Below are 57,671 nucleotides of genomic sequence, written 5' to 3'. Positions count from 1 at the left end.
AAAGATAGAAACGTATGCTTTAGATCGAATCAAAGCAGTTAAAACTCTTGCTATAGAATTTATCCCTAATGAAGATACCGACTTCGAAGCTTATTTTGAGCATATTGTGGGCGTTTCTGTTCCTTACGATTCACATAAGCCGATTGAACTTATTTTACGGTTCTCTGAGAAAAGATTTCCCTATGTGAGTTCTAAACCGATACATGTTTCTCAGAAATTATTGAGTACTCCTTGTACCATCTCGATCTCTGTTATCCCTACTCCTGAACTAACACAGCAAATCTTCTCTTTTGGCCCAGATGTAGAGGTGCTTGCCCCAGAGAGTTTCCGTCACGAAATCGCAGAGAAAATTAAAGCCACTTACAACTTATATCAAACTATGTAAATAGACTGCACAGATTAGTTTTAAGTTTGCAAATGAAATCATAAATCATCAGTAAAGAATAATGAATACGCAACAGTATAATCAGCTTTTCTCTTTCGTTTGGAACATAGCCAACGATATACTGGTACAAGCCTTCACCAAAGGGGACTACAAGAAGATTATCCTACCGATGATGGTCTTGCGCCGCCTTGATATCCTCCTAGAGCCTACACATACCGCTGTCTTAGATCAGAGGAAGAAGCTCCTAAAGATGGGGCTAAATGAGGCTATACAGGAGAAGTTTCTCTTTCAGACGACGGGCTACCCTTTTTGCAACACCTCCTCCTTCACCATGCGTAGCCTACGAGGCGAGACCAATGCCCTACGCCTCAAGCAAAACTTTATTGAGTATCTCGACGGCTTCTCTCACGATGTACAGGACATTATCGAGAAGTTTAAGTTTAAGCAGCAGGTAGACAACCTTAGTGATGCAGGGCGTCTAGGCACACTTATCGAGAAGTTTACCGACGAGCGTATCAATCTGGGCATATTGCCCGTCCTTGATGCTGATGGAGAGGTGCTCCTCCCTGGGGTAGACAACCATACCATGGGGACGCTCTTTGAGCAGCTACTGCGCAAATTCAATGAGGAGAACAGCGTCACAGAGGCTGGGGAGCATTTCACCCCTCGAGACTATGTAGCCCTACTTGCAGACATTGCAGTCTTGCCTATTGCTGACCGCATAGAGTCTGCTACCTATAGTATATACGATGCTGCCTGTGGTACGGGAGGCATACTCTCGATCGCAGAGCAGAGCATACGCTCTATTGCAGAGCGTGCCGACAAGCAGGTCAAGATAGACCTCTATGGGCAGGAGCTACAGCCCGAGACCTATGCGACCTGCAAGGCAGACCTGATGCTCTCCACCGAGGGAACGAACTTTAGCTACCGTCACGCAGGGGCAGAGCGTCAGCGTTTTTGCTGTGGCTCTACCATCAGTAGAGACGGACACCCAGGCATGAAGTTTGACTTCTGCATCTCGAACCCTCCCTTTGGCACGCCATGGAAGGAGGATCTTAGGGCTTGGGGACTCAGTGACAAGGAGAAAGACCGTGTATCCGATGCCCGCTTTGTACTCACTGAGAAGCACGGACAGGGACCCATCAGCTTCATCCCCAATATCGGAGACCCACAAATGCTTTTCCTTGCCAACAACCTCTCTCGCATCAAAGAGGATACCGAGCTCGGCACACGCATTGTCGAAGTGCACAACGGATCTAGCCTCTTTACGGGCAGTGCAGGTGGGGGCGAGAGCAACCTACGCCGCTACATTATCGAGCATGACCTCCTAGAGGCAGTTATTGCTATGCCGGAGCGAGCTTTCTACAACACAGGTATTGGCACCTTCATCTGGGTCATCACCAACCGTAAGGAACCTCGACGCCGTGGGCTGGTACAGCTCATAGATGCCACAGCTATAAAGACACCCCTACGCAAAAACTTGGGAGAGAAAAACTGCGAGACCAGCCCCAGCGACCGCCAGCGTATCCTAGACCTGCTGATGCGCTTCGAAGAGACACCAGAGAGTAAGATCTTCCCCAACGAAGAGTTTGGCTACTGGGAGCTATCTGTAGAGCGTCCCTTGCGCCTACGTATACATCCCGAGGCAGACCTCAGCAAGAGCAAGCTCACCGCCAAGGAGCAAGAGGCTTGTCACCGTGCCATCGAGGCTGTACCCGACACGACACCCTTAGACGATTGGGACGCCTATGCCAAGGCGTTAGGCAAAATGCCCAAAAACCTCCTCAAAAAACTGCGCGACTGCATCACAACTATCGATCCTAGCTGTAAGCCCGTCTCGGGCGAGGCGGACAAAAACCTCAGCGATACCGAGCAGGTACCTCTAAGCTATGAGGGGGGAATCGAGGCGTTTATGCAGCAGGAAGTCTTACCCTATGCGCCCGATGCCTATGTAGCAGAAACCAAGATCGGCTACGAACTCTCGTTTACAAAGTATTTCTACAAACCACAAGAGCTACGCCCCCTTGCCGACATCACAGCGGATATTCGAGCCATCGAGGCAGAGACTGATGGCCTTCTAGCTCAAATCTTAGACCTCTAATAGCTCTTGTTCATGAAAGCATATCAAGCCTATAAGGACAGCGGCATTAGCTGGATAGGACAGATACCTAAACACTGGGAGGTAAAACCTCTTGGTCGATTCTTCTCTTTTGGCAAAGGATTATCTATCACAAAAGCCGATTTAACCACGGGAGGAGTTCCTGTCATTAACTATGGACAGATTCACTCTAAAAATAACTCGGGTAGGGTTATCTCAGATGACCTTATTAAATATGTTCCAGCAGAATACCTGGAATATAGCCCTCAGTCTCTTCTGCAAAAATTTGATTTTGTATTCGCAGATACATCTGAAGATTTAGCTGGAGCTGGCAATTATGCGTTTAATGATCGTGATAGTCATATTTTTGCTGGTTATCATACGATTATTGCTCGTCCAATGGGAATAGCTCATCCGCAGTATTATGCGTTCCTATTTCAGGCAAGCTTTTGGAGAAGTTGTATTCAAAGCTCATTAAATGGCATAAAGGTTTTTAGCATTACTAAAACAATACTCAAGCGGAATTATCTACTTTTCCCACCCCTTGCGGAGCAGGAGGCGATTGTGTCGTATTTGGAGGAGAAGACGGCTAAGATAGATCGCTTTATCTCGAAGAAAGAAGAGCAGATACTTCGCCTTAAAGAGCTTCGCGAAGCCATCATTGCTCAAGCTGTCACCCGAGGCATTCAATCCGATGTCGCTCTTCGTCCCTCTGGCATTCCTTGGCTCGGCGACATTCCACAGCACTGGGAGGTGAAGAGGTTATCTCAAGTGTCAAAGGAATACTTTGTTTCCAATAAGAACATTAAGCATCAAAATTTGCTTTCTTTGAGTTATGGAAGAATCGTCCAGAAAGATATAAATACAACAGAGGGTTTACTTCCTTCATCCTATGATTCCTATCAAGTTATTAGACAAGGCAATATAGTTCTGCGTCTCACGGATCTACAAAATGATCAGACGAGTTTGAGAGTAGGTCTATGCACACAAGAAGGCATTATCACTTCAGCCTATCTAAGCCTTCTTCCTAGCAATATAATAATACCTGATTATTTGTACTACGAACTACATACAGCTGACATAAAAAAAGTCTTTTATGGTATGGGAAGTGGATTGAGGCAAAACTTAAATTGGAGTGAACTTAGAAGACTCTCTCTCCCCCTACCTTCCCTCTCGGAGCAAGAGGCTATTGTCACCTACATCACAGAGAAGACTGAGCAGATAAATCAACTTATCGAGAGCTACCGCCAAGAGATAGAGCGTGTCAAAGAGCTTAAGCAAGGCTTGATTAGCGATGCCGTACTCGGGCGCATAAATGTACAAACCGAATAAATCCCCAGTAAACTAGATATAACTATGCCTACAAAACTCAACGAAAGTTCACTCGAAGAACTTCTCACCCGCTACCTCATCGAGCAGCACGGCTACGAAGCGGGGCAGAGCGATGACTATGATAAGACCTATGGTTTAGACCCTCAGCGACTAGAGGCATTCTTGTGTCGTACCCAGGGCGAGCGAGTTGACTCTGCGCAGATATTTGCAACGCCACGCAATAAGGCTAAGTTCCTCGAGAGGCTTAGGGACGAGATCAGCAAGCGTGGTATAGTCGATGTCTTGCGCAAGGGGGTCAAGCATCTGGGCAATACATTCGCTCTGTATATCCCCTTACCCTCGTCATTGAGTACTCAGGCACAGAGGCTGTATGAGGCGAATAGCTTCTGCGTCATTCGTCAGATGCACTTCAGCACGGTACGCCCGGGGCAATCTGTCGATGTCGTCCTCCTCATCAACGGGCTACCCGTCCTCACGATGGAGCTAAAGAATCAATTCACCTGCCAGAGCACCGCCCATGCCGTCGCCCAGTATCGTAGCGATAGAGATCCCAGAGAGCTACTCTTTGCTCCAGGACGATGCGCAGTACACTTTGCCCTGGACGATGAGACGGTAGAGATGTGTACCAAGCTCGCAGGACGTGATAGTTGGTTCCTGCCCTTCAACCAAGGCAACGACGATGGGGCAGGCAACCCCATCAACCCTAACGGACCACGCACTGCCTATCTGTGGGAGCAGATCCTCTCACGCGAGAGTCTTAGCGACATCTTGGAGCACTATGCCCAAGCTATTAGCGAGGGCAAGAGCTGTCGCTACATCTGGCCACGCTGGCATCAACTCAAGGTGGTGCGTCAGCTCCTCAAGGAGAGCCAAGCCGTGGGGGTAGGCAAGCGATACCTCATACAGCACTCGGCAGGCTCTGGCAAGTCCAACAGTATTGCATGGCTCGCTTATCAACTCGTTGAGCTTATGGAGGGAACCAACCCAAGCTTCGATAGCGTGGTGATCATCACCGACCGTAAGAATCTAGATAAGCAAACACGCGACAATGTAAGAGCCTTTACGCACAGCGAGCATATTGTAGGTTGGAGTGATAGGAGCGACACTCTACGCCAGATGCTCGAGAGTGGCACCAAAATCATCATTACCACGGTACAAAAGTTCTCTTTTATCCTAGACTCCATAAACCAAGTACTTAGCCATCGCCGCTTCGCTGTTATCATAGACGAGGCACACTCTAGCCAAAGCGGGAAAATGGGGTCAGCTGTCAATCAAATCCTATCGGGAGCGAAGCTTGAGGAGGCAAGCGACAGCGAGGACGAAATCAATGCCCTTATAGAGGGGCAAATCAGAGGGCGCAAGATGGCGAGCAATGCCAACTTCTATGCCTTTACCGCCACGCCCAAAAACAAAACCCTCGAAATCTTTGGCACACCTTTTACACGTGAAGATGGAGAGGTGGGGCATTGCCCCTTCCATGTCTACACGATGCGTCAAGCCATCGAGGAGGGCTTCATTCACGATGTGCTCAGCAACTATACGACCTATCAGAGCTATTACCGCATACGCAAGACTGTGGAGGACGACCCTGAGTTTGAACGCAAGCAAGCTATGCGTAAGCTACGCTATTTCGTAGAGAGCCAACCCGAGACCATTGCCCAAAAGTCAGAGGTAATGGTGGAGCACTTTCACCACGCTGTAGCTCATCGCATAGGGGGCGAGGCTCGCTGTATGATCTGCACCTCGGGCATCGTACGTGCCATAGACTACTACCACGAGATCAAGCGATTGCTCGCTGAGAGAGGCTCGCAATACGAGGCGATCGTAGCCTTTAGTGGGGAGGTAGACTATCAAGGTATACGTGTTAGTGAATCAGGTCTCAATGGATTTCCCTCTTCGGAGATTGAAGACAGGGTGCGCAGTGGCAACTACCGCTTCCTCATCGTGGCGGATAAATTCCAAACGGGCTATGACGAGCCCCTGCTCCATACCATGTATGTCGATAAACCTCTCGCTGGAGTCAAAGCCGTACAGACACTCTCTCGCCTGAACCGCAAGTGCCCGAAGAAAGAGGAGACCTTCATACTAGACTTTGTCAATACTATGGAGGAAATAGAGGTAGCTTTTCAGCCTTACTATAAAACAACCCTGCTTAGCCGTGAGACAGACCCCAATAAGCTCAATGACCTACTCTCCGAGATAGAGCAATACGAGCTCTATAGCCATCAAGAGGTAGAGACCATCAATGTCTATTATTGGACAGGGGCTGAGCGTAGCCTTATCGAGCCTATCTTGTCAGAGATGAGAGGCCGCTTCGTCGCTCTAGATGATGAGAGTAAAGTCGCCTGCAAGAGTGCAATCAAAGCCTATGTGCGTACCTACGACTTTTTGGCTTCGATCATGGACGCCGCAAGCCTTGAATGGGAAAAGAAACAAACCGTACTTTCTCTTCTCTTGCCCAAACTACCTGTATTAGGTACCGACGACCTCACCAAGGGGCTGCTCGAATCGGTAGACTTCGAAGCCTATCGCTTACAGAAACAAGAGGAGCGCAGCATTCTATTACAGAACACAGATACAGAGATCGAGCCCGTACCTACATCTACTATAACCCAAGTGAGCGAAGAGGATATGCAACATCTCAGCGTTATCGAGTCTACTTTCAATGAACTCTTTGGCAACATTGATTGGCAAGACAGCGAGCTCGTGCACAAGCAGGTAGAGGAGCTGACCGAGCGTGTCAAAAACGACGACGATGTCCGCAATGCCATGCTGCGTAATGATGAAGCCACAGCGAACCAAAACTGCGATGAGTCTACCGAGCAAGCCATCACCCAGATGACGCTCACGCACACAGAGCTGATGCAGCATTATTTCCAAAACAAAGACTTCCAGCAACAGCTCAATGAGATTATTCGAGAGAAGGTAAGACAAGCAGTCAATCCCCCCTATAATGAGGAGATACTCAAGTCTATCATTGAGACTGAGTTTCGTACTGACTTCGCCGACTTTTGTGATGGAGAGCATTTTGTCGCCTTTGATGAGGTGCTTCGCCTATTCTTTGCAATACTCGAGGCTGAGACAATCAATGATCTACAAGCTCTAGGCAAGATTCTCAAGCAGACAATTAACTGCCTCTATCGTGCCGAGCATCGCGAGAGTGATTATCGCTCTTGGTACACAGAGCTTGTATCTCGTTTTGAGGCTTTTCTTAAGAAGATTTACTGGCTCAAGGAGGGAACCCCCGTGCCACTTACAGACAACGGATACGAACCAGCTTTCATTGATACGGTAAAACACTTCCCCAAAATAGCAGGCCTATATTACAGCAAGAACCCCAAATACGAGACCTTCAAACAATGTTATCAAGTGGTCTACGAGTGGCGCAATAAGGAGAATCATAAAGCTGTGGAGCTACCCAAAGAATTACTCCCTACTGCTCTGCACGCTGCCATTGCCCTCTATCTCTACTCCACTATGGTCAATGCTGAAGAACTCAAAGAGAAGCTGTAAGTTTTTCTGCATAGAAACAGAAGTGTGAAAATAGAGTACACAGTTCGCTTTTACCTTTGTAGAGAATAATTAAAACAACTTATCTTTAGTATGGATTATAAAAGTAAACTTATAACTCTTTCGAATAGGTATAACCCAGAAAGAGTTTCCCTTTTTGAAGCTAGACACTTTAGTAATAGTGGTTTGCTATCTACAGACAGAGACGTTGTCCAGTATGTAAAAAAAGCAATGTGCGCAGTCGATGAGGATTATACTCAAAAGACTAAGCAAGCTGGAGAAGCAGCAAAAGGACATTTAGAAAGAGTATTAAGAGATGTCTCGTTTGAGTACCAAGGCTCTGTCATGACAGACACTCACATTAAGGGGGCTAGCGATATCGACCTTCTGGTGCTTTGCAACAAGTTCTATGATACCGAAATAACTAAAGTTAGAAAGGAGATACAAAGTCCATCTCTGAATTACACACCACAAGAGGTCTATCGACTAAGTAGATATAATCAGTGCTTTTCTGAATATCAAGGAAATAGTTATGCTGATTTAGCCAATCTTAGGGCAGATATTGAAAGGACGATGAAATACATCTATGATGAGTGTGATACGTCACACGCTAAAGCCGTAAAAATAAGGAATAAGCATCTGCATCGTGATGTAGATATCGTAACAGCTTCATGGTTTCAATCTCTGAATTACGTTTTGCATGATATGCCTAAAGAAGAACTAGGAATTAAGATATACAATAAAGATAAAGGATATGCGGAAGGCCCAGATTATCCATTTATGAGTATCTCAAAGATTAATTCAAGAAGTGCAGATACCAATGGACGCCTAAAGCGAATGATTCGTTTCTTGAAAAATGTAAGAACTGATTCGGAACAGGAAATTCCATTGACAAGCTTTGATATAAATGCTATATGCTATTCAATTCCTGTACGTGATTATATCTATCTCGACTATAAAGGTCTGGTTCATATTTTGTGGTCTACGATGTTCTATTTATGGCACGGCCATCAGGAAGGACAGCTTAAATCTGTTGTTGGCGATGAATATGTTTTCCAAGGGAAGCCTGAAAAAGTAGAAGCATTAAAGATGCTAGAGGATGAAGTGTATAAGATTAAAACTGATTTGGAGAAAGTATGAAACCAAGAGTTTTTATTGGTTCTTCTATGGAGGGACTTAAAGTTGCTGAACGAATTAAGAGGTATTTCTCTCCAGATTATGAGTGTTTTCTTTGGACGGATGATGTATTCAGAAATAATGAGTCCTTTCTGGAAACTCTTGTCAAATCTGCAAGTTTGTTTGATTTCGGATTTATGGTTTTCTCCGCAGATGATGAGGGTATTGTGCGAGATAAAAACTTTGAAACCCCACGAGACAATATCCTCTTTGAATATGGTCTTTTTCTTGGAAGAGTGGGGCTAGACCGTGCGTTTGTTATTGCTGAAAACGCGGTTAAGATCCCAACAGATATGTTGGGTATCACACAAACACGCTACGAAGTAGAGAAAAATGAGCAGGGAGAAAAGGTGGCGACAAATTCTTTGGAAAGCGGATTGGAAAAGCTGAAGAAACAAATTGATGAGAATCTGCATTTGGGACATCTAGGACTTCTTCCTTCGACAGTAATTGCAATTTCCTATTTTGAGGGATTTGTTAAATTAGCAGCCGAATGGATTATGAACAACACGCCTAACTTAGAATTAGAAGATAGGAAGTATAAAGGGGGCACCCTCTACATTAAGATACCTGATACTCTAGATGCCGATATAAAGAAAAGTGCCATGCTATTCTATAGAAAACAGGGACTTCATGAGGCAAAAATGACCACAGGGCATAGACACTATCCTATACATTTTGTTGCCAAAGAAGAAGATGATATTTTAGAAATCTATGATATGCCAACAATACTTAGTGGCATAGATAAAGCAATTGATATGTATTTCAGGATTGGCCATATTGGAAAGAGTAACCAACAGAAACTTGCGGAGGATAATGAAATGAGTAATTTCAGAAGAGTTCTTCAATTGCTAATAAATGAAGATGCTTTTTGTCGTGAGTGTGTGAGAATTATCTGACGATATGCTATTAGAAATACTACCCCACGTATTGCTTACATGCAATTACGTGAGGTATTCTGTTTCATTGTTTTAACTTCTTAGATAGTGCTTCTTGCTCTTCATTTAAGTGTTGCTGCTGGAGGTGTAGTTCGGCTTGGCGTTCGACTGCGAGTTCGTAGTTCGTGACACGAGAGCGAAGCTTGCGAATAGAGTCGTCTGAGTCTTCGGAAGAGAAAAGGCTGTCAAGGCTGGCGATGTTTGGCTGTGTATAGCCGAGCTCCATTCGTAGGATACGATAACGGAGAGCATGACTATCAAGGGTTTGACTGATACCATAGAGATGTGTCGCCCAACCGATGATGCAAGCAAGGACAGCGACCATCACACCCCATACGAGCCATTCTACCCAGCGTTTGACATCGAAAAGGTAGTATTTGGAGAGCTTTATCTCGGGTGTGGTTTGTTTGGCTTGGAGTTCTGTCAGGAGTTTGTCGGTTGTTTCGTCTTGACTTATCTGTACCTCGGCAATGCCTGACTTCATTTCGTGGATGCGCTCACCAAGTTTAGCGATCACTTGACAAAGTTCCTCTCTGAATCGACGATGAAACTCCAGTTGCTCCTCTAAAATCTTGGCGATTCCTGCGAGATTTTTCCTATTCTCGATTTCACCTTGTGACTCTGTTGGTTGTGGTAAATTGAAGATGCTCGCTTTGAGTTCTCGATTCTGTTGCTTGATTTCCTCCAATACTTCGAGGAGGACGTTGATTTGGTCGTTCATAATCTTCTGTGTTTTAGTTTCTTATTGGCTTGATTTCTGAGTTTGCGTTGGAATACGAGTTCGGCAACATCTACGGCAGGCGCATTGCTGTCGAATAGGTCCACTCCAAGGTCTTCTATGGCTTCGCTCAATTCTTCGATAAAACCATCCTCTTTTGGTAGGGCAGGCAGAGAAAGAGCTTGCATTGCATTTTGTTCTAAGGCAAAGGAGAGTTTGGAGTAGCTACACAAGCGGTCGATATGCGAACCGCTAAAGCTGACACCGTCCATAGAGAAAATAACTCCTTCGACTTTCTCAGTTTGTCCCTTTGTTTTGAATTGTACTTCGACACCCTGCTTTTGTAGTTCGGAGGTAAGCTCCTGCCAGTTCGTGCATTTGGGTAGTGCAGCTTGTATTGCATCGAAGATGGCATACCTTAGTTGATCATTTCCTCTTAGGCGATGACGTTTTACAGCCTCTTTTCCTTCGCCCCATTTCAGCAGGTTAGCCTCGGTGAGTTCTTTGCAGACCTTTGTTGAGCGATACTTTTCGTTGCTGTCTGAAATTGTTTTCCCCTCATTATTCACTCGATTGATACAGATATGTAAGTGTGGGTGCTCTCTGTCAAGATGCCGTACGATGAGGTATTGAGTATCTGCGTAGCCCATTCGTTGGAGATATTCCTTCACCAAATCTGTCATTACCTTATCAGATAAACGCTCTGTATCTTCGGCAGAGAAGCTGAGAATGGTATGGCAAACAGGTTTCTTTACATTGGGGCGCATTGAGGCTTGTAAGGCAAAGTCATTTGCAATATCCGATGCTTGAGCATTAGCTCTCACGCCCTCGGCATAAAGGATTCGGGCTTTACCTTCTTGCTTACCAAGGATATAAGCGAGTACTCCAGAGAAGGATGTCCCTTTGATTATCTTGGCTATCATCTTTTCAAGTTTTTGAGTTGTTCATCGACCAAGAGTTTCAACATTCTTAGTTCAGTCGGTACAGTGGATGCCCCGAACGTATTTAGGCGATGAGCAATCTGGTTGATGTTATTCGCCATGCCTGAGAGGAGGCGGATTTCCTTCATTTGCTGTACCGTTCTTTTGTTTTATTGATGAGACCATCGGGATTGTTTCGCCCTGAGAGGTGGGCGTTGGGGAGGTTTGGGGTAACCCAAAACACAAACTTGCTTCCATTATCTACGAAGTCCTCTCTTTCGGAGGGGAGGCTTGGTTGAGCTGGTCTCTTTGACCACTCGAAGTTCAAGTTTCTCTACCAAAAGTTTAAGTGCCGGATTGTGCTGGATCAATTCGCTCAGCACCGATTCTTTGGTTTTGATCTGAAGGAGATAATCGGCTATATCGTACCCTTCATGTTGGTCTTTAGAAGGAGCATGCCTCTCCAAATAATCGAAGAGTTGAACCTCTGTTCCCATGGATTGCATCATCAACATTTTTTCTTGCCGGTATGCAGTCGCACCGAGATCCGGAAAAAGAATAACGTTCCTGCCCAACAGAGGCGTGAGGCTGCTACTTTTGAAATATCCATGTTTTCCTCCGGTAGCCGGCCAAAGATATTGGGGTAGGTAGTGCGAGGCAATGAGAGCCGTCTTCTCTCTCTCGACCAAAGCCACCGGTTTTTGAGTCTCTTGCGACAAAAGATGCTCCCCGAAAAGACATTGACGCAGGTTGTAGTTCGGGCGATTGAGCAGATCTATGTACCCACGTAATATGATTGAACGGCTTCTTTATCCTCTTACCTGTTTCGGGATCGTAAAGCATAATCTTACCAGCTCTCACTTGTCCTTGGGTGTCTATTTGCCAAAAGACCGTTGCTCCTGCCCAATGCCCGGAAGTGCCGACATGGTAATGTCGCATAAGTTGTAATCCGTTTTCCGTTCCGAGACGTCCACAGAAAAAGAGATAAAGATTATTGAGTTCGTACCCCTTTAGGGTCTTCTCCATCATTTCTCTATCAATAAAAGAGGACGGATCCGGAGCAATTACCGGAGTATTTTCCTTTGAAAAGTTCTCCTCTATGAGAGCGCTTTTTTAGATCCTATATACAGCGATAAATTTTCTTATATACGAAAATTTATTTCTGCATATGCGAAAAAAAATTTTTGCATATGCAGAAATTTTTTTTTGTATATACAAAAATATGGCTACCTTCGGAGAGCGACAAGAACGCATTCAAATCAAAACAGAAAATCACTAGTTAACAGCTAATTGAGATCATTATGATTAAGATTAAAGCAATCGAAAGAAAAGCAGGCTTCGGCAAGACCAACAAGACGCTTTGGTATCCTGCAATCCATATGCATTCGGATGTAAAGTTTGAGGAGTTCATCGAGCTGATGGCGGACGAGACGACCATCTCTTCGGCTGACATTAAGGCGGTGTTTGACCGTGCTTCAAAGGTGCTCATTCGCCTGCTCCAAGATGGCAAGAGCGTCGATTGTGGCGACATGGGGACATTCCGCCCCAGCATCACGGCGAAGAGAGGTTCGGGTGTTGATAGTGCCGAGAAAGTAGGCATCGAACTCGTGGACAAGGCGAAAGTCATCTATACGCCTCGTGTGAAGGTAAAGACTGCTCTTAAGGGCGTTCGCATGGAGCGTGCCGAGCGCGTGCTTGATGTCGTCTACAAACCTTCGGGCAAAAAAAAGAGTGAAATCTTCCCATCGGAGATTGAGAATATCGCTGATACGTAGCCCCGTAAGGCAAGAGAAGAGAGAAGCTCTTTTCAGAACATCATGCTCACAGGGTGTCTGAGCAAGTATCTTCACTTCATCAAGTGTCAAATACTCTTTCTTGACCTCCTTAGCCTCTATCTTATCTAAAAAGTCATTGATATTCTCTCTTAGCCACTTATCTCGATACGCAATCTTCAGTAGTCCCCTAAAAGTGGAATAGTAGCCAGATGCAGAGTTTGTGGAGACTTTCCCTTTTCGTTTGAGTTGCTTGGCGTTGAGAAGGTACTCTCGAAAGCCTTGGCATAGCTCTATCGTTATGTCTCCAAAGGTGCAATGTCCTTGCACATAGTTGTAAAAGTGTTGATAGACGATGCGCCACTTTTGGTCTTTCTTTCGACACATTTTCAAGAAGTATGCAAGGAAGTCGGTTTTCATTTTAGTTCGATCTAGGAAGCCAAACTCTTCATTGATAAGCGACTGTACACGAATACATCGAATAGCTTCCGCCTTGTTCAACATATCCATGTTAAACTCTCGCTCCATCTCATTCTTAGGATGGGCGTAGATATAGATGCCGAGATACTCCCGACGGCTCATTTGCATGGTTTCGGGATTGCGCACGGCTGGATAATAATCGAGATAGAGCGATATACGCCCGTTTCTGATAGCTCTCTGTCGGAGCGTTACTTTGGGACAAGTATGTCTCATACAATTGCTGATTAGAGGGTTATATTTATTGATTCAGTTGCAAAAGAATAAGGTGATAAGAGGGTGCCCTACACCACCGACAAATAACTTATCGAGTGATGCTGGGAGGTTTGAGGACTTCATCCAATTCTTGCTGAGAAATAAGGACGTTCCGACCTTGCTTTAGTTTAGGGACATTATAACGTTTGGTATATTGATAGAGCTGGTCACGAGTAAGACCAAACTTTTCCATAGCCTCCCGAACAGTATAGTAGCTTGGAGCTGCCTTATCAAGTACTCCTTTAGCTGCTTCTACATGTTTGGTGGAATAGTAACTTTTACCTTTGACTTTCTTTCTGGGGATGTTGTGGTCAGAGACGAAGTTGTAGACGGCTGTGAGCGTCATATCGAATCTTTCTTGTATCTCCACGGCTGTACACCATTCTTCGATATGAGAAGCAGGAGCCTGTTTAGCAAAATAGGCATCTATATGCCGTTTGCTCCAATAGGTCTTGCCTCTGTTATAAGTTCGAGGGATATTCTCTCGCTTGGCTATTGCAAAAAGAGAAGATCGAGATATGTTGTGGATATCGCACACCTCGTCTGTCGTATATAATTCCGTAATTACGATTGCATCTCTGGGCTGTCGTTTCTCATAAGGTCGCTCTGCTAACATCCGTTCAATGTCTTCACGCTTGACGATTGAGCGTTGAGAACTCAAATTATAAGCCTTTAAGTTCCCTGAGTAGATATATCTATATATTGTATGCCTACTAATACCAAGTAATCGCCCAGCTTCTGAGATGGAGAGATAAGGTTTGTCTATAATATCACTGACCTTTTTCTCTTGTTCAGAAAGTTCTGTTCTGCGTACCCTCTCTTCTCTTTTTTGAGCTTTGTAGGCTCTGCTATTACATCTATGTGAGCAATACTTGGTAGTCGTCTTCAAAGCTATAAACTCCTGTTTGCAATGCTCACACACTTTTTTTATTGGAATTTTGCTCGCTGTCATTTCGCCATATTTTTGTTTTGTACTGTCTATTGGTGTTGCACCGTGTCTCATTTGTCCAGCATCTCGGTATATACGCGAGGGGCTGGAGGGTTGGCGAGCTGCGTGCGGTACAAATAAGGTACAAGAATGAGCGAAAGAATGGCTCCGAATGAGGCCTAACGAACAGATAGGGCAAAAAGAAAGGCGCTCATAATGAACGCCTTTTCGATATTTGGTGATATATGATTATCGGTTGTAATCAGAAATTACTTGCCAATACAAAAGTTCTTAAAGACATGATGGAGGATGTCGGAAGAGGAAATTTCTCCGGTAATTTCAGCCAAGTGTCGGAGAGCATCTCGGAGGTCCATGCTGACGAGTTCGCCCGATATTCCGGACTCCAAGCCGAGCAGGACACGATCCAGAGCAGAGACGGCATTGGATAGAGCCTCGAAATGACGGGCATTGTAGACGATGAGATCCTCGCTTTCTGCCTCGCCATACATTTCATTATAAGAAGATACAAGAAGAGAGGTGATGTCGTCTGCATACGTAAAATGACGTGCAGATATGGTAAGGACAGAAAGAGAGCCATCGGAGAGAGCGTTTAGCAAGGAGCGTTTAGCTTCTCCATCGGATTCTGTGAAGAGGTCGCACTTGTTCAGCAAGGCTATCACACGCTTATCCTGCCAATGTTCGGAGAGTTGGGCATACTCCTCCTCTATTGTGCCGTTATCTTTAGTCCCATCTATCACCCAAAGTATCAGCTCTGCCCGCTGCATTGCAGCAAAAGATCGTTGGATGCCGATCTCCTCTACCGTATCGGTTGTTTCCCTTATACCGGCAGTATCTATCAGACGAAACTCTTTTCCGTCCAGTATCACCGTATCTTCTATGGTATCTCTTGTGGTGCCATGAATATCGGTAACTATCGCTTTGTCTTCGCCCAAAATCAGATTGAGAAGAGAAGATTTCCCGGCATTTGTAGAGCCTACGATGGCTACCGGGATACCACTCTTCAGTACCGCACCACGAGAAAAGCTGTCTGCAAGCCGTTGAAGGTCGGCACGCTGTTGTGAACAAAGAGCTATCAATTCGGATCTGTCTGCAAACTCCACATCTTCTTCGGGGAAGTCGAGCTCCAATTCCATCAAAGCACAGAAGTGAAGAAGAGTTTCCCTCGTGGCTTCTATCTTCTTACGAAATCCGCCCCGCATCTGCGTCAAAGCCATACGGGCAGAAGAGCGTGTACGTGAAGAGATGAGATCTGCCACTGCTTCTGCCTGACTCAAGTCCATCTTCCCTGCCGCAAAAGCCCTCTGCGTAAACTCTCCGGGAGCTGCCATGCGACAGCCTGCCACGAGCAGCGATTGGATGACCTCCTGTAATATGAATGTGGAGCCGTGGCAGGCTATCTCCACTACATCGTCCCCCGTGTAAGAGTGAGGCGCACGAAATACGGAGAGTACCACATCATCTATGGTCTCGCCCGTTTTCGGATGCTTCCACCAGCCGTAGAGCAGTCTGTATCCTTCTGCTTCGGCAGCTTTGGATACACCTTTGGCAGGGGTGAAGCACCTGTCTGCAATCTCCAAAGCCTCCGTTCCCGACATTTTGACAACGCCTATGGCGGAGACGCCCATCGGTGTGGCAAGTGCACAAATCGTATTCATAGGGATAAATGTAATGGGATAAAAAGAAATCTCGGCAAGGGGATGACAGAAAACATCCTCTTACCGAGACTTTTATTTCTTTGTTGATAGTCTCTTTACGGCTTTTCTATCGGGCTTATTTGCCTCTCTTACCGTAACGGCTCATGAACTTATCCACTCTACCCGCAGTGTCCACAAGCTTAGCTTTACCTGTGTAGAATGGGTGAGAAGAGCTGGAGATTTCTATCTTAAGTAGAGGATATTCTACTCCGTCAATCTCGATAGTCTCCTTTGTTGCTACTGTTGAACGAGTGATAAATACCTCCTCGTTAGACATATCTTTGAACGCTACCAAGCGGTAGTTTTCTGGATGGATCTCTTTTTTCATCGCTATATGCTTTTGTTATTATTATTCAGTCTATTGGATGGTAACCGGATGCGACCGCAAAGTTATCAATTTTCTTTCTAATATGCAAACATCCAAGAGAACTGTTTGCTGTGATAAAAATCGGAATAATCGGGTTCAAAAATCCGATTTATAGTATTAGGAAGTTTTGCCGGACGTGATAAAAAGAAGAAACCAAGACTTGATTTGCAGTTTGCAAGCATTGATCCTAAAGAGTCGAGGCGTGATTTCTGCAAATCAAGTCTTGGTTTCTTCTTTTTTTCGGTATCAGCAGACTTTTTGTTCCCGTTAAAATCTTCTTTTGAAAGCGTTTAGCGGAGATTGTTTATCGTGCCGAAAGAGCCTTTTGTCGGGAAGAGTATGTTCCGTCTTTGCTCCAAGTCTGTTAGAGATGCTCTCCGAGCTTACGGTATTTCGTCTTCTTGACGGCATCTTCACCCAGGCGACGAATCTTGTCTTCCTCGTATTCGGTGTAAGTTCCCTGATAGAAGTAGGTATTTCCGTCCCCTTCAAAGGCGAGAATGTGTGTACAAATTCTGTCGAGGAACCAGCGGTCGTGAGAAATGATTACGGCGCAACCGGCAAAGTTTTCAATACCTTCTTCAAGGGCTCGAAGGGTATTGATGTCGATATCATTGGTAGGTTCGTCCAGAAGAAGGACATTGGCACCGGAACGCAGAGTCAGTGCCAAGTGAAGACGATTCCTCTCCCCTCCGGAAAGAACACCGCACAACTTCTCCTGATCTGCCCCATTAAAATTGAATCGAGAGAGATACGCTCTTGCGTTTACCTCCTTGTTGCCGATCTTTATAAGCTCTTGTCCGCCGGAAACGACCTGATAGACGCTCTTTGCAGGGTCTATATCCTTGTGCGTTTGGTCTGCATATCCGATGGTTACAGTCTCTCCCACTTCAAATGTACCGCCATCCACGGTCTCTTCTCCAAGAATCATCCGGAACATGGTGGTCTTACCTGCACCGTTCGGACCTATCACTCCCACAATGCCATTGGGAGGAAGCATGAAGTTGAGATCCTTAAAGAGGACTTTATCTCCGAAAGACTTAGAGACATTGGTAGCCTGAATCACCTTGTTACCAAGGCGAGGCCCGTTCGGGATATAGATTTCGAGCTTCTCTTCTTTCTCTTTCTGCTCTTCGTTGAGAAGTTTTTCGTAAGCATTCAGACGAGCCTTACCTTTAGAGTGGCGAGCTTTGGGAGCAAGATTGATCCACTCCAACTCTCTCGCCAAAGCCTTGGCACGTTTGCCCTGAGTCTTCTCTTCCATTGCGAGACGCTTGGATTTCTGATCGAGCCAAGAGGAATAGTTCCCCTCCCAAGGGATACCCTCTCCCCTATCCAACTCTAAAATCCAACCTGCCACATGGTCAAGGAAGTAACGGTCGTGCGTGATACAGATAACGGTGCCCGGATAACGCTGAAGGTGTTCTTCCAACCAGTCTATACTCTCAGCATCGAGGTGGTTGGTAGGTTCGTCGAGCAACAAAATTTCGGGTTGGCTCAGGAGCAAACGACACAACGCTATACGGCGGCGCTCACCACCTGAAAGATGATCCACGAGCCGGTCTGCAGGAGGACACTGCAACGCCTCCATCGCTTTGCTTATACGGGTATCTATGTTCCAAGCATCAATAGCATCGATACGATCTTGCAGCTCTGCCTGACGCTGGATAAGCTTATCCATCAAGTCCGGATCGTCCAACACGTCCGGATCTGCAAATCTCAGATTCACCTCTTCAAACTCTTGAAGCAGCGCAGTAGCTTCTCCGGCTCCTTCCATAACCACCTCTTTCACGGTCTTTCCTTGAGGAAGTTGAGGATCTTGCTCCAAATATCCCACTCTGTATTCGGGCGAGGCGTAAACGACATGACCATCGTACTCCTTCTCTATTCCTGCTATGATCTTAAGCAGTGTGGATTTACCCGAACCGTTGAGACCGATGATGCCGATCTTCGCTCCGTAGAAAAATGAGAGGTATATATTCTTTAGAACCGTTTTATTGGGTGGGAACGTTTTGCTTACTCCCACCATCGAAAATATGACTTTCTTATCGTCTGACATGCTGTGTCCTATTTATATAGTTGTTTCAAACTCTTTTCTATTGCTTCAAATGTGCGAGCAAAATCTTCTTCCGTATGAGCACCGGATACGAAGATTGCCTCAAACTGAGATGGTGGAAGGTAGATACCTTGCGCGATCATCAGGCGGAAAAACTTTGCAAATAACTCTGTATCGCAAGCTCGTGCATCTTCGGCATTACGTACAGGCTCACCTCTGAAAAATATGGTAGAGAGTGTCCCGGAAACCGCATAGTACAAGTGATCGGCATAAGGTTCGATCAGCCGCCCCACTCCATCGGAAAAAGCTTTTCCCTTAGCCTGCAATGCAGGATAAGTTTCCGGCTTTTGCAACTCTTTCAGCATAGCTATACCAGCCGCAAGAGCGAGGGGATTTCCGGAAAGTGTTCCGGCTTGATACACCGCTCCATCGGGAGAAAGAGCATCCATTATCTCTGCTCTACCGCCAAAAGCACCTACAGGAAGACCTCCTCCTATTATCTTTCCAAGACAGGTAAGATCGGGGATAACACCATAAAGTTTCTGTGCTCCTCCGGCGGAGAGACGAAATCCGGTGATCACTTCGTCAAATATCAGAAGAGAGCCATACTCGGATGTTACACGCCTTACCTCTTTCAAGAAGTTTTCTTCCGGCTTTATTATACCCATATTACCCATAATGGGCTCTATGATCACAGCCGCTATTTGGGAACCATGTTTCTTGAAAAGATCTTCCAAAGAAGCTATGTTGTTAAACTCTGCAACGAGAGTTTCGCTCACTGTGGAAGTGGTAACGCCATTATTCTGTACGGATGAGAAGGTTGCAACACCGGAACCGGCTTGTACAAGAAATCCGTCGGAGTGTCCGTGATAACAACCATCGAACTTCACAATGAGCGTTCTCTTCGTGTATCCTCTTGCCAGACGGACAGCACTCATTGTAGCTTCCGTACCGGAGTTTACCATCCTTACCTTTTCCATGGAAGGGAAGAACGACTTTACAAGCTTGCTCATCTCCACTTCCAAAGGTATGCATGCCCCAAAGCTTGTGCCCTTTGTGGCTGTCTTTTGAATGGCTTCAACAATGGCAGGATGAGCGTGCCCCAAAATATGTGGCCCCCACGAAGAGATAAAGTCTATATACTCGTTGCCATCGACATCAAATATATGCCCCTTCGTTCCGGACTCTATATAGATAGGATCCATCCCGACAGACTTGAAAGCTCTTACCGGGCTATTTACCCCTCCGGGTATATGTTTTACCGCTTCTCGAAATAGTTCTATAGATTTGTTCCACTGCATAGCCGTAGAGTTTTATGCGTTATTCTTGAGCCAGATGGCTGCTTCTTTTGCAAAATAGGTGAGGATAATCTTTGCCCCTGCACGGCGAATAGAGAGCAGACTCTCCATCATCACTCGGTCGTGATCTATCCACCCTTTCTCTGACGCTGCCTTCAACATGGCATATTCTCCCGATACGTGATAGGCTGCAATAGGCATCTCAAAACGTTCTGCCGCCTTGGCGACAATGTCCAAATAAGGAAGAGCCGGCTTTACCATCACAATATCCGCTCCCTCCTGTATATCCAACTCAATCTCTCTGAGCGCTTCTTTGGCATTTGCAGGATCCATTTGGTAGCCACGGCGATCTCCGAAAGATGGAGCAGAGTCTGCAGCTATACGGAAAGGTCCATAGAATCCGGAGCAAAACTTTGCAGCATAGCTCATGATAGGGATATTTTCAAAGCCTGCCTCATCCAGTGCTTCTCTCATGGCAGCAATACGACCATCCATCATATCCGATGGAGCTACCATCTTTGCTCCACAGCGAGCCATGGATACTGCTTGACGGCAAAGAAAACTAACGGTAGCATCGTTGTCCACCTCTTCTCCATGAAGCACGCCGCAATGTCCGTGATCCGTGTACTCACACATGCAGATGTCTGCAATGGTGATGAGCTCCGGAAGTTCTTTGTGAAGAGCTTTAAGTGCCTGCTGTACTATGCCTTCGTCCGAAAAGGCTTCACTTCCGATACCATCCTTATGGGCAGGTATTCCGAAAAGCATAACGCTACGAATGCCCAAGCTATACAGTTCCTTGCACTCCTCTACCAAGGTGTCCACAGAGAAGTGGTACTGTCCCGGAAGAGAAGAGATCTCTTCTTTTATTCCTTTTCCATGAACGACAAAAAGAGGATGAATCAAATCTGATGGGTGAAGATAAGTCTCTTGCACCAAAGCTCTCATGTTCGCTGAAGAGCGAAGTCTTCTCATTCTAATAGTCGGATACATAGTAATAGTAGGTATTATTTCTGTTTATATATTGTCTCAAATATTTTCTCCGGATGTGGTTCGGGACTCTGGATAACATCCTTAAAACCTTCGGAGAGGAGTTTCTTTGTAGTTACGGGGCCTATGCTTATGGCTCGAAATCCTTTGTTTTCACCACCGGAATCCAACCATGCCTCTACTCCGGACGGACTATAAAAGACCACAAAGTCTAAAGATAGTGAAAGTCTTGCAATAGTAGCCGGCATTTCAGGATGTGGGACTGTCTTGTAGATAGGGAGAATAATGTACTCCCTGACATGAGGAGAGATAGCTGCTTCCAAAGAGTGTCCGGCTATATCCGAAGTAGGTTGCAGGATAAATTTATCGGCAGATTCATTTGCATATAAATGCAACCACTCCTCAGCCATCCCCTCTGCATTTTCGGTCTTGCTTTGAAACTCAGGAATAATGCCGTATAGCTGTCTTATTTTGTCAGAAGTAGCCTCTCCAATAGAACCGACTCTAATATCTTTTGAAAAAGAAGGATATAGTTTGTGGAAGTGAATAACCGCACGGGGAGATGTGAACAACACCCAATCGAAATGAGGCGGAAGCTCTGCCGGAATATCCACAGTAGAGATCGCAGGAAGACACAAAGGCTCAGGATAACCGTGCTGATCTATAAGATTCAACAAAGGAAGAGCCATCTCTTTTTCCCTTAAAAGAATACCGGTAAAAGTAAGGTGCTTTTCTGCTTTCATGAATGAAGGGTTTCTTTAAGGTGATTTGCCAAAGATTTGAGTTCGCCGAACGAATAGTTTGTAGGAAGAGTAAAGGAACAACCGGAATGCAGGTCTCCTTGAGCATAGAATGCCTGCCCTTTTACCTCTCCATCTTGCAACTCGCAGTAGCAACCAAAAGGTAAAGCACATCCTCCGCCTAAGTGTTGCAGCAACGCTCTTTCCGTATCCGTACAAAGTCTGTCTTCAACATTATTGAGCATTAAAGCAACTCTTTTTGCCACATCATTACTCTCATGTATTTCTATGGCAAGGGCAGCCTGACCCGGTGCGGGCAACAGCTGATGAACAGGGAAGGTATAGACGACATAATCCTGCAGTCCGAGCCTTGCTATTCCTGCCTTAGCCATAATGATCGCATCGTATTGTCCGCTTTTCATTTTATCAATACGAGTCTGTACATTTCCACGAATCGGTTCAAAAGACCACTCCAAGTGAGGAAAGTTTGCTTTAAGCTGTGCCACTCTTCTTGGACTGGAGGTTCCTATTTTCCAGCCTTTGCATTCGTCTAAGTGTGTTATAGGTTTATCGGAAACAAGTACATCTTCCACAGCAACTCTATCCAGAACAGCTCCAAGAAGGAATCCCTCTTCCAGGCAGACCGGAAGATCTTTCAAGCTGTGTACCGCAAAGTCTATACTGCCATCTTGAAGTCTCTCTTCGATCTCTTTGGTAAAAAGCCCCTTGGACAGTGTATTGCTTTGAAGGGAGATATTAAGGTGCTTGTCTCCGGATGTCTCTATAATCTCTATCTCTACCGGTATCTGAAACTCCGATATGATAATATCCCTTACCAAATGAGCCTGATAGAGAGCCAAGGCACTACCTCGAGTCCCTATTATTAAAGGTCTTTCTGTCTGCATCATGGCGTTTGGAGTATTTTCAGAAGTGCTTCTGCATATCTTGTATCTTCTGTCTCTTCACTTATTCGTCGTACTTTGGAAATAATGGATGAAGATATAGTGGTAGAGAGATGAGTCAAATGCTTTTCAATGAGACTCCTCACTTCGGGGCTGTCTATATTAGCCAAATATTTCAATTCCCCTTCCAGATATATCTCTATTTCCGAGCGAATCTGTCCATACACATCTCTAAGAGCCAGACCGTCTCTCCAAAGCTTAAACTCTTCCACCGCTTCCGTAAGCAGTTCCTTAACGGCAACATTGGACGGGAATCTCTCGTCCACTTCTTCCGGAGAGCCTTCTCGCAGATCATCTATGCCATATAGTCGGACATTGGGAAGGCCTAAGACATCAATCTCCACATTTCTCGGCACGGCAAGATCAAATATTACTATGGGCTCTTCTTCTGCATGCGTTTCCTTCAGAAGTGCTGCATCCACTATCGGAGAAGACGCAGCTGTCGCGACCCAAAGCCACTTCACTTCCTGAAGAACCGAAGAGAGTTGGTCGCTATGATAATAATGGTCTATGTGATGCTTATTGGCAAACCGAGAAGCTCGCTCTATAGTTCTGTTGTAGATCCTGATATCATTCACGCCCAGCAGTTTCAAGGCTTTAACAACAGTATCCGCCATCTGTCCCGCCCCCAATACGAGTGTCTTTCCAACAGTAATGTCAGATCCGTACTTGCCATTGATCATATTCACGGCCGCTGCTCCGGCAGAAGATTGTGCATGAGATATGGTATAGGTCGATCTTATCCGCTTGGCAACCTCTAAGGTTTTATCCACCAAACGGAGCAGTACGGATGGGAGCAGATTTCCGGAACGAGAGATATTGACAGCATCCTTGAGCTGCCCTAAGATCTGTGTCTCTCCCCGAACCATAGACTTTAGTCCGGAAGCCATAGAGAAGACATGCAACATAGCCCTCTCCTCTACGAGATAGAAGAAATAGCGGCTCATTTCCGGAGGTTGCTGTTTGTACTCCAACACTTCCGATATTATCTTGTGTATTGCATTATCTCCCACTTCCGATGGAATACAGACAATCTCCATCCGATTGCAGGTAGAGAGAAGAAAACCTCCCTGTATCAGCTTTTTAGCTTGAAGTTTTCTTAAAAAGTCGGCAACTTCTGCAGGAGTGAAAGAGAATGCTTCTCTTATCTCCACAGAAGCTGTTTTATAGTTGATGCCTACTACGGTAATCATAAAATAATAAGGGCTAAAAGAGCCAAACAGTCTATACTTCCAAAGCCTCCAACTGCTTCTTACTACGAGAGTAATGCAGACAATACTCCGAGATTCCACACTGTGCACACAGAGGAGATCTTGCCAAACAGACATACCTGCCGTGAAGAATGAGCCAGTGATGTGCTTTGCTCCACAGCTCTTTGGGAATATACTTTGTAAGCCCGCTCTCCACTTTCTCCGGAGTATTAGAAGTTTGTGGAACAAGACCTATGCGTCTGGAAACTCTAAAGACGTGTGTATCTACGGCAATGGCAGGGACATCGAAAAAGACGGAAGCAACAACATTTGCCGTCTTTCGCCCCACACCGGGAAGCTTTACCAATTCTTCTTGTTTCTCCGGGACACAACCATTAAAGTCGGATACCACAGCATTTGCCATACCATGCAAGTGCTTTGCCTTGTTGTTAGGATAGCTTACGCTCTTGATGTACTGAAATATATCATCCGGAGTAGAGGCTGCGAGTGCTTCCACGGTAGGAAACACATCGAAGAGAGCAGGTGTAACCAGATTGACACGCTTATCTGTACACTGGGCAGAAAGAATCACCGCCACTATGAGCTGATAAGCATCCGTATAGTTTAGTTCTGTTTCCGGATTGGGATTATTCTCCTTAAACCACCTTAATATATTGTCGTATCTCTCTTTTCTTGTCATTATCCCCTACTTGGCACTTTCAAACTGTTTCAAGAATCTCTTGTCATTCTCCGAGAACAGTCTCAAGTCGCTCACCCTATACTTCAGATTTGTGATGCGTTCAACGCCCATACCAAGAGCAAAGCCCGAATACTTCTTGCTGTCTATGCCACAGTTTTCAAGGACATTGGGATCCACCATACCACATCCCAGTATCTCCACCCATCCTGTGTGCTTACAGAACGAACAGCCCTCTCCTCCACAGATGTTGCAAGAAATATCCATCTCCGCAGATGGTTCCGTGAATGGGAAATACGATGGACGAAGACGGATGCGGGTATTGGCATCAAACATCTCTTGAGCAAAGAAGAGCAGTGTCTGTCTCAAGTCTGCAAAGGTTACATTCTCATCTATATAAAGAGCCTCCACCTGATGGAAGAAGCAGTGTGCTCTGGCGGATATCGCCTCATTCCGATACACTCTGCCCGGGCAGATGATCCGGATGGGAGGCTTTTGTGAAGTCATCACGCGTGTCTGTACAGAGGATGTATGTGTCCGCAGAAGCAGCTCCGGAGATGTAGAGACAAAGAATGTGTCCTGCATATCACGGGCAGGATGATCGTCCGCAAAGTTCAAGCTCTCGAACACATGCCAGTCGTCCTCGATTTCAGGACCCAAGGCAATGGAAAAGCCGAGACGGTTGAATATCCTGCAAATCTCTTCCCGGACAAGACTTAGAGGATGACGCGTTCCCATCGGAATGGGATAAGCAGTACGTGTAAGATCTTCTCCGGAAGTATCTCCTTCGCTTTGCTCCAAAGATCTTTTTACCGACTCATAAAGCTCTGCCACTCTGTTTTTCAAGACATTCATAGCAGCTCCGACATCTTTCTTCTCTTCTGCCGGAACGCTCTTAAACTCAGAGAAAAGAGAGGATATAAGACCTTTTTTGCTCATGAAGCGCAACCTGAAGTTTTCCAACTCCTCATGCGTCTGAATGGATAGACCGGACAGCTCGTCCAGCAATTTCTGTATCTTCTGTTTCATTAGGCTATTATACTTCGTTTTGAGACGGTAAAATTACTAAAACTTTTGCGAAGCGACCAACCGAAGAGTGCTTTTGGCTCACCTCAAATCGAACCCGGAGGCACTCCTGCTCTTATAAAGGAAGGCAAATATAAAGGTAGTCCAGAAAGAGATTATCGCATAGACCAGAGCCGGCTTCAGCATCTCCTGATTTTGCAAAAGCGTTCCGGTGATCAGCATTGCGAGCGAGCTGTTCTGCACGGCGATCTCGATGGCTGCCGTCATGGAACGTTTTCTGTTGAGATTGCCGAGACGAGCCACTGCCAGCCCTATAAGAAACGCCAGAGTATTGACTCCGAAAGAGAGCGGCAGCAGCAGCAACAGTTCATCCTTCAGAATGCCTGCTCCGCCACTATGTTCTCCGGCGAAAAACTTAATGGTAAACACGACGGAAAGGATGATTATCATTGCAATCTTCAGAGGTCTTTGGAGCTTCTCCCGCCCCTGTTTGATCAGTTTTCTGGTAACTCCTCCGAGAAAAACCGGCACGATGGTTACCAAAAAGATATGAGCCATGCTGTGGGCAAGAGGCATCTCGATGTAGACCTCCTGATGTCCGAAAACGAGGAAAGCCAGATTCACCAGGAAAGGGATCGTAGCCAGTGCCAGCAAGCTGTTGGCGACGGTCAAAGAGAGCGACATCGCCACCTCTCCTCCAAGAAGAAAAGTGATAAGCCCGGACGTGGATCCTCCGGGACAAGCCGCCAGTATCACGAAGCCGATTTTATACTCCGGCGAGATCGGAAGCAGCAGCATCAGCCCGATCATCATCAGGGGCAGAGCCAACATCTGCCCGAAAAGTCCCACCAGTACCGGCTTCGGTTTTGCGACAAGCGAAAGATAGTCCTGCCGGCTCAGAGAGAGCCCAAGACCATACATCACCAAAGCCACGGCACCGGAGATCAGAACATCAACAATTTCGGGAGACCAACTCATACGTCCTCACATCTTAAATATACGCCCTGCAAAGATAGCCATTTCCTTCACGAAAAATCGGGAAAAGAAGCTCTTGCCAAAAAGTTGATCATCAAGCCCCGGCACGATTTGCACAAAAATTCTCTTCTCCGGCAAGGAGAAAAGGTCAAAGCACAGAGAATCAAGCATAAAAGTCCCTGCACCACGTCGGAATCCTCCTTAGGAAACGACAACGTTTTTCGCGAAAAGGCTCTAAAAATTTCGGACACAGCATTTTTTTTGTTCGGATGAAAAATTTTTTTTGTTCGGATGAAAACTTATGTTCGTCCGCATAAAAAACTGACACAGTAGCAACAAAAATTTATTTTTACACCCGCGAAAAAGATTTTTTATTCCTATAAAAATAAATCTTTTATGCCAAAGAAAATACTTTTCTTACCTATGAAAATATTTTTCCTTACCTACGAAAATATTTTTCCTTACCTACGAAAATATTTTTCCTTACCTACGAAAATATTTTTCCTTACCTACNGAAAATATTTTTCCTTACCTACGAAAATATTTTTCCTTACCTACGAAAATATTTTTCCTTACCTACGAAAATATTTTTCCTTACCTACGAAAATATTTTTTCTTACCTACGAAAATATTTTTTCTTACCTACGAAAATATTTTTTCTTACCTACGAAAAATTTTTTTCTTACCTACGAAAATTTTTTTTCTTACCTACAGAAATATTTTTTCTTACCTACGAAAATTTTTTTTCTTACCTACGAAAATATTTTTTCTTACCTACGGAAATTTTTTTTCTTACCTACAGAAATTTTTTTTCGTGCGCACGTAAATTTTTTTTCGTGCGCACAGAAATTTTTTTTCATGCGCACGTAAATTTTTTTTCGTGCGCACGTAAATTTTTTTTCATGCGCACAGAAATTTTTTTTCGTGCGCACAGAAATTTTTTTTTCGTGCCACTCTCAGGTTCCCGTTTTGGCAACACAAAAAAGCAGTGCCGGCACTTATCGTACCGGCACTGCCTGCTTTTGTCTGAGATGTTTTATACTCCGTCCCTTCGGGATGAGCTATTATCAATCACCGGATTCGAGGTGTACCTTCCACCCCTTGTTCTCGGCTATCTTCTTGTGGCACGTGTCTGTGCCCGGATTGCCATAGAGGATGTTCTTATCCCCGTCTTGATCCAAAGCGATGCGCGTTGCGATGCCATCCTGTGGCATGAAGGCCGGGAAGAGAGCCTTTGGATATACGCTTCTCATATTCCTCGGTTCTTTTATTTTATCACAGATCCACTATTTCAAGATCCGAAATATTTCCTTTTCCCTCTCTGGCTGCTTTCTCCAGTTTTGCTTTATAAATTTCCACTTCTGCCTGAAGCTCCGTACAGTCCCACAAAAGCTTCTCTGCAAGTTTCTTCAACTCCTTATATTCATGTTCGTGAAGAGTATCTTTCTTTGCTTCAATTGCTTGAGAGAGGGTGCTGATCTCATTTTGCAAGTTTCCTATCTTCTCCAAAAGCGGTGTGAGCAGCTTGAGTTTTTCATTTACGGTTTTATCGGACTTCTTGATGCTGTCAAATTCCGTCCTTGCCGATTCGATATTTTGCTCAATCTGTTTCGCCTTATCTCTAAGTTCTTTGTACTCATCGGTGATCTTGCTCTTGACCGTAACCTCGCAAGTAGCAGTTTTGCCACCATCTTCCGTAGTGGCGGTGATGATTACTTTACCCGGTTTATGTGTGGTTACGCGACCTTGATCGTTTACGGAAGCGATGTCGGAAGCCGAGCTGCTCCAGATTACTGTTTTATTATCAGCATCAGCAGGAAGCACGGTGGCAAAAATAATGAAGCTCTCGCCCTCGATGATGGTCTTCTTGGTCGGATTGACCGTAATGCCGGTTACTTTTACCTCTTTCTTATTAACGGTAACCTGACAAGTGGCTGTCTTGCCTCCTTCCACCGTAGTGGCTGTGATAGTCGCGTTACCCGGTTTATGTGTCGTTACACGTCCTTGATCATTTACGGAAGCGATGTCGGAAGCCGAGCTGCTCCAAGTAACCGCCTTGTTGTCCGCATCGGCAGGAAGCACGGTGGCTGTGATGACAAACGTTTCCCCCTCTTTTACACTCTTCTCTGTCGGAGAAACGGTAATGCCTGTTACAAGAACAGGTTTGCGGCGAACGGTTACCTTACAAGTGGCTGTCTTGCCGCCATCCACAGATGTGGCTGTGATGATCGCAATGCCCTCTTTGTGAGTGGTTACTTCCCCTTTGTCATCAACGGAAGCAACGTCCGACTTGTTTGAACTAAACGTTACGGCCTTATTCGGTACATCTGCAGGGGTAAACGTAACTTGGAGTTTGAATTTCTCCCCTGCCTCCACACTCTTTTCGGTAGGAGAAACGGTAATGCCTTCCACCACCTTAATCAGTGTTACTTTTACCTCCTGACCATAAGTAGTACCAACGGAGTTCGTTGCATACGCACGAGCATAGTAGATTTTACCCGGAGTAAGGTTGCTGACGCTCACCTTGAAGCTCCCGGTACCCTGACCTCCGGAGACTTTATCATTGGAAACAGTAGGAGCAGAACTCATGGCATAACAGACACCGCGATCCGTAACTGCCGCTCCTCCATCTGCGGTAACATTTCCCTCGCAGTCGAAACTTGTTGTGGTAACAGCCGAAACCGCTCCGGTAGAAACCGTAGGTGCTTTTGCAGGCTCTTTCTGTTCTTTCTTGCATCCCATAACAGACAGGGATACAACTAATAAAAGAAATAGTACTCTTTTCATAATCATAATTTTTATTGTTCTTGATTTGATAGTCAACTCTAAAAACGCATAATACCCAAGAATAATCCAACCTATATCCGGGGCATGGTTCTCATTTATTCCCTATATATCGCAAAAATACAAATATTCAAAGAAAGAGTTCCATTTTTGGGATAAATGCTAAAACAAAAAGAGATGATAGTTCATAAAACTCTCAATAAATACTTTTACTTTCTCATATCAAGCGCAGAATGCTGCAAGTCATGGCTTGATTGTCTTAAATCACGCTTCGATCTGCACCAATTACGGCTTGGTTTATACCTCTAAACCTAATAAGCTCAATTTAAGAAAGTGTTTATCACATCTTTTATACAGGCTCAAACCAACAATTCGGCAGGGCAATGTCGATGGTATAAGATAAAAAGAAGAGAGTCTCCGAACTTTCGCTCGGAAACTCTCTATTTGTCAGAAACGATCTTTACGGGAAAGTCTGTTCCTCAATAAACAATCGTTGTATTATTTCTCAAAATGAATGTGTTCCGGATTAGATCACACCTTGTTGAATCATTGCTTCTGCAACCTTCATGAAACCTGCGATGTTGGCACCCTTAACATAGTTGATATAACCGTCTTTTTCGGTACCATACTTCACACATTGCTCATGAATGTCGTTCATGATTGCCTTAAGTCTTACATCGACCTCTTCGTTAGACCAAGACAAGTGCATTGCGTTTTGAGTCATTTCAAGACCGGAAGTAGAAACACCACCTGCGTTAACAGCCTTACCAGGACCAAAGAGAATCTTCTTTTCTACAAATAGTTCTGCCGCTTCTGCTGTACAACCCATGTTAGATACTTCACATACACAAAGAGTGTTGTTTGCGATCAACTGTTGAGCATCTTCAAGGTTAAGCTCGTTTTGTGTAGCACAAGGAAGAGCGATATCCACCTTTTGTCCCCAAGGCTTTTGACCCTTGAAGAACTCTACACCAAACTTCTTAGCGTATGGTTCTACGATGTCGTTACCACTATTGCGAAGATCCAACATGTATTCGATCTTTTCACCGGAGATTCCGTTTGGATCGTAAACGTATCCGTCAGGACCGGAGATTGTAACAACCTTAGCACCGAGCTCGTCCAACTTCTTGGCAGCACCCCAAGCTACGTTACCGAAACCTGAAAGGGCAACAGTCTTACCAGCCAACTTGTGGCCATGTGTTTCCAAAACCTGGTTAAGGAAATAGATTGCACCGAAACCTGTGGACTCCGGTCTGAGGTTAGATCCACCGAATGTAAGACCCTTACCGGTAAATGTACCATGATGTTGGTGAGAAAGCTTCTTGTACATTCCGTACATATAGCCTACTTCACGACCACCAACGCCGATATCACCTGCAGGAACATCTTCATCAGGACCGATGTTTCTCCAAAGTTCTGTCATGAAAGACTGGCAGAAACGCATAATTTCCGCATCAGAACGACCTTTTGGAGAGAAGTCGGCACCACCTTTACCACCACCCATAGGAAGGGTAGTAAGAGCATTCTTAAATGTTTGCTCGAAACCGAGGAACTTAAGGATAGACAAGTTCACAGATGGATGGAAACGGATACCTCCCTTATAAGGGCCGATTGCGTTGTTGAACTGTACACGATAACCGATGTTCACATGTACCTTACCTTCATCATCTACCCAGGGCACTCTGAAAGTGTAAACTCTGTCGGGTTCTACAATGCGGTCGATAATGTTGTGCTTTTCAAACTCAGGGTGTTGGTTGTACACCTCTTCAATAGATTGTAGCACTTCCTTTACTGCCTGAAGAAATTCTTTTTCTCCGGGATGTCTTTTCTCGAGTCTTTCGAGGACTTCGTGGATTTTCATTACAATGTAATTTTAATAAAGTGAAAATATAAACACTTAATTAGGTAATAACCTTAATTATCTTACTCCGCAAATTTAGTACTTAATACTTTCAAAACAAACGAAATCGGAGAAAAAAATAGCTTTTATATGAAAAAGAGATTGACACAGGAAGAAAAAACTGTGTCAATCTCTTTTTATCTTATCTGAAAGCTCAGATATATGGCTCTACAACGCTACCTTTAATCTACGGGGTGATACTCCACAAAGGCTTCGATAGCCTCATAAGAAGCCAAGCCCAAACGAGAGTAAAGATCTGCCGTTGCACGGTTGCGCTCTTCTGCACGTTGCCAGAAAAGTCTCTCGTCATTCCCTAAGAATGGAGCACTTTCCATTTGAGACTGGTGCTTTAGGATAGAGTTTCTCTTGAAACGAACTTCTTCGGGGCTCATCGGGACAGCCATCTCGATGTGGTCTATCTCCCACTCTGCCCATGCTCCTCTGTACATCCAGACCTTACATTCCTGATACCACTCTTCATGTTTTACCTGATCTATCGCGGCAAGAATCGCATCCAAGCAGACTTTATGCGTGCCATGAGGATCCGCCAAGTCTCCTGCCACAAACATCTGATGAGGTTTTACATTGCAGATCAGCTCTTTTATGATATCGACATCGGCTTGTGTCAAGTCTCCTTTTTTGATAGCTCCTGTTTCATAGAATGGCAGATCCAGGAAGTGTACATGATCATCCTGTTCGATTCCGACAAAACGACATGCTGTTCTTGCTTCTTCTCTACGAATGGTTCCCTTCATGAAACGAACTTCCGGAGTCTCTATGGAGCCTTCTTTCTTCTCATTCAAGAGATAGTTGCGAATATCCAAAGCTCTTTTCATTATAGGAGAGTCTTCCTGTCCCAAATGTTCGCAAACATTTCTTAGGTAGGATACATATCTTATGACCTCTTCATCCCCCACAGCAATATTACCGGATGTCTGATAAGCAACGTGAACATCGTGTCCCTGTACAACCAATCGGCGGAATGTTCCTCCCATGGAAATAACATCATCGTCAGGGTGAGGACTAAATACAATCACTCGCTTAGGATACGGCGTTGCACGCTCAGGTCTGTTAGAATCATCGGCATTAGGTTTACCTCCCGGCCAACCGGTTATGGTATGCTGAATATCGTTGAATATCTTGATATTGACATTGTATGCCGAGCCGAACTTGGTTATAAGTTCATTGAGCCCATGTTCTGCATAGTCCTTGTTGGTCAGTTTCAAGATCGGTTTTCCGGTAAGATCGCACAGCCATACAATAGCACGACGAATGAGTTTGTCATCCCAATCACAAGAAGTAACCAACCACGGGTGGCTGATTCGTGTAAGTTGAGAAGCAGCTTGAAGATCCACCAAAACTTTCGCTTGAGGTATCATTTGAAGCTGAGATGCAGGCAGAAGGACACTGCAATCTCCCTCTACGGTCTCTTTTATCATCTTCGCCTTATCTTCTCCAAGAGCCAAAAGGTATATCTTCTTAGCCTTAAAAATAACAGACAATCCTGCTGTGATAGCGGTTTGAGGAACTGCATCAAGAGCATTGAATGTTGTCATTGCCTCTTCTCGTGAAGTCTTATCCAAAGTTACAAGCCTTGTAATGGATGTACTCATCGCTCCGGGCATATTCAGGGCAATAGTACCTTCTCTGCCGATACCCAATATTACAAGGTCTATACCTCCGAGGTCTGCTATCTCCTGTTCGTATCTGCGGCTCTCTTTCTCTGTGCTCTCGGAAACAGAGAATGTGTCTATTGCGTGCAGATTGCCATTAGGCATATCGACATGGGCAACAAACTCTTCTCTTATTCTTGCCGAAACTCCTTGATGAACATCCGTAAGAGGATAAAATTCGTAAAGGGGGAAAATATGCAGGTTAGACAGACTTATGCCCTCTTCCTTGTGGTATTTCACAAGAAGTTCAAAGACATTGGACGGAGTATCTCCTCCCGAAACTGCAAGCACGTACGATTTGGACTTCGATTGTGCCTGCTTCAACTCTTTTACGATAGCCTTCGCGATAACCTCCGCAGCATCACCTGCCGCGGGGAAAATCTGTGTTGGAATCTTTTCGTATCGTGTGAGCAGAGACTGCTCGTAGGCATTGGTTGGCTTGTAATATCTCTCCGGAATATGCGTTAATGCAATCTTAGAGCTTAAATTGTACCTCATATCTTTATTCTATGTTTTTATATTACGACCTTCGTTGTTAATCTATATTGACCCACCGAACCAAAGAAAAGTCCATCTTATGAGGAAGGGCAGGATGTGTGGGAAGTAGTCGAACCGCCAGCTTGTGATGTCCCGGGTTTTCGGCTTCTTTTCTGATTCTATAGTGTACTTTACTTCCATTCTGCTCGACGATCTCCAGTGGTGTAACCTCTTCCAATAGAAGTTTATTCGCATCTTCCTTATCCGCCTTTACTTCTATCAGCTCAGCAAGAAGATCTCCGGCAATATCTTTTTTATCAATGTAGAGATTTACCTCAAGCATTTCTCCCACGGTTAGAGAATGATCTCCGGTACGATCATGAACGATCATACTACAATTCTCAACTTCTACCTGATCCCATTTTTCAGCAACGTCTATCTTCCACTCTACCAACTCTTTTGCAATCTTACCGGAGTCGGCAGAAATAAGCTTGAACCGCTTTGCAAGAGGATTATAAAAACGCTCGATATAATCTTGCAGCATACGCCTCATTGTATAGTGAGGCAAGATGTAGTTCATGCTGTTCTTAATCCACTGTATCCACTCATCCGAGTACTCTTTTCCCTCTGCTCTATTATAATAGAGAGGTATGAGCTCTTCCTCAAGAATGTGGTATATGGTAGCTGCATCCAACTGATCCTGGTGGTGCTGATTTTGGAATGTCTTCTTATCGGTCAATGCCCAACCCGCCTTTTCGCGGTAGCCTTCGAACCACCATCCGTCAAGGACAGAGAAGTTCAGCACACCGTTCATAAGAGCTTTCATTCCCGAAGTACCGGAAGCTTCCAAAGGTCTTGTAGGAGTATTCAGCCAGACATCCACTCCTGCAATCAGCATAGAAGCAACCTGCATGTCATAGTTTTCCAAAAACAAAATCTTACCAGAAAATTCGGGTTTCTTGGAAATATCAACGATATGCTTTATCAACCCTTGTCCTCCTCCATCTGCGGGGTGAGCTTTTCCCGTATATATAAATTGTACAGGCTGATCGCTGTTATTAACAATCTTTGAAAGCCTATCCAAGTCTGTAAAGAGCAGATGCGCCCTCTTGTATGTCGCGAATCTTCTACCAAAACCGATCAGTAAAGCTTTTGGATTGATGCTATTTATAAGATCCACAGCCTTTGATGGATCTCCATTATTGCGCACCCAGTTATCTCCGTAATGTTTTTGAATATAACGGATGAACTTTTGCTTTAGCTCTGTTCGTACTTTCCAAATCTCTTCATTATCTACATCTTGAATCTTATTCCAAACACTTTCTTGCTCTTGTGTATGACAGATATCAGATGAGATTTTTTCTTCTATAAATGTTTTCCACTCCGGTTGTGTCCATGTTGGAAGGTGTACACCGTTGGTAACATATCCCACATGAAGTTCTTTTGCAAAAAATCCTTTCCAAACAGGAGCGAACATCTCTTGAGAAACTTTCCCGTGAAGGAAGCTTACACCATTGGCTTCCTGACAAGTGTTGAGAGCAAAGACACTCATGGAGAATTTTTCTCCCGAACCGGGATTTTCTCGTCCCATATCCACAAGTTCATGGAATGATATACCGAGTCTGTCGGCAAAACGCCCCATATATTTACCAAAGAGAGACTCATCAAAATAATCGTGTCCGGCAGGTACGGGAGTATGTACCGTATAAAGAGAAGATGCTCTCACAAGCTCCAATGCCTGAAGGAATGTAAGGCCATCCCTTTCTATATGGTTGGCTAAGCGTTCTGCATTGATGAGAGCAGCATGTCCTTCGTTACAATGGTAAATATCTTTCTTTATGCCTAAACGATTGAGAAGTTCTATACCGCCTATACCAAGAAGATACTCCTGACGCATACGATTTTCCCAATCTCCACCATAAAGCTGATGAGTGATTGTCCTATCCCATTCGTTATTTTCTTGAATGTCTGTATCTAAAAGGTAGAGTGTTACACGACCTACTGCAACCGACCAAACGTTAGCCATCAACATGTGATCCAAGAATGGAATGGATATCTGAACTTGTCTACCGTTTTCGTCAAATAGTTGTGTTATCGGAAGTGCTTCAAAATCCTGTGGTTTATATACTGCAACCTGCTGACCGTCGGATGTTATCGTTTGATCAAAGTAGCCAAAACGATATAAAAATCCGACTGCGACCAGATCTATATTGGTATCGCTTGCCTCTTTGAGATAGTCTCCGGCTAAAACACCCAAACCTCCGCTATATATCTTAAGTATGTTAGTAAGACCATACTCCATGCTAAAATAAGCCACAGATGGTTTGGTATTATCGGGCTTTTCGTCAATGTATGCTCTAAACTTCTCATAAATATCTGCTATACGAGCTTGTAGAGCAGAGTCCTCCATCACCTCCTCTATTTTAGACTGAGATAAAGATTGTAAAAGCTTTACAGGATTACCAAAGTTTTCATGCCAAACAGATGGATTGAGACTCTTGAAAAGAGCTTTCGCTTCGGGATTCCAGACCCACCATAAATTGTGAGCAATTTCGTCTAACTTAGAAAGAGACTCCGGCATTTTAGAGCTTGTAAACAAGTCTTTCCACGCAGGAGCATTACATCTTTTGTTAATTATCATACTTATTTTTATCGGATATTTTATTTACAATAGTTGCGTCTATATCAGCACAGATCCCAAGACATGAATAATTCTATCTTAAAACCTCTCATCTTATGTGTTTACAACAGCGCAAACTTACAAATTTATATCGGTGTACACAAAAATATTCAATCCTAAACCGGCTCCTCCTCATATCTTTTTGGGGAGGTTGTGTTCAAGTCGTCTCAAAGAAAGAATCTAACAACAATTCTCGCTTTGTAACAAGAAAATATCACGGATAAATACTCTGATGAGAGTAATTATTCTCTTTAGCCAAATACATTTATAATGTGCTTCTGCTCTTCTTAGATTTTCACAACTCACCATTTAGTCGTAATTTTGTATCTTATTAAACACTGAAAGGAGCCTCCCATAATTTAATAGGCAGAAGATGCAAAAAATAAGAAATATCGCAATAATTGCCCACGTCGACCATGGTAAAACTTCCTTGGTGGATCGTTTACTTCTTGCGGGCAATCTATTTAGAGAAGAGAATAAAGAGCTGGATCAGCTGTTGGATAATAATGACTTGGAACGAGAAAGAGGCATCACCATATTATCCAAAAATGTCTCTATCTCTTACAAAGGCTACAAAATAAATATCATAGACACTCCGGGGCACGCGGACTTTGGAGGTGAAGTGGAACGTGTACTCAACATGGCAGATGGTTGTTTGCTGTTGGTTGATGCTTTTGAAGGTCCTATGCCTCAGACTCGATTTGTGCTTTCAAAAGCGATAGACATGGGGCTGGTTCCAATAGTCGTGGTAAATAAAGTGGACAAACTCAACTGCAGACCGGATGAAGTACAAGATATGGTATTCGATCTTATGTTTTCACTGAATGCTTCGGAAGAACAGCTTGACTTTACGACACTATTCGGTTCTGCGAAAGAAGGCTGGATGTCTTATGATTGGAGACAACCAACTGCTTCCATTGAGCCTCTTCTAGAAGCTATCATAGAGCATATTCCTGAACCGGTGCAACTGGATGGGACAACTCAAATGCTTATTACCTCTTTGGACTACTCCAAGTATGTAGGTCGGATAGCCATAGGGCGTGTACACCGAGGCTCTCTCAAGGAAGGACAAGACATAACGCTGTGCAAGAGAGATGGCAGCATGGTAAAAAGCAAAATAAAGGAGCTTAACGTATTTGAAGGTCTTGGACGAAAAAAAGTGGAAGAAGTTTCCAGCGGAGATATGTGTGCCGTAATTGGTATCACAGGATTTGAGATTGGAGATACTATTGCCGATTTTATTGAACCGGAACCCTTACCTACTATCGCCATTGATGAGCCTACAATGAGTATGCTATTTACAATAAACACCTCTCCCTTCTTCGGGAAGGAGGGTAAATACGTTACCTCTCGGCACATACATGACCGACTCATGAAAGAGTTGGACAAAAACCTGGCGCTAAGAGTAGAGCCAACGGAAAGCGCAGACTCTTGGCTTGTTTATGGTAGAGGTGTATTGCACCTATCTGTCCTTATAGAAACAATGCGCAGAGAGGGATACGAGCTTCAGGTAGGACAGCCTCAAGTCATCATCAAAGAGATAGATGGAGAAAAATGTGAACCCATAGAAGAACTTACGATCAATCTCCCGGAAGAGCATGCCAGCAAAATCATAGATATAGTAACAAAACGAAAGGGAGAGATGCTTTCGATGGAGAACAAAAACGACAGGATATTCTTGCAGTTCTCCATCCCATCAAGAGGAATCATCGGACTCAACAACAGTGTTCTTACAGCATCAGGAGGAGAGGCTATTATGGCACATCGCTTTGTCTCTTTTGAGCCTTGGAGAGGACCGATTGAAAGACGTAATAATGGCTCAATTATTGCCCTTGAAAGTGGAACGGCTTTTGCCTATGCTCTTAACAATCTTCAGAGTAGAGGAAACTTCTTTATCTCTCCACAAGAAGAGATATATGAAGGCCAGGTAGTTGGAGAACACACCAAGGAGGGAGACCTTGTAGTGAATGTTTGTAAGACAAAAAAGCTGACCAATATGCGAGCTTCAGGAAGTGATGAAAAAGTCTCGCTTGCTCCACCGATAGTGTTCAGCCTGGAAGATGCTCTTGAATACATCAAAGCAGACGAGTATGTGGAGATCACTCCGAAAAGTATGCGTCTGAGAAAAATACTTTTATCCGAAAATGATCGAAAGCGAGCGGGTAAAAATGCTCTGGTCTGACATGGACTTTTCCGACGAAAATAAAAATAAAGTTTTGGCGATAATCGTGTTACATAACGCAAGTATGTGGCACGATTTGTCGTTCAATACCCTCCTTGATCAACCGGATATAGATCTATTTATAATAGATAACGCAAGTACGGATGATACTCCTGTGTGGCTGCAAAAGACTCCAAACATACAAAAGCGCGTATTCTCTAAAATCAATATCGGATTTGGGATGGCAAACAACCGAGGTATAGAGTATGCCATAGCTCACGGCTACAAAGGAGTTTTACTGATCAATCAGGATGCCTGTATCGCACCATCCGAAGCAAGAAAACTCATTGAAGCAGGAGAAAAAGACTCTACTTGGGGTATCATCTCGCCAATGCACTATGTCGACGAAAAGAACTTGGATAGAGGCTTCTCCAACTATATTCGTCATTGCTCGAACACTTCTTCCGAAAATGAGATAATAGAGGTTCCCTTTATCAATGCTGCTCTTTGGTATATACCATATCAGACTCTTGTAAAAGTAGGAGGCTTTTCTCCTCTGTTCTTCATGTATGGGGAAGACAAAGATTATTGCAACAGAGTAAGATATGCCGGACTAAAAATCGGCTATCTTCCTTCTGCCAAAGGCTATCATCTCCGACCTCAACAAGAGGATATACCAATGGAAAAAAGACGAACGTTGGAATGCACTTATCATCTCACAGAGTGGATGAATCCCGGCTACTCTTCTTTCAAGTCTCTAAGAAAAGGACCAATAAATTTATTTATAAAAGCCCTTTTAAGAAAACATGGACTTTCTCTTACAGAGGTTAATAATCTATGGAAAAAACGACATGAAATAGCTCTTTGGAAAGAAAGGCCTGCCATAAATATTGATTCTATTTGCAGGACTCTACCAAACGAGAAAAGCTTTCTTGCTCCTGTTTTACTTTTTGTCTATAACAGACCGGAACACACCAAACAGGTTATCAGCTCTTTACTTGCCCAAGCAGAAGCACCATATACCGACCTTATCATCTTTTGTGATGGTGCAAAAAACGAACAGGACAAGACCAAAGTAGAGGAGATTTGGAATATAGTAGAGAATATTGACGGATTTAAGAGTAAAACCATATATAAACAATCCGAAAACATTGGATTAGCAAAGAGTATCATCGCTGGAGTTACACAGACGCTTCAATCATATACAGCTGTCATAGTGTTGGAAGATGACTTAATATTGTCTCCCTACTTTTTAAGATGGATCAACGATGCTTTGGATAGGTATTCTTCCGTAGAAGAAGTAGCTCATATCTATGGATGCAACTATTTCCAAACGAAAGGCGGCAATCCCAACGGAGACTTCCTGTGCTTTGTGGGGTCTTGGGGATGGGGAACTTGGCAAAGAGCTTGGAAGAAATATGCCGAGTGGAATGGGGAAAAACTTCTTCATGAGATTAAGAAACGTGGTCTTAAAAGGAGGTTCGACTTTAATAATTCCTATCCCTATACTCGAATGCTAAAAAGACAGGTAGCGGGAGAAAATAACTCTTGGGCCATACGCTGGAATGCCTCTCTGTTTTTACAAAATAAACTATCACTTACAGCAGGGAGATCTCTTGTGAACAATATTGGTTTTGATGGTTCCGGAACTCATTGCGGACAAGACTCCCTATATGGTAGCACTCTTGTTCCTTACCCTCTGTATGCAGAGACTCCTCCACAAGAAGTAAAAGAGAATCTAATATTCCGTAAAAAATTGGAGCGCTACTATCGTAAAACCAACTCTATACCTGCAAAAGCGTGGCGGAGGATACGAAAGTTTTCGCTAATTTTGTGAACATAAAACTTCAGCAGATAATACAAATACGCAAATAACTATACAGCAAGATGTTTAATAATCTTTCAGATAGACTCGAAAGGTCATTCAAAATACTTAAAGGGGAAGGCAAAATAACGGAACTCAATGTGGCCGAAACATTGAAAGACGTAAGACGAGCTCTTTTAGAGGCAGATGTTAACTTTAAGGTTGCGAAAGACTTTACCAATAAAGTAAAGGAGAAAGCCCTCGGACAAAATGTTCTGACTTCTATCAAGCCCGGTCAGCTCATGGTAAAGATTGTCCATGATGAGTTGGCAGAGCTTATGGGGGGATCTGCTGAGGATATAAACCTAAGTGGAAATCCTTCTGTGATATTGATGTCCGGCTTGCAGGGTTCCGGTAAGACAACATTTACCGGGAAGTTGGGTAACTATCTGAAGGTCAAGCAGCACAAGAAACCTCTGCTTGCGGCATGTGACGTTTACAGACCTGCTGCGATAGAACAACTTCATGTATTGGGTGAACAACTGAATATCCCTGTTTATAGTGAAAAGGAGAACAAAAATCCTATTGCTATTGCAAAGAATGCTATACAGAAAGCCAAGGAAGAAGGCTGTGATGTTGTCATCATAGACACGGCAGGACGATTGGCTGTGGACGAAGTTATGATGAATGAGATCGCATCTATTAAAGAAGCGATTCGTCCGGACGAAATTCTCTTCGTTGTGGATGCAATGACAGGGCAAGATGCTGTTAATACTGCAAAAGAGTTTAATGACAGACTTGACTTCAACGGCGTTGTTCTCACAAAGCTTGATGGTGATACACGAGGTGGAGCTGCTATATCCATTAGAAGTGTTGTTACTAAGCCCATCAAATTTATTGGTACGGGAGAAAAGCCTGAAGCCATAGATGTATTTCACCCAAGCCGTATGGCAGACCGCATCCTGGGCATGGGAGACGTCATCTCTTTGGTTGAGCGTGCTCAAGAGCAATTTGACGAAGAACAAGCAAAAAAACTACATAAAAAGCTTGCTAAGAATCAGTTCGACTTCAATGACTTCCTCGAACAAATTGCCCAAATCAAAAAGATGGGAAATTTGAAAGATCTGATTGGAATGATTCCGGGTATGGGCAAGGCTATCAAAGACCTGGATATTGATGATGATGCTTTCAAAGGAGTGGAATCCATCATATATTCCATGACTTCCGAAGAGAGATCCAATCCTAATATCATCAACGGATCAAGACGGAAACGTATTGCTGCCGGATCGGGTCGTTCTATCCAAGAGATAAACAATCTTCTAAAACAGTTCGAGCAGACTCGTAAAGTCATGCATATGATGACCAATTCAGGAGCCGGACAACTGGCAAAATTAGCAGGAGGATTACGCCCCAAACGTTAGGCTTGACGACAATTTTTAGAAATTATCAACACCAACTATTGACTACAAAACAAACAATGGAAAGTACCAATCTTGATACAAACAAATACCAAATTCTGAGCGGCAAAGAAGCATCGACTCACTTCAAAGATGAAATAAGAAAAGAGGTTGAAGCCTTCGTTACCCAAGGAGAAAGAGCACCACACTTGGCTGCCATACTAGTGGGACATGATGGTGGCAGTGAGACCTATGTGGCCTCTAAGATGAAGACCTGTGAGGAGGTAGGATTTAAATCCTCCTTAATCAGATATGAAGAAGACATCACCGAGGAAGAGCTCTTAAAAGCGATACAGTCTCTGAATGAAGATGATGAGCTTGATGGCTTTATCGTTCAGATGCCTCTTCCTAAACATATAGATGAACAAAAAGTAATAGAAGCGGTAGATCCAAGAAAGGACGTGGATGGATTTCATCCTGAAAACGTGGGAAAGATGAGTATAGGTTTAGAGACATTTGTCTCAGCCACTCCTCTTGGTATCATTTCTCTTCTGAAGTACTACAATATCTCTACCAGAGGGAAGCATTGTGTGGTTGTAGGTCGCAGCAATATCGTAGGGAAACCGATGGCTAACTTACTCCTATACAAAGGAGAACAAGGAGATGCCACTGTTACCATATGTCACAGTAGAACCCCCAATATCGCAGAGATCACCAGACAAGCAGATATCCTTATTGCGGCAGTAGGTATTCCGGAATACATCAAAGGTGACATGGTAAAAGATGGAGTCATTGTTATAGATGTCGGTACTACAAGAGTCCCAGACAGCAGCAAAAAAAGCGGTTTTAGACTATCCGGAGACGTGAAGTTTAATGAGGTTGCCCCAAAAGCATCCTATATTACTCCGGTACCAGGAGGGGTAGGTCCGATGACAATATGCTCTCTTATGCAGAATACCTTAAAAGCTGCAAAACAAAGAAAGAAATAGGTCCTATTATGGATATTGGCTCTTAAGCCGATTTATAAGACCTCACTCCTCCCTACTCTTAATTTCTCAATTAGGATTGGAGAGGAGTGAGTCTTTTATCATAGTAATAAATACTTCTGAAACGTCATGACACGAAACAGAATAGTTCAATACCGATCTTTGGCGCTGTTTATCCTTACGGCCGCTATCATCGTCATGTTTTATCCTCGAAGAACAAAGTTCAAATACCAATTCACAGAGGGAAGACCTTGGAAGTATGAATTACTTACTGCTCCTTTTGACTTTCCTGTAATAAAAACATCCGCACAGATACAGTACGAAAAAGATAGTGTCCTTCGGTCTGTTATGCTCTACTATACATTGGAAGAGCAGGTGTATAAATCTGTCAAGAACGAACTTATTACCGACTACAACAGAGAACATCACAAGACTCTGGGGAGCGAATACATCAACTATCTTGTTCATGAACTTGAGATCATTTACAAGCAGGGAATCTTGAGCCAAAGTTTATACGATGACCTCTACCAGCTGAAAGAGAAGAGCTTTAACATCATTACAGAGGATAACATAGCAAAAAAGCGAACTCTGGATGATGTTTATACTCTAAAACAAGCGTATGAAAAGGTACTGACAGATGCTCCTGCATCTGTTTCAAGTGAAGGTCTGCGCACCATTGGAATAAATAAATACCTCCGATCTAATCTGGTCTTTAATGCAGAAGTAACAGATAAAGTAGAGCAAGCCAAACTTGAAGACATTGTGGCGGAGCAGGGACGTGTACAAGCCGGAGAGCGTATTGTAGGGACAGGAGACGTTATCACTCCCGATATATATATGCAGCTGAGTTCGCTGAAAAGGATTTATGAGAGTCAGTCCTCCACCGGCTCCAGCTCTATTCTCATTTTGTTGGGACACTTCATACTGAATCTCATTATCCTCCTCTCATTTTGGGGTTACTTGGTCTCTTTCCGACCAAAAATCATTTCAGATATAAAGAACTCGTTTTTCTTTCTCTCCATTATATTGCTATTCGTCATTCTTACGGAGATAGCCGTTTCACATGAGATCTTTAATATCTACATACTGGCCTATGCTACCCTTCCCATTCTTGTGCGAACCTTCTTCGACTCTCGCACGGCACTCTATGCACATATCATAAATGTACTTACCTGCTCTCTTATAGCTCCTTATGCCTTAGAGTTCATTATTATACAATTCCTGTCCGGAGCCATGTCAATACTGACTCTTGTACGTTTATCCCAACGCTCGGACCTTATCCGAAGCTCATTCTATGTATTGCTCACCTGCATTGTTACCTATGTCAGTCTGACCATGTTTCAAGAAGGCGATCTGCAAAATATCTCATGGAGAATCATCGTATATTTCCTCATAAGCTTTGTCTTCCTAATGTTTACCTATGTGATGGTATATGTGTTAGAACGGGTTTTCGGCTATGTTTCCAACATATCTTTGATAGAGCTTTCGGATGTCAATACTCCTATGCTTCGTCAATTATCGGAAATGGCTCCGGGAACATTTCAACACTCTTTGCAGGTATCCATATTAGCTACTTCTGCGGCTGCACGTCTCGGAGCAGATGTTCAGTTGATCCGTACCGGAGCTTTGTATCATGACATTGGGAAGATGAAAAATCCCGGATACTTCACGGAGAATCAGGGAAACAACAATCCGCATGACAAACTCCCATTTGATGAGAGTGCAAAGATCATCATTAAGCATATCACCGATGGTATAGAACTGGCAGAAAAAGCAAGACTTCCCAAGCAGGTGATAGACTTTATCCGCACACATCATGGATTGAGTAAGGTAAAATACTTCTACTACTCATATAAAAATGCCAATCCTGATGCAATCATAGATGAAAGTATATTCACTTATCCCGGTCCTAATCCGTACACCAAAGAGATGGCAATACTGATGCTTGCAGATGTCGTAGAAGCCTCATCAAGAAGCCTTAAAGACTTTACTGAAGACAGTATGATGGCTCACATCAATAAAATCATAGATGGAATAATAGAAGAAGGACTCCTAAAGAATAGCCCTTTGACATTCAAAGATGTAGAAATAATTAAGGAAGTATTCTTCGAGAAACTTAAAACCATGTTTCATTCTCGCATCTCCTATCCAGAGCTCAAAACAAGAACAAATGCTTTCGAGTAAAGACTTATCTCGCATATCGGAAGAGGAGCTTCTGCGACTGCTTCAACAAGAAGAGACCAAAGAACAGGCCTTCTCTGTTCTTGTAAAAAGATATAGCCCCAGACTGTACGCGGTGATCCGTCGCATCGTACTCTTCCATGAAGATGCCAACGATGTTCTGCAGGAGTCGCTGTATAAGATCTGGAAGAATATTGCTTTATTCAAGGGCAATTCCAGGCTCTACACGTGGATGCATACGATAGCAACAAATGAAGCTCTATCTCATCTCAGATCTGAAAAATATGAACGAAAAGTTCCGCTATCCACATCGGAGTATGATCTGGCTGAGATACTTATGAACGATCCATACTTTGACGGAGACAATGCGGAAGCTCTTCTTCATGCAGCAATAGCTACTCTCCCGGAAAAGCAAAAGCTGGTTTTTCAATACCGCTACTTTGATGAGCTCTCCTATAATGAGATTTCTCAACTGACGGGTACATCGGTCGGAGCTCTTAAAGCGGACTTTCACCATGCACAAAAGAAAGTAAAACAACACATTGAGATAGAATCGGATTAAACCTTTATCCCTAAACCCTATCTAAGGGATGTAGGTGGGTCATACAATACAGACACGACATTATTATATTATGAATGAGATAGATGAAATAAAAAAGAGACCTTTGGGATTCCGAACTCCTGAAAACTATTTCGAGAACTTGGAAAAAGGTTTGGTCTCTACTTTCAAAGAAAGAGAGCAGACAGAAAAGGCTCAAAAGGAGAAGATAAAGCTCTCCGTTTGGTCCAAGCTGCAGCCATACATCTATTTGGCTGCGATGTTTATCGGTTTGGCTCTTCTCATAAAAGTGATTCTACCGACTCCGAGAGGCACTTCTATGGAGAATGCTAATATTACGGCGGTAGTGGATTACAAAACCGATGAAGGATACTCGATTGAGTGGGATGATGCTACTTACACCTCCTACTTGGAGGATCAGGCAGCCGAAGCTTATATGGTCTCATACATATCCGAATAACATATAAAAATAAAAAGCCATGTATTTACATACAAAAAATAGCGTAAACATTGCTATTCAAAAGATTTTATTATTTATCTTTGTCGCAGTAGCGTGCGTTGGTACGATAAGCGGCCAAAACCATGATAAAGTCGAAAAGCGATCTCAAAGAATGCGAGAGTTTACCGAAGGGCGGAATGCGTATATTACGGAAAAGGCAAAGCTGACCGTTGCAGAGCGGACTTTCGTGGAACAGGAGCTTCAGAAGTATGATGCAAAGAAGCAAAAGCTATGGATGGAGATGAACAGACTGATCAAGCATACAGCGAGAGAAGATGTTGTCATATCCGAAGTCGAATATGGAGAAGCCTTAGACAAAACCGTAGAGAATATGAAGATTCAAGCAGAGATTACTCAAGAGTTGATTACGTCTCTTCGTTCCAAGCTATCAAATACAAAGGCATTTCAGATCATACATGCGGAGAACGTCTACACGAAGCGTTACTTTGCAAGGAAATCTAAAGGCGAACAACACCCGAAGGAAACGACAAAGAAATAATTTGGGTAAGAACTTTAAAGATTAGATTAGTGTGGGTGATGGCAGACGAGAGTCTCCCATCACTTTTTTTGTGCCCGGTCGTAGATTTTGACGTTTGCGTTGGAGAGTCTGCGCGATGCTTAAAGATTCGGAAAATCATGAGATCGGGAAGCGGAAGGCTTGCCTTCCGGAAGAAAAAGAAAGAGCAGCACATTGCAAAGACGGCTGCTCTTTCAAAAGATAAACGATAAGTGTAAGTGTTTATCTATAAGGATCCCTCTGCATGTCTTGTGGCGTGGCAGCCGATATTGACTGCGACGGGAAGCCCGGCTATGTGGGTGGCTTCGGTCAGGATGTTCACAGCCAGAGCCGTTGTGGAGCCTCCGAATCCGGCGGGGCCTATGCCCAGTCGGTTTATTTCTTCCAGTAGCTCTTTTTCCAGGCTTGCCACAAACTCGTTGTCGCTGTGAGAGCCCACCGATCTCATCAGCGCGAGTTTGGAGAGATAGGCGCAACGCTCCATCGTTCCGCCGACACCTACTCCTACCACTATCGGAGGGCAGGGGTTGGGGCCTGCGTCCCTGACCACTTTGATCACGAAGTCTTTTACGCCTTGCACGCCCTGCGAAGGGGTAAGCATTATGAGCCGGCTTTTGTTTTCGCTGCCGAAGCCTTTTGGTGCCACGAGGATGTGCAGCTCTTCTCCTTCTACTATATTATAATGTATGACTGCGGGGGTATTGTCTCCGGTGTTGGTTCTGTCGAACGGATCTTTCACCACGGATTTTCTCAGGTATCCGTTCCGGTATCCTCTTCTGACGCCTTCGTTCACTGCGTCTTTGAGGCTGCCTCCTTCTATGTGCACCTCCTGTCCGATGGTAAGATAGACGACGGTCATGCCGGTGTCCTGACACATCGGCACTTCTTCGGTACGAGCGATGCGGGCATTTTCGAGGATCGTGCCCAGTATCTCTCGTCCGAGGGGCGACTTTTCCTGTGTTTTGTATCTCTTCATTGCGTTCTCGATGTCGGGGGCGAGCTTATAGTTGGCATCCATGCAGAGGCGTTCGACGAGGTCTGTTACCTGAGAGGTATGAATTGTTTTCATGAGAGGGGTAGAGTGTTATTCTTTTCGGGTTAGAAAGTAGTTGGTATTCTGGTTTTCGAGATCCTTATCGGTTTGGACGTCGAGCAGCCCGACCATACAGTAGACCTTCTGCTTGGGGTCGTGTACCCAGTGGCGGACCAGATAAAAGTTCTTGATTTCGGATGTTCTCGGTACGTGCAGTCGCGGACCGGTGCAGGGCACTTCTCTGTCTGCGACCATGATATGGTTTTCGTCCTTGTAGGAGATGGTGAGATTTTGGTCTATCTTCTCCCGGATCAGCTCTGCCAGGCGGTCGAAGTTGATTGGCAGCGGCGACTCGGAGCAGAGCACAAAACCGTTCCGTATATCGCTCACGGTAAGGCTTTCCATCCCTATCCCCCACTCGTCCATGAGGGAAAGCAGCGTCAGCTCCTCTGCCGAGTGTGCCATCTTGCGATACCTCAGCGAGCTGTGCACCATGTCGTAGATGCGGTCTGCCTGCGGTCCGAAGATGGTGGGATGAGTAACGATAATCTCCTCCCCGATCCCCACGATGATGTCGGCGTTGCGTCCGAGGGCGGGTTGGAGCAGGTTGAAGTGTTCTATGACCAGCCTGCGCCCTTTTTCGAGCATGTTCTTGACAAAGTCCACGATCTCGTACATCTGTGTGAATCCGAGCTGAAACCGCATATCCAGATGGTAGGTGGAGCTTTCTCGCTCCGCCATGTCGAATGTGTCCCTCACCTGGAGGATCTTTCTCGGATTGATGACATCGTCATCGTTGGAGAGCTCCAAGCCCGGAAACATCCCTTTGATCAGGGACGATTTTCCCGAACCGGCATCTCCGACAATGCCCACGAGCCGATCTCTATAACTCAAATGTTTTTGTGCGATCTGCTCTCCGAGGAACATCAGTCGCTCTCTCCCTCGCGGGGCAAAATACTGGGACGAAACCGAGTATTCTCTGTACAGATTCAGGGGGTTCATTGGCGTTATCGGGGGTATGTGTAGAGTGATCTTTTTGTTGCTTTCGGAGCGTCTTCCGACGGCATTTCCAAAAGTCTTTTTAGAAGCATGATAATCAGCTGTTTATAGCGAAAAATAAATTTCCTTCGGAAGGGGTGAAAATTTCGTACGTACAAAAAAAAATTTTCGTACGTACAAAAAAAATTTTTCGTACGTACAAAAAAAAATTTTCGTACGTGCAAAAAAAATTTTTCGTACGTGCAGAGAAAATTTTCCGTGCGTGCAGAGAAAATTTTCGTACGTACAAAAAAAATTTTTCGTACGTGCAGAAAAAATTTTCCGTGCGTGCAGAAAAAATTTTCCGTGCGTGCAGAGAAAATTTTCCGTGCGTGCAGAAATAAATTTGCGTGCGTGCGGAGAAAATTTTCCGTACGTGCAGAGAAAATTTTCCGTGCGTGCAGAAATAAATTTGCGTGCGTGCGGAGAAAATTTTCCGTACGTGCAGAAGTAAATTTACGTGCATGAAGAAATAAATTTGCGTGCGTGCAGAAATTTTGCTCCTTCCGAAAAGAGGCAATTTTCCATCAATGAGCGGAACCGGCTCCGTAAATGACCGGAACCGATTCCGCCACTAATCCGTCTGCCGTCTGTCTCTGTCTTTTTATCCGACAAATGCGGCACCGTTTCCTCAGATCTCGAACCCGAAAGTTACGAGAGGGGCATGCTGTTGTGCGCCGTACACATCGGTCTCGCCCAATGCTCCGGACGGAATGGGACGAACGATGGTTACCTTGATCGCCTTGGCAGGGTCGAAATGAACGATATTCATGATGTCGTCCTCCGAAATGTTGTACAGCCGCGCAAACATCTCTTTGGTGAAAATACCGGCATCTCTCACCATGTGATAGCCGTCGAAGTCCTTGAAAATCACGTCGAATGTCAGCTCGTAAGGTCCGGAGTTCTTGCTCCTGATAACGGAAGCAAGCTCTCTCAAAGTATATCTTGCCATGATTTATTTGCTTATTCCTTGGTTAAACACTTCGTACCTCGCAGGGAAAAGAGACGTTGCATCCGCCACTTTCAGCAGGTGATACACATTGAACTCGAACACCTCGCCCACATGACAGTCCGAAGGCGAAAACGGGAAAGCAAGATTCCCCGCCGTGGAGATGCGTCCCTCGTAACCGTAGTGCAGCATCGTGCTTCTCGCAAAACCGCAGATCGTATCCGCCTGCTCCTGCGTTGCCGCCACGGCTTCGATGATGATGAGAAGCTCGCGAGGCTGATACTCGTCCGCCCTATCCTCGAAGATAGCCATCGTACCGTTCTTGCCGTAGACCTTGAAGTCCAGGAAGAAATCGCGAATGCCGTAAGCATCGAAGTTGTTCACCACACGCTCCTTGACCTTCTCTTTCACCTCGTCTATCTTCGAGATGAGGATGGGATCCTTCACCGCCGCGCAGGAGATGGTCCGGTATCCGACCTTGCGCACGCCTTCGAGCTTGACGAAATACTCCTCCGTAGGCTCGAACCTGCTGCCCGATACCCGGACGCGGTTCTCTTCCACCTGCTCGAACTTGGTCTCGTGCAGATTGATGGCTCCGCCCGGACCCGGCAGGATGTAAGGGTTGCTCTTCTCGTACAGCGTATGAGCCGCCACCGAAAGAGTGGTACACTTGCGAAGCGGAGAGAGCGTCTCCAGCTCGAAGTGATCCCTGCGGAGATAGCCGAACATACAGTCCGAACCGCTGCCCGGAAGTGCCGCGATGGCTGCACACTCCAAAATCTTTCCCATGTGGATCGCCAAGCCTTTCTCATAACCCCGGCTGATGGCCAACGCAGAAAAAACACTCGGATCGTACGCACGCCCCACCACTATCACATTCGCTCCGTTCTTCAATGCCTCGATGATAGGCTCTTCTCCCATCTGTGCCACTATGCGAACGCTCTCCTCGACATCCTTCTCGGTAAGCTCCTTCGCCGGCTTCAGAGGCGTGATGTTGCCCTTGCGAAGCTCCGAAAGAATAAAATCCTTCTTAAACTCGGACTCGATGACCGCCATCTTGAAAGAGAGCTGCTTCTCCTTCGCAATCTCTCTGACAATATCAAGCACAAACTCCACATGAGGATGACCACCCGCACCACCGGCAGAACCGATGATCACAGGGATATTTCTTTCCACCCCCGCAGGGATCATGTATTCAAGATCTCGCTTGACGGAGTTTCTGTCCGTAAAAGACTTGCCGGCTCCCAAGTAATACGGACCCGGATCCGTACTTCCGGCATCCACGGCTATAACATCTGGATTACGCTTCATGCCCTCCAAGAAAGACTCTTCCGGAAAGCCGTATCCCAAAATAGCCGTAGGAGAGAGTACTCTTATCTCTTCCATAATATAATGTGTTGTAATTAGAGTTTATCCTTTAGTGAAAGTATTCTGCTCATCTCGTTGAAGACTATCATGTAGCCTTCGTCCACTCCCATACCGGGCTTGGCAAGAGTTTGAGCCGGCCGGGTAGCCATGGCAATGTTGGCGCAGATCTCGGCAGAACGGCTTGTCTCGTTGCATGTTCCTCCCAGATAAGCTCCCATTCCATGCTCTTTACAGTAGAGAACGGCTTCTATCGAGTTGTTGATACCGCCGAGGTCAGGAGTCTTAATCTGTGCCATGTGTCCGGCTTTGGCTTTCGAGAAGTCTACAATATCTTCAAAAGTATTGCACCATTCGTCCGCCACGATTTCGGCGGTAGAGCCTTTGGCATCCATGTGCTTGCGGATAGCTGCCAAAGCATCTATCTGTGCCCATTTCTCCTCAACGTCCACCGGACCTTCTACACGCAGCTTGAACGGCTTGGCTATCTCTTCCAGCTCCATAACGTAGTCTGCAATCTTCTCGAAGTCATTATTGAATACGATACCGAGCGTACCATATACGTCGATGTGCAGAATAGGGTTGTAAGAGTCCGATGTTCTGTATTCGAGAATGCGGTTTCTCAACCATTCCACATACGCTTTCATCTTCTCACCCTTGAGACCGACCTTTTGTTCAACGTGGTTGAACAGAGCATGAGGAAGCACCTCTGCACCTTTCATGATCATCTTATCTGCGTTTTCATAACGGTTGTCTCCACTCTGAGTGAAGATCGGGATCATCTTATCCGAAACCTTTGTGCCGTACTCTTCCGCTATGACTTGAGCCATAAGCTTTCCTTTGCTCTTGGCAACGGCATCCAAGCAAGCTTGAGTAACGCCGTAGCGAATAGCCGTGTGGTATTGTTTTCCCGTTTTCGGGCAGACAAATTTATCTACCAAGTCTGCCATCTCACGGAATGTGGTGATCTCTTTTCCTTCGTACATCGGGGCTATCTCCTTTTCGATAACAGGAATGAAGTTCTCTGCCAAAAACAGAGGATCTCTACCCCCTGCTCCCGAATACTGCACAGCTGCACAGTCTCCATGAGCAATGGCTCCGTTTTCCAATATAAACAGTACCGAAATAGCCTCACCTGCCTGACGAACAGAAGAGAAACCCTCCGTAACTGTTTCACCTTTATAGAAAGCGCCATCGCTTTCCGCACCTTTTTTGATGGCTCTTTGGTCATCAAAGTAGAAACCGGTCTTGCCGGCTGCACATACTACTTTCTTAATCTTCATTGCGTATGTAGTTTTTAACGAGTTTATGTTTAGTATTAGGTTGTAATAGAAAGTATGCAGACCTTTAGCCTGCATACTCTTTCTGTTTTAGTTTGTATTTCTACCTACAAGGAATCCTTTACCGATGGCATAGACATCATCTATCACCATTTGGAAGCTCACGGTTCTGCCTTCTGCTCTTCCTCGCTCTTCAAGTTTCGCTCTGTGGAACGCTTTAAGCTCTTCGCTGAATGGAATGTTTCCCAACTCCAAAATTCTCACAGCACCGAAGTTGTCGCGAGCAGGCATCACCTTTCCGGCATTATACTTCGATGGAGCAAAAGGAATATCCAGTACACCTGCTTCAAATGCCGCAATAGTACCCTTGGCATAGTCGCCCTTGCCAAGCTCCTCTACCTTGTCCAAAATACATCTCATCTCTGCTTCTATGATTTCGCTCTCTGCCAAAACTGCCGGGATTTCACGGAAGTCTTGGTCTCTCAGCATGGAGATCACCTGTTTTGTGGCTCTAAGACCTGCTGCGTTAGCCTCTTTAGTGGGTACACCCATAGCTTCGTGCGGAGTCTTCACAATAACCTTTGTCGCTTTTGCCAATGCAGCTGCTGCAGCTCCCCAAGATATTACACCGAATGCTTTGGCTTCATCTTGAGGGAATCCGCCCATCCATTGGTGGAATACGGTCGTAACCGTACATCCTTTATAGCCGTATCTCTCAAGATACTCTTCCGTCATCTTCTTCAAAGATCTCACTGCTGCCACGTCCTGGATGAGGTTACCGCACTGACCATAGCCTACGGTAATATCCTTAACACCCTGCTCTGCGGCAAGTAAGCTTTCAAGCACGGCAACAGAGTTGGAGATACACGGAGGGATCAACGTACCTGTAAGAGGCCCGAATGGTTCACGGTTGATATTGATACCGGCTTCCGCATACATACCGCAAAGACGGTCTGTGTACTGCCAATAGGCAATGGTCTTCTCCAGAGAGTAGTTTTTAGAATACGGAATGTTATAAGAGATACCACCACCCTCGTATGATGTAAATCCTCCTGCGATAGAGATCTCCGTCAAGAGGCGTGCATCAGGAGTTCCGTGACGCACCTGAACCGGATTTTTAAGTGCCGAAGTTACCGATCTACAAATATCCACACCATAGTTTACGATAGGGAAACCATTAAGCATAGAGCGTCCGGTCTCCTTACTCTTCTCTATACCATTCTCTGCCTCTTTGTATCTGTTGAGACGAGTATAGCTGTCTACCGTTGAAGGCAGAAGATCCGCTTCTCCCTCTGTTTCCAAAAACTGAAGCAGCTTGATGTGTTCATCGTAAAGAGCCACACCGGCACGAGGTTGAATAAGAGTTACTCCCTCTTTCTCTGCCTGTTGCAGCTTTGAGTCGAAACGCTTTTCAGGCGCGATGCGCTTCTGATACTCCACAGCTTCATCAAAGTTTACACCTGCTCCCGTAGGCCATTGTTTCAAGACCTCTTCGCGTTCTTTCATGAACACGTCTTCGGGAATTCTTACATTCTTTACTTCCATAGTCTAAAAATGGATTCTATTCTTTAGTTTAATCTTCTTATCTACTTCCCAATATGCCTACCATACCAAGGCACAAAGACCTCATTCCTCTAAGCAGTCGTACAGGAATAAGGTCTTCTATTATATCATAAGGTTACTACCTCTTTCTTCATCAGTTCGAGAGCCAGTTCGGGATCTGCACTGCTCAGAAGCCCCATAGAAGCCATGATGTACCTCTTGTCCAAAAGGAATGCAGGCTTTTTCGGCTTGGCACTCTCGTATCTCATCGGGTCGTACAATGCTCCTTTCAGCACCTCTTTAGGGTTCGGACTATTGAGGATAGCTCCTCCGATACCCAGCACAAACGGGACTTGAGTAAGGTCTTTACCATTAAGAGTAAAAAGCTCACCCATAGGCGTATAAACCTTTGCAAGTGTTCCGCAATGACGCTCCATGGCAATCCTCACGGCAGCTCTTGCCAATACCTCTTCCATTCGTACTTCTCTCTCGTTTGAGGCAAGAGTATCCGGTGTGTCCGTACAGCTTTTTACCCAATGCACCAGCTCTGTCTCCTCCACTTCTGCTTCCAAAGCAAGTTTGTAGGAGTCTGCTTGCTCCAAGAGCGGAATCAAGCTATATCTCATCCCCAAATCTCCCTCCACGGAACGTTTGCTGTAAGGTTCGGGAATGCCTTTCAGCATGATGCTCTCCATTGTAGGCTCTCCCTTTGCTATCGAATAAACATCGGTAGTGGCTCCGCCGAGATCTATCGCCATCAGATCCCCTATTCCCGATGTCTGTTTCGTACCCAAGCTCAATAGATTGCAGGCATTCAAAACGGCATAAGGCGTAGGCACGATCTTAAAGCGAGACATCTCTTGTATGGATGTAAGCCCCTTAGCCTCTATGATCTTAGAGATAAAAAGCTCCATTATACAACGCTTTGCAGGCTCTATATTGAGTCTGTTGAACTCCGGCATCACATTTTCGGTGATGACAAAAGACTTATTCCCGGCAGAGAGAATCTCTTCCAGTTCGTAAGATGCTGTCTTGTTTCCTGCCACTATAATAGAGAAGTCTCCGGGAATCCCTATCAAACGACGAGCATTGGCGAGTATAACCTCCTTATTTCCTCCGTCTGTTCCTCCACAAAGCAGGATCAAATCCGGAGCGATGGTTGCTATCTCATGCTGTTCTGCCTTTGAAATCTCGTAAGCATAGGTCTTAACCACCTTTGCCCCTGCGCTTGAAGCAGCCATGCGTGCAGCTTTCGATGTCAGCTCCGGCACTAAACCAAGAGCTACCATCTTGAGTCCGCCCGCGGCAGAACTGCAACAAACCAATTCGTCATACAGCCATGGCTCTCCTATGTTCTGTTCAAGCGCAAGAAGCGCATCCCGAAAGCCATCTCCGATATGAGTTTCGATTGTTGTAAATGCAGCAGCCGTACCTACAATTTTACGGGAATTACCATCTATTGCGGTAAGTTTGGTGTAGGTACTTCCAAAGTCCGCAGTAAGGTACCTCATTACTTTAACGAGTTACTCCCAATATTTTATCAAGATCTGCTATTGTAGTTTCTATTGGAGTTCCGGGAGGATAAACACAATTGAAGCCCATCTTCTCGAAACGCTCCTTAACGTCTGCGAACTCCTGTTTACCTACCACAAGATTGCCACCGGCAAGGAGAGGAATACCTTTCAAACCGGCTTCATCACACTTTTCACGAAGACCATTACAGTCTATTTCACCATGACCATAAAGAGAAGAGACAATAATAGCATCTGCCGCCGTTTCTATGGCAGCCTCTATATACTCTTCCTGTGAGACCATAACACCGAGGTTAACAACCTTGTAGCCCGCTTGCTCTAAAGCAAAAGCAATAATCTTATTCCCTACTGCATGGGCATCCGCACCGATAACACCGGTGACCACTGTCTTTCCATTCATAATATTTTTCTACCTATGTCCTAAAAATGAAGCTTAGCTTCTTATATACTTCTTCGTCTTTCACACATCAAGACACGTCTTTCAGTGGTTTCTCGTGTCCTGTGCGCGATTATGGGCACAAAGTTAAACAAAGATTTATAATCTGGACAACCGAACCCGAATTTAACGTTATCACATCTCCTTGACAGCTTTTTCGCCACCCTTCAGAAGCTCTTTTTTCTCATCCTTTTCGGGGAATAAAATGGGGCTTTAGGCGGTATGTTTTATATAAAAACGGAAGCCTCTACCGGCTCGTCTGTTTCGACACTCTCCGGCTCTCTTATAACTCTATTTTTCTCTAAATAGCAACCAAAACACTCACCTACAATAGCATACAAATTTTCTCAAATTTGAGAATCTTTTTCTCCTTGGACGATTTCATGGGCTGTTTTCGCGTTAATAAAGTTGAAAAACAAACCACTTTGGTGCAAACAAAACCTAACGACAAAAATCCGGAAAAAGAGGGCAAAAAGAGAAGAAAATAGCTAATACGCTAATAATCAGAATTATAATCATTTTGGCTAAACACTTTAACCAAATCCGGTAAACGTGTTTAATGAAATCACTAAACGTGTTCATTGAAAAATTAAACACGTTAAGCCGAAAGAATATGCTCGTTTACTGTTTTGGCTTAACAAGTATCGGAATTTGTGTTAATAAAACAGCCCGAATTTAACAGTTCGGTCGTGCTCTGAAAACGCCCCCTCCGATCAAAATAGAGAGACCGAAAAAAGTGAACATTTTTGGGGATGGAATATATAAAAACAACCTCCCCAAAAATGGGGTCAAACTTTAAGAAAAGAGAAGTACAATAAGACATAACTCAAAAAACATTACTACCTTTGTACCAATGGAGCAAAAACGAATCGGATGAATATATTTCGGAAGAACCAGTATAGAGACGTTTCGGATCGGCTGAGAGCACTTGCCACAAGTCTGGAATATTGTGGGAAGAAGCTCTTTTTTTTTGCAGCTCTGTCTCTATTGCCATTCATTCAATCCTGTAACCTTTCCAAAGAAGAGCCTCCACCCTATCGCTCTTGGGATGAGATCAAAAGTTCCGATACCATAAGGGTTGGAGCCATATCGTCTCCGCTGGTTTACTTTCTCTACAAAGGAGAAGAGTTGGGACCGGAATATGAGAAAATCGTAGCCTTTGCCACCAAGCACGATCTGAACATAGAGCTGCATCTTGCTCCCTCTTCAGACTCCCTTTTCACTTGGATAGAGAGAGGAGAGATAGATCTGTCCATTGCTCCTTACGGTATGACGGCAAAAGCGAGAGAACGTGTGGACTTTTGCGGAGAGAAAGAGAGTTATAGCATCGTTCTGGTACAAAAGCAGACAGACAGCCTTATCAAGCAACCGTATGAGCTTGCAGGAGAAACCATACACATCCTACCGCACACACCCGAAGAGCTTCGTCTGCACAACATGAACAGAGAGATAGGTGGAGGAGTAGAGATAGTGCCCGTACAGGGAGACTCCATACAGATAGAGGAGCTGATGATGCTCGTTGCCAAAGACTCCATACGCTTCACGGCAACGGACGAACGCACTGCCGGTCTTAACAAAACCTATATACGAGGGTTGAATACCTCTACTCGTCTCAGCTTTCCAATCCCGACATCGTGGTACACAGCCAAGGGCAATAAAGCTCTTCAAGACAGTATCAATCTTTTCGTAACGGAACATGAGTTCGTCTCCAAAGAGCGACAAATGGTTTACAGATATTTCGAGGAAAACAGATGGCTGGCAGAGGATGAGAGCAAAACCGGTACAACATACATCACAAAGCCGGGCAACCTCTCCCCTTTCGATGATATATTCAAGGAGGAAGCGAAGAGACTCGGTTGGGATTGGCAGTATCTTGCTGCGATAGCATTCCATGAGTCCAGATTCCGTCCGGAAGTAAAAGCATGGTCGGGTGCTACCGGTCTTATGGGAATTATGCCAAGAACAGGAAGAGCCTATGGTGCATCCGTTGGCGAACTTACGGATCCTCATGTTTCGGTACGCATTGCCGTCTCTCTGCTTCTGGCTTTAGACAAAATATTTCGAAATATAGAAGATCCGGCAGAGCGCGTCAAAATCGTTCTGGCAGCGTATAATGCAGGACACGGACACGTGGTCGATGCCCAAAGGTTGGCAGAAAAATACAATGAAGATAAACACTCTTGGGATAGTGGAGTGAGGAAATATATCCTTTTGAAGTCGAACCCGGAATACTACAACGACCCTGTCTGCAAGAACGGATACCTTAGAGGACGTGAAACAGCAAACTATGTGACAAACGTTGTAGAGAAGTACGAGCTGTTCAGACGCAATTATCAATGACAACCTCTACTCT

General features: G+C 44.7%; 45 protein-coding genes and 3 pseudogenes (1 of these 48 only partly in view). 16 read left to right on the top strand and 32 right to left on the bottom strand.

What is annotated here, in order from left to right; translation table 11 throughout:
• From HQ39_RS00530 to HQ39_RS00505, 6 genes are all read left to right on the top strand, one after another.
• A protein-coding gene (locus tag HQ39_RS00530; RefSeq protein ID WP_036862653.1) for a helix-turn-helix transcriptional regulator crosses the window boundary here: on the top strand, positions 1-385 show its end. The gene continues 617 nt to the left of window position 1, outside the view; only the last 385 of its 1,002 coding nucleotides appear in the window; the start codon falls outside the window, past its left edge; the stop codon is at positions 383-385.
• Between the two features lie 61 nt (positions 386-446).
• Positions 447-2,486 (top strand): class I SAM-dependent DNA methyltransferase, encoded by a 2,040-nt coding sequence (locus tag HQ39_RS00525; RefSeq protein ID WP_036862651.1) that lies wholly within the window; start codon positions 447-449, stop codon positions 2,484-2,486.
• Positions 2,487-2,498: 12 nt separating this feature from the next.
• Entirely contained in the window at positions 2,499-3,815 is a 1,317-nt protein-coding gene (locus HQ39_RS09095) for a restriction endonuclease subunit S (protein ID WP_052079272.1), read from the top strand.
• Between the two features lie 24 nt (positions 3,816-3,839).
• Positions 3,840-7,328, top strand: coding sequence for a type I restriction endonuclease subunit R (locus tag HQ39_RS00515; protein ID WP_036862647.1), 3,489 nt, complete (start codon positions 3,840-3,842; stop codon positions 7,326-7,328).
• A gap of 90 nt (positions 7,329-7,418) precedes the next feature.
• Positions 7,419-8,465 (top strand): nucleotidyltransferase domain-containing protein, encoded by a 1,047-nt coding sequence (locus HQ39_RS00510; protein WP_036862646.1) that lies wholly within the window; start codon positions 7,419-7,421, stop codon positions 8,463-8,465.
• A complete protein-coding gene (locus tag HQ39_RS00505; RefSeq protein ID WP_036862645.1) occupies positions 8,462-9,400 on the top strand; it encodes an STING domain-containing protein in 939 nt (312 codons plus the stop codon). Before HQ39_RS00510 ends, HQ39_RS00505 begins: the two co-directional genes overlap by 4 nt.
• Before the next feature lie 64 nt (positions 9,401-9,464).
• Here the strand turns inward: HQ39_RS00505 and HQ39_RS00500 are convergent, their stop codons facing one another.
• The 6 genes and pseudogenes from HQ39_RS00500 to HQ39_RS09725 all read right to left on the bottom strand — a co-directional run.
• Positions 9,465-9,956 (bottom strand): hypothetical protein, encoded by a 492-nt coding sequence (locus tag HQ39_RS00500; RefSeq protein WP_235317624.1) that lies wholly within the window; start codon positions 9,954-9,956, stop codon positions 9,465-9,467.
• Positions 9,957-10,156: 200 nt separating this feature from the next.
• On the bottom strand, positions 10,157-11,080 hold the full coding sequence (locus tag HQ39_RS00495; protein WP_036862641.1) for a relaxase/mobilization nuclease domain-containing protein: 924 nt from the start codon (positions 11,078-11,080) through the stop codon (positions 10,157-10,159).
• Complete coding sequence (gene mobC / locus HQ39_RS00490) at positions 11,077-11,226, bottom strand: plasmid mobilization relaxosome protein MobC (RefSeq protein ID WP_394358428.1); 150 nt, start codon at positions 11,224-11,226, stop codon at positions 11,077-11,079. Before mobC ends, HQ39_RS00495 begins: the two co-directional genes overlap by 4 nt.
• A 108-nt stretch (positions 11,227-11,334) precedes the next feature.
• Positions 11,335-11,586, bottom strand: coding sequence for a hypothetical protein (locus HQ39_RS09675; protein ID WP_235317630.1), 252 nt, complete (start codon positions 11,584-11,586; stop codon positions 11,335-11,337).
• Positions 11,587-11,679: 93 nt separating this feature from the next.
• Positions 11,680-11,796: pseudogene (locus HQ39_RS09730) on the bottom strand (DUF6371 domain-containing protein); the annotation flags it as partial.
• A 115-nt stretch (positions 11,797-11,911) separates the two neighbouring features.
• Positions 11,912-12,016: pseudogene (locus HQ39_RS09725) on the bottom strand (DUF6371 domain-containing protein); the annotation flags it as partial.
• Between the two features lie 362 nt (positions 12,017-12,378).
• On the opposite strand from HQ39_RS09725, the gene HQ39_RS09355 reads away from it, so the two are divergent.
• Positions 12,379-12,852, top strand: coding sequence for an HU family DNA-binding protein (locus HQ39_RS09355; protein ID WP_081965351.1), 474 nt, complete (start codon positions 12,379-12,381; stop codon positions 12,850-12,852).
• Here HQ39_RS09355 and HQ39_RS00480 read toward each other — a convergent pair.
• The 18 genes and pseudogenes from HQ39_RS00480 to glgP all read right to left on the bottom strand — a co-directional run.
• Positions 12,805-13,542 (bottom strand): annotated as a pseudogene (locus HQ39_RS00480) (phage integrase SAM-like domain-containing protein); the annotation flags it as partial. The gene HQ39_RS09355 and the pseudogene HQ39_RS00480 sit on opposite strands and share 48 nt — an antisense overlap.
• Before the next feature lie 88 nt (positions 13,543-13,630).
• The gene (locus tag HQ39_RS00475) at positions 13,631-14,533 is read right to left on the bottom strand and encodes a helix-turn-helix domain-containing protein (RefSeq protein ID WP_036862640.1); all 903 of its coding nucleotides are present in this window, start codon (positions 14,531-14,533) and stop codon (positions 13,631-13,633) included.
• Positions 14,534-14,778: 245 nt separating this feature from the next.
• Entirely contained in the window at positions 14,779-16,185 is a 1,407-nt protein-coding gene (mnmE, locus tag HQ39_RS00470) for a tRNA uridine-5-carboxymethylaminomethyl(34) synthesis GTPase MnmE (RefSeq protein WP_036862638.1), read from the bottom strand.
• Positions 16,186-16,300: 115 nt separating this feature from the next.
• Positions 16,301-16,552 (bottom strand): type B 50S ribosomal protein L31, encoded by a 252-nt coding sequence (locus tag HQ39_RS00465; protein ID WP_036792009.1) that lies wholly within the window; start codon positions 16,550-16,552, stop codon positions 16,301-16,303.
• Between the two features lie 403 nt (positions 16,553-16,955).
• Positions 16,956-18,650: an energy-dependent translational throttle protein EttA gene (gene ettA / locus HQ39_RS00460; protein WP_036862636.1), complete on the bottom strand. Its 1,695-nt coding sequence runs from the start codon at positions 18,648-18,650 to the stop codon at positions 16,956-16,958.
• 8 nt (positions 18,651-18,658) lie between these two features.
• Positions 18,659-19,948, bottom strand: coding sequence for a glutamate-1-semialdehyde 2,1-aminomutase (hemL, locus tag HQ39_RS00455; protein WP_036862635.1), 1,290 nt, complete (start codon positions 19,946-19,948; stop codon positions 18,659-18,661).
• Between the two features lie 12 nt (positions 19,949-19,960).
• Positions 19,961-20,938 (bottom strand): porphobilinogen synthase, encoded by a 978-nt coding sequence (gene hemB / locus HQ39_RS00450; protein WP_036862633.1) that lies wholly within the window; start codon positions 20,936-20,938, stop codon positions 19,961-19,963.
• Positions 20,939-20,952: 14 nt separating this feature from the next.
• Positions 20,953-21,678 (bottom strand): uroporphyrinogen-III synthase, encoded by a 726-nt coding sequence (locus HQ39_RS00445; RefSeq protein WP_036848759.1) that lies wholly within the window; start codon positions 21,676-21,678, stop codon positions 20,953-20,955.
• Positions 21,675-22,583 (bottom strand): hydroxymethylbilane synthase, encoded by a 909-nt coding sequence (gene hemC / locus HQ39_RS00440; RefSeq protein ID WP_052079270.1) that lies wholly within the window; start codon positions 22,581-22,583, stop codon positions 21,675-21,677. Before hemC ends, HQ39_RS00445 begins: the two co-directional genes overlap by 4 nt.
• Positions 22,580-23,830: a glutamyl-tRNA reductase gene (hemA, locus tag HQ39_RS00435; RefSeq protein WP_036862631.1), complete on the bottom strand. Its 1,251-nt coding sequence runs from the start codon at positions 23,828-23,830 to the stop codon at positions 22,580-22,582. Before hemA ends, hemC begins: the two co-directional genes overlap by 4 nt.
• 31 nt (positions 23,831-23,861) lie before the next feature.
• On the bottom strand, positions 23,862-24,527 hold the full coding sequence (gene nth, locus HQ39_RS00430; RefSeq protein WP_036791993.1) for an endonuclease III: 666 nt from the start codon (positions 24,525-24,527) through the stop codon (positions 23,862-23,864).
• Between the two features lie 6 nt (positions 24,528-24,533).
• A complete protein-coding gene (gene pheS / locus HQ39_RS00425; RefSeq protein WP_036791990.1) occupies positions 24,534-25,553 on the bottom strand; it encodes a phenylalanine--tRNA ligase subunit alpha in 1,020 nt (339 codons plus the stop codon).
• A 78-nt stretch (positions 25,554-25,631) separates the two neighbouring features.
• The gene (locus tag HQ39_RS00420) at positions 25,632-26,528 is read right to left on the bottom strand and encodes a bile acid:sodium symporter family protein (RefSeq protein WP_036848753.1); all 897 of its coding nucleotides are present in this window, start codon (positions 26,526-26,528) and stop codon (positions 25,632-25,634) included.
• Between the two features lie 1,064 nt (positions 26,529-27,592).
• Positions 27,593-27,778: a hypothetical protein gene (locus tag HQ39_RS00410; protein ID WP_036862627.1), complete on the bottom strand. Its 186-nt coding sequence runs from the start codon at positions 27,776-27,778 to the stop codon at positions 27,593-27,595.
• 22 nt (positions 27,779-27,800) lie between these two features.
• Positions 27,801-29,312: an Ig-like domain-containing protein gene (locus tag HQ39_RS09090; protein WP_160216093.1), complete on the bottom strand. Its 1,512-nt coding sequence runs from the start codon at positions 29,310-29,312 to the stop codon at positions 27,801-27,803.
• A 523-nt stretch (positions 29,313-29,835) separates the two neighbouring features.
• The gene (gene gdhA / locus HQ39_RS00400; RefSeq protein ID WP_036788781.1) at positions 29,836-31,170 is read right to left on the bottom strand and encodes an NADP-specific glutamate dehydrogenase; all 1,335 of its coding nucleotides are present in this window, start codon (positions 31,168-31,170) and stop codon (positions 29,836-29,838) included.
• A 221-nt stretch (positions 31,171-31,391) separates the two neighbouring features.
• Entirely contained in the window at positions 31,392-33,380 is a 1,989-nt protein-coding gene (locus HQ39_RS00395; RefSeq protein ID WP_036862624.1) for a 6-phosphogluconolactonase, read from the bottom strand.
• Positions 33,381-33,417: 37 nt separating this feature from the next.
• The gene (gene glgP / locus HQ39_RS00390; RefSeq protein ID WP_036862621.1) at positions 33,418-36,000 is read right to left on the bottom strand and encodes an alpha-glucan family phosphorylase; all 2,583 of its coding nucleotides are present in this window, start codon (positions 35,998-36,000) and stop codon (positions 33,418-33,420) included.
• A gap of 412 nt (positions 36,001-36,412) precedes the next feature.
• Here glgP and typA point away from each other — a divergent pair, with 412 nt between their 5' ends.
• From typA to HQ39_RS00350, 8 genes are all read left to right on the top strand, one after another.
• On the top strand, positions 36,413-38,221 hold the full coding sequence (gene typA, locus HQ39_RS00385) for a translational GTPase TypA (protein WP_036862619.1): 1,809 nt from the start codon (positions 36,413-36,415) through the stop codon (positions 38,219-38,221).
• Positions 38,208-40,037 (top strand): glycosyltransferase family 2 protein, encoded by a 1,830-nt coding sequence (locus HQ39_RS09350; RefSeq protein ID WP_160216092.1) that lies wholly within the window; start codon positions 38,208-38,210, stop codon positions 40,035-40,037. Before typA ends, HQ39_RS09350 begins: the two co-directional genes overlap by 14 nt.
• Before the next feature lie 50 nt (positions 40,038-40,087).
• Positions 40,088-41,425 (top strand): signal recognition particle protein, encoded by a 1,338-nt coding sequence (ffh, locus tag HQ39_RS00375; RefSeq protein ID WP_036862618.1) that lies wholly within the window; start codon positions 40,088-40,090, stop codon positions 41,423-41,425.
• 56 nt (positions 41,426-41,481) lie between these two features.
• Positions 41,482-42,390 carry a bifunctional methylenetetrahydrofolate dehydrogenase/methenyltetrahydrofolate cyclohydrolase FolD gene (folD, locus tag HQ39_RS00370; protein ID WP_036862616.1) on the top strand — a complete coding sequence of 303 codons (909 nt, stop codon included), beginning with the start codon at positions 41,482-41,484 and terminating at the stop codon, positions 42,388-42,390.
• Between the two features lie 126 nt (positions 42,391-42,516).
• Complete coding sequence (locus tag HQ39_RS00365; RefSeq protein ID WP_036862614.1) at positions 42,517-44,571, top strand: HD family phosphohydrolase; 2,055 nt, start codon at positions 42,517-42,519, stop codon at positions 44,569-44,571.
• Positions 44,558-45,130 carry an RNA polymerase sigma factor gene (locus tag HQ39_RS00360; protein WP_036862612.1) on the top strand — a complete coding sequence of 191 codons (573 nt, stop codon included), beginning with the start codon at positions 44,558-44,560 and terminating at the stop codon, positions 45,128-45,130. The genes HQ39_RS00365 and HQ39_RS00360 overlap by 14 nt, the downstream gene beginning before the upstream one ends.
• A gap of 70 nt (positions 45,131-45,200) precedes the next feature.
• Positions 45,201-45,587: a hypothetical protein gene (locus HQ39_RS00355; protein ID WP_052079265.1), complete on the top strand. Its 387-nt coding sequence runs from the start codon at positions 45,201-45,203 to the stop codon at positions 45,585-45,587.
• A gap of 151 nt (positions 45,588-45,738) precedes the next feature.
• Entirely contained in the window at positions 45,739-46,125 is a 387-nt protein-coding gene (locus HQ39_RS00350; protein ID WP_036848723.1) for a hypothetical protein, read from the top strand.
• Between the two features lie 244 nt (positions 46,126-46,369).
• Here the strand turns inward: HQ39_RS00350 and HQ39_RS00345 are convergent, their stop codons facing one another.
• From HQ39_RS00345 to glmS, 8 genes are all read right to left on the bottom strand, one after another.
• Positions 46,370-47,212 carry a fumarate hydratase gene (locus HQ39_RS00345; protein ID WP_036788763.1) on the bottom strand — a complete coding sequence of 281 codons (843 nt, stop codon included), beginning with the start codon at positions 47,210-47,212 and terminating at the stop codon, positions 46,370-46,372.
• A 15-nt stretch (positions 47,213-47,227) separates the two neighbouring features.
• The gene (locus HQ39_RS00340; protein ID WP_036788761.1) at positions 47,228-48,178 is read right to left on the bottom strand and encodes a hypothetical protein; all 951 of its coding nucleotides are present in this window, start codon (positions 48,176-48,178) and stop codon (positions 47,228-47,230) included.
• Positions 48,179-48,845: 667 nt separating this feature from the next.
• Positions 48,846-49,166, bottom strand: coding sequence for a DUF4387 domain-containing protein (locus tag HQ39_RS00335; protein ID WP_036788759.1), 321 nt, complete (start codon positions 49,164-49,166; stop codon positions 48,846-48,848).
• A 3-nt stretch (positions 49,167-49,169) separates the two neighbouring features.
• Positions 49,170-50,549, bottom strand: a complete 1,380-nt coding sequence (locus HQ39_RS00330) for an acyclic terpene utilization AtuA family protein (RefSeq protein ID WP_036862610.1) — start codon at positions 50,547-50,549, stop codon at positions 49,170-49,172.
• A gap of 17 nt (positions 50,550-50,566) precedes the next feature.
• A complete protein-coding gene (locus HQ39_RS00325; protein WP_036788755.1) occupies positions 50,567-51,811 on the bottom strand; it encodes a methylaspartate ammonia-lyase in 1,245 nt (414 codons plus the stop codon).
• 87 nt (positions 51,812-51,898) lie between these two features.
• On the bottom strand, positions 51,899-53,353 hold the full coding sequence (locus HQ39_RS00320) for a methylaspartate mutase subunit E (RefSeq protein ID WP_036848714.1): 1,455 nt from the start codon (positions 53,351-53,353) through the stop codon (positions 51,899-51,901).
• A 125-nt stretch (positions 53,354-53,478) separates the two neighbouring features.
• Positions 53,479-54,861 carry a methylaspartate mutase accessory protein GlmL gene (gene glmL / locus HQ39_RS00315; RefSeq protein ID WP_036862608.1) on the bottom strand — a complete coding sequence of 461 codons (1,383 nt, stop codon included), beginning with the start codon at positions 54,859-54,861 and terminating at the stop codon, positions 53,479-53,481.
• Positions 54,862-54,865: 4 nt separating this feature from the next.
• Positions 54,866-55,282, bottom strand: coding sequence for a methylaspartate mutase subunit S (gene glmS, locus HQ39_RS00310; RefSeq protein ID WP_036788752.1), 417 nt, complete (start codon positions 55,280-55,282; stop codon positions 54,866-54,868).
• 909 nt (positions 55,283-56,191) lie between these two features.
• Here glmS and HQ39_RS00305 point away from each other — a divergent pair.
• Positions 56,192-57,658: a transglycosylase SLT domain-containing protein gene (locus tag HQ39_RS00305; protein ID WP_052079263.1), complete on the top strand. Its 1,467-nt coding sequence runs from the start codon at positions 56,192-56,194 to the stop codon at positions 57,656-57,658.
• Positions 57,659-57,671 lie beyond the last annotated feature (13 nt).

Source organism: Porphyromonas sp. COT-108 OH2963 (assembly GCF_000768895.1).
Taxonomy (GTDB): Bacteria; Bacteroidota; Bacteroidia; order Bacteroidales; family Porphyromonadaceae; genus Porphyromonas_A; species Porphyromonas_A canoris.
The sequence above is the reverse complement of the archived record's forward strand: the minus strand, read 5'-3'. Positions and strand labels throughout refer to the sequence as shown.

Coding starts and splice junctions, on each gene's coding strand:
- hemA (WP_036862631.1), bottom strand. CDS start 23,830: ATGATTACCGTAGTAGGCATCAACTATAAAACAGCTTCTGTGGAGATA.
- HQ39_RS00525 (WP_036862651.1), top strand. CDS start 447: ATGAATACGCAACAGTATAATCAGCTTTTCTCTTTCGTTTGGAACATA.
- HQ39_RS00445 (WP_036848759.1), bottom strand. CDS start 21,678: ATGAAAGCAGAAAAGCACCTTACTTTTACCGGTATTCTTTTAAGGGAA.
- hemL (WP_036862635.1), bottom strand. CDS start 19,948: ATGCAGTGGAACAAATCTATAGAACTATTTCGAGAAGCGGTAAAACAT.
- HQ39_RS00355 (WP_052079265.1), top strand. CDS start 45,201: ATGAATGAGATAGATGAAATAAAAAAGAGACCTTTGGGATTCCGAACT.
- folD (WP_036862616.1), top strand. CDS start 41,482: ATGGAAAGTACCAATCTTGATACAAACAAATACCAAATTCTGAGCGGC.
- HQ39_RS00335 (WP_036788759.1), bottom strand. CDS start 49,166: ATGGCAAGATATACTTTGAGAGAGCTTGCTTCCGTTATCAGGAGCAAG.
- ettA (WP_036862636.1), bottom strand. CDS start 18,650: ATGTCAGACGATAAGAAAGTCATATTTTCGATGGTGGGAGTAAGCAAA.
- HQ39_RS09675 (WP_235317630.1), bottom strand. CDS start 11,586: ATGATGCAATCCATGGGAACAGAGGTTCAACTCTTCGATTATTTGGAG.
- HQ39_RS00320 (WP_036848714.1), bottom strand. CDS start 53,353: ATGGAAGTAAAGAATGTAAGAATTCCCGAAGACGTGTTCATGAAAGAA.
- HQ39_RS09090 (WP_160216093.1), bottom strand. CDS start 29,312: ATGAAAAGAGTACTATTTCTTTTATTAGTTGTATCCCTGTCTGTTATG.
- hemB (WP_036862633.1), bottom strand. CDS start 20,938: ATGTATCCGACTATTAGAATGAGAAGACTTCGCTCTTCAGCGAACATG.
- HQ39_RS00340 (WP_036788761.1), bottom strand. CDS start 48,178: ATGAACCCCCTGAATCTGTACAGAGAATACTCGGTTTCGTCCCAGTAT.
- HQ39_RS00325 (WP_036788755.1), bottom strand. CDS start 51,811: ATGAAGATTAAGAAAGTAGTATGTGCAGCCGGCAAGACCGGTTTCTAC.
- HQ39_RS00365 (WP_036862614.1), top strand. CDS start 42,517: ATGACACGAAACAGAATAGTTCAATACCGATCTTTGGCGCTGTTTATC.
- glgP (WP_036862621.1), bottom strand. CDS start 36,000: ATGATAATTAACAAAAGATGTAATGCTCCTGCGTGGAAAGACTTGTTT.
- HQ39_RS00465 (WP_036792009.1), bottom strand. CDS start 16,552: ATGAAAAAAGAGATCCATCCAGAAAACTACCGCTTGGTAGCGTTCAAA.
- HQ39_RS00410 (WP_036862627.1), bottom strand. CDS start 27,778: ATGAGAAGCGTATATCCAAAGGCTCTCTTCCCGGCCTTCATGCCACAG.
- hemC (WP_052079270.1), bottom strand. CDS start 22,583: ATGATGCAGACAGAAAGACCTTTAATAATAGGGACTCGAGGTAGTGCC.
- glmL (WP_036862608.1), bottom strand. CDS start 54,861: ATGAGGTACCTTACTGCGGACTTTGGAAGTACCTACACCAAACTTACC.
- mobC (WP_394358428.1), bottom strand. CDS start 11,226: ATGAAGGAAATCCGCCTCCTCTCAGGCATGGCGAATAACATCAACCAG.
- typA (WP_036862619.1), top strand. CDS start 36,413: ATGCAAAAAATAAGAAATATCGCAATAATTGCCCACGTCGACCATGGT.
- HQ39_RS00475 (WP_036862640.1), bottom strand. CDS start 14,533: ATGACAGCGAGCAAAATTCCAATAAAAAAAGTGTGTGAGCATTGCAAA.
- glmS (WP_036788752.1), bottom strand. CDS start 55,282: ATGAATGGAAAGACAGTGGTCACCGGTGTTATCGGTGCGGATGCCCAT.
- HQ39_RS09095 (WP_052079272.1), top strand. CDS start 2,499: ATGAAAGCATATCAAGCCTATAAGGACAGCGGCATTAGCTGGATAGGA.
- HQ39_RS09355 (WP_081965351.1), top strand. CDS start 12,379: ATGATTAAGATTAAAGCAATCGAAAGAAAAGCAGGCTTCGGCAAGACC.
- HQ39_RS00395 (WP_036862624.1), bottom strand. CDS start 33,380: ATGAGGTACAATTTAAGCTCTAAGATTGCATTAACGCATATTCCGGAG.
- pheS (WP_036791990.1), bottom strand. CDS start 25,553: ATGAAACAGAAGATACAGAAATTGCTGGACGAGCTGTCCGGTCTATCC.
- HQ39_RS00350 (WP_036848723.1), top strand. CDS start 45,739: ATGCGAGAGTTTACCGAAGGGCGGAATGCGTATATTACGGAAAAGGCA.
- HQ39_RS00360 (WP_036862612.1), top strand. CDS start 44,558: ATGCTTTCGAGTAAAGACTTATCTCGCATATCGGAAGAGGAGCTTCTG.
- ffh (WP_036862618.1), top strand. CDS start 40,088: ATGTTTAATAATCTTTCAGATAGACTCGAAAGGTCATTCAAAATACTT.
- HQ39_RS00505 (WP_036862645.1), top strand. CDS start 8,462: ATGAAACCAAGAGTTTTTATTGGTTCTTCTATGGAGGGACTTAAAGTT.
- mnmE (WP_036862638.1), bottom strand. CDS start 16,185: ATGAATACGATTTGTGCACTTGCCACACCGATGGGCGTCTCCGCCATA.
- HQ39_RS00345 (WP_036788763.1), bottom strand. CDS start 47,212: ATGAAAACAATTCATACCTCTCAGGTAACAGACCTCGTCGAACGCCTC.
- HQ39_RS00495 (WP_036862641.1), bottom strand. CDS start 11,080: ATGATAGCCAAGATAATCAAAGGGACATCCTTCTCTGGAGTACTCGCT.
- HQ39_RS00515 (WP_036862647.1), top strand. CDS start 3,840: ATGCCTACAAAACTCAACGAAAGTTCACTCGAAGAACTTCTCACCCGC.
- HQ39_RS00305 (WP_052079263.1), top strand. CDS start 56,192: ATGAATATATTTCGGAAGAACCAGTATAGAGACGTTTCGGATCGGCTG.
- HQ39_RS00510 (WP_036862646.1), top strand. CDS start 7,419: ATGGATTATAAAAGTAAACTTATAACTCTTTCGAATAGGTATAACCCA.
- HQ39_RS09350 (WP_160216092.1), top strand. CDS start 38,208: ATGCTCTGGTCTGACATGGACTTTTCCGACGAAAATAAAAATAAAGTT.
- HQ39_RS00420 (WP_036848753.1), bottom strand. CDS start 26,528: ATGAGTTGGTCTCCCGAAATTGTTGATGTTCTGATCTCCGGTGCCGTG.
- gdhA (WP_036788781.1), bottom strand. CDS start 31,170: ATGAAAATCCACGAAGTCCTCGAAAGACTCGAGAAAAGACATCCCGGA.
- HQ39_RS00330 (WP_036862610.1), bottom strand. CDS start 50,549: ATGGAAGAGATAAGAGTACTCTCTCCTACGGCTATTTTGGGATACGGC.
- nth (WP_036791993.1), bottom strand. CDS start 24,527: ATGACAAGAAAAGAGAGATACGACAATATATTAAGGTGGTTTAAGGAG.